Origin of the sequence: Arthrobacter sp. B1805 (genome assembly GCF_002929745.1) — a bacterium.
Lineage (GTDB): Bacteria > Actinomycetota > Actinomycetes > Actinomycetales > Micrococcaceae > Arthrobacter_D.
The window spans coordinates 165,975-222,123 of record NZ_PJIQ01000006.1; the positions used below are offsets into that span (position 1 = coordinate 165,975).

The following is a 56,149-nucleotide window of genomic DNA, read 5'->3' on the forward strand; positions in this document are numbered from 1 at the left end:
GCAGGTCTGAGCACGGACTACTACATCCGCCTCGAGCAGGGACGGGAGAAACGGCCTTCGGACCAGGTCGTCTCCGCCCTGTCGGAGGCCCTGAAGCTGACCAGGCACCAGGACGATCACCTAAGGCTGCTGGCCGGTCTGGCTCCCCAACCGCCGGCTACGGCCGCTCCCATCGACCCGGCCCTCATTCATATGCTCAACAGTTGGGATGACGCAGCAGCGTTCATCCTCGATCCGTTGCTGAACATCACCCAGCTCAACCCGCTCGCACGGGAACTGTTCAGCTCCTTCGCCCGCCACGACAACCTCGTGAAGAACGTCTTCCTCGACCCGGCGGGTAAGGCATTTTTCGCCGACTGGAAGCGAGCCTCCGAGTCGAGCGTCGCGGCCCTCCGGGCGACGATGCACCAGCATCCCTCCGCCGCCGAGCGGAACGCGCTGATCTCCGAACTGCGCGGCGACCAGGAGTTCGAACGACTCTGGCAGAAGTTCGACATCCAGCCCAAGACGCAGGAAACGAAGCTGCTGCGTCATGAACGGGCGGGCGACATCACGATCAACTTCCATGCATTCCATGTAATGAGTGCACCCGGGCAGCAACTGATCGTGTATCAACCCGATCCGGGCAGCGTGAGCGAGAGTCGCCTGTTGTCCCTCCGACCAGGCCTTACTGAAGCCCCCTCCGTGAGGGTGCGAGCCGCGGAACCCGAGCTCACCACCGGATAGCCACCGACAGTGGCACAATGACGCGGCGGACCGGCACCATCATCGCCCTGCCCGGGGACCCCTTCGCTGCCCAGTCTTCGCTCACCACCAAAAGCGAGGCTTGTACGGTCCTTCGTCCTGCTCGTTGCTGATCGCGTGAGCAAGCTGATTGCGGCGTAGGCCCAGGCGAAGGAGCGGGGCGTCTGGCCGCTGGCATCGAGGACGAAGTCGCTTAGGGGGAGACCTGCAGAGTTGCCAAAAGCCTGAGGGAATCGTCGCTGGGCGAACCTGGGCGTGGAACAAACGCGATGAGGATAAGTTCCGGATTCGCGGCGCTGACCAATCTCACTTCATCGACGATGAGGGGGCCCATCTCGGGGTGGTGGAAGATCCGCGCCGAGCGATCGTGCTGGTTCCATTCCTGCGCGGTCCACATGACACGGAACGATGCACTGGATCTCAGGAGATCACTGACCACCTCGTCCACGGCAGGATCATGCGAGTACTGGTACGCCTCCCGGAGGCTCCGCAGGCAATCTCTTGCCTGGGACGTCCAGGCGGCGTCGCAGTAGTGGGCCGCAGGATCAAGGAACACCATCCGGTTCAGGTTGCCGCGCACTGTGAACTCGATGAACAATTCATGGGCGAGGTCATTGCCGGCAAGGACATCTCCCGCGGCGTTGATGACGATGGCGGGGGTGTTCGGCAGTCGCTCGATCATGTCGCTGATCACCCGCATGAACTCCGGGTTCCCCGTCATTGGGCTGTCCATCGTAAATCTCATAGTCTGCTCGCTCTTCTCGCTCGGCGGCAGCACATGTAGTCGGGTGCTCGCCGAACGTCCAGCTGATGGCGGGACGTGAAAGCCCGGCTTCTCGAGCCCCCGCCAGTCCAAGCCTACGGCGGTTGGATGTCAGGCGACAGGGGGCGAGGTAGCAGCACTGCACACACCCTCGACGGCAGCTGGTGGAAGCAGCAAGCGAGTGCCGGTTCCGGATATAGAGCCTCCTCTCGCGGTTGTGGCTTTACTCCCGGGATTGGAGCAGGCGGATAGGACTCTGCCGAGTGCCTGTGATGGTCGTTGCGGCACTGGTCAGCGCAGTGACCAGGAAAGCGCCGATGATGAGCATCGCAGTCAGGAGCCAGGGCACGGATATCGATGCCGTTCCGAGAGTGGCCGTGGTCGTCGTGACCACGGCCAGGAGTGTGCCGACCGCGGCGAGGACGCCGAGGCCGATGCCGATGGCGGTCACAGTTGATGATTCGATCAGGGCCATGGTTATGACCTGGCCTCGGGTGAGGCCGGTGGCTCGTGCCGCTGCAAATTCGCGCCGGCGCTCACCTGCGGCAATGACGACGGCGTTCACGACAGCAAGGAGAGCATAGGCGCCGCCGAGTCCCATGACGACCAGAAGGATGGAAGCTGAGGTCGTGGTACCCGCAGCAGCGCTGCTGGTCAGCCACTCCTCGAAGGTCAGGACCGTGCCGAAGCCTTGTAGCCGGTCAACGACCTCGCTCGGCTTCGCGTCCTCCTCGAGAGTGATGAAAGTGGTGGTCTGTCCGCTGTCCTGCAGGTCAGCGGCCACGGAGTCTGCATCGAGGAGGACAGCTGCTCCTCCGGCAATCGTGGGCGGGACCTGATCAACGATGGTGCGCTCCCCGAGGTCGATGTCGCCGATCCGGATGCCGACGGTACTGCCGACTGGGGTGCCGAGGGCGCCCGGGCCTGCGATCGCAGCTTCGGCGGGAAGCTGCCCGATGGTGGTACTGCCGGGGTGGGCTCGTGAATATCGCTCCGGTTCGATGATGAGGGCACGGCCTATCTCCGTGAACGCCATCTCACCGGTTCCGGTGGTCACGGAGATCGGCAGGCTGGTCTCGATGGAGAGGTGAGCAATACCGTCCGTCCCGTCAACGGTCTCAAGCCCCCGCGGTCCGGCGGAAGTCAGTACGAGGTCGGCGGAGGTGCTGTTCCGTAGTTCCTCCTGGGCGGCGGCGGAGAACGACAAGAGGGAGGTCGACTGCCCGAGGACAAGGCCGACGAGCACGATCAGCGGGGCGGCCGTTGAAGCGCTTCGGCGCACGCTGTCGCGCAGGTTCGCCTTGGCGAGATGAGCCAGGACCGCGCCAGGACGTGCCGGGATGAGGCGCGCCGCAAAGGGAACCAGCAGCGGGCTGAGCGCAGTGAATCCGACTGCCGCACTGACCGACACCAACATCGCCATGGCCTGTCCCCCGGCAGGCCCACCGACGCCAGCGAGCCCGATGAGCAGGACCGACCCGAGGACCAGGACCGTTCCAGCGATCCACCGGCCACGAGTCATGACACGGGTCGCCGCCCCGGTCTCACGCAGAGCCTCCAAAGGGGCGACGCGGGCAGCGCGTCGCGCGGCGAGGAGGACGCCGGTAACGGCCAAGCCCAACCCGACCCCGATGGATACCCCCAGGATCCACCAGTGCCAATGACCGGTGAAACTCTCCGGCACAAACCCCAGACGCGCCATGAGCGCGGCCTGCAGGTGCATCAGACCAACGCCAGCAGGGATACCTATGAGGGTCCCCGTCGCTCCCAGGAGGAACGCCTCACTCACAAGGAGGCGGCGCACCTGCTGGTGGCTGCCTCCGATGAGGCGGAGAAGTGCAAGGTCCCGACGTCGTTGGGCGACAGTGAAGGCGAATGTCGAACTGATGATGAAGACTGCGAGGAACGCTGCGAAGGCCAGCGTGACGGCGAGAACCGTGACCGCAACCAGGGAACGTTCGGCGAGCTGAAGCGCGGTGACGTCATCAGCGCCAGACGGAGCCTGTTGGGCTGCGGCGGCGAGCAGGAGTAACAGGGAAGACTGCACGAGTGCGACGCCAAGGGTCACGGTGAGGATCGCCCCGATGAACAAAGGCCAGCGCTCCGTGAAGCTGGACCAGGCTAGACGCAGCATCTCAGGCCTCCAGCGAGACGAGCCGTGCGGCCACGGCTGCGGTATCCGCGCCGGTCAGGTGGTCAACGATCTGCCCATCACGGAGGAACAAGGTTGAGTCGGCGCGCGCAGCTGCTGAGGGGTCGTGAGTGACCATGATGATGGTTTGCCCCTGGTCAGCCATGGAACGCATGAGTTCGAGCACTGACCGTGCAGCCGTCGAATCGAGCGCTCCCGTCGGTTCGTCCGCGAAGAGAACCTCCGGGTGCGTGATCATGGCCCGAGCAATGGCAACCCTTTGCTGCTGGCCCCCGGAAAGCTCCCTGGGCTTATGGCGCCCCCGCCCTTCCAAACCGACAGAAGCGAGTACCTGCTGCACCTCTGCGGCCGAAGGGGCACGACCCGCCAGGCGCAGAGGAAGGGAGACGTTCTCCTCAGCGGTCAGGGAGGCGATGAGGTTGAAGCTCTGGAAGACGAAGCCGATCCGGGAGCGCCGCAGGGCTGTGAGCTGGTCCTCCGACGCCGCGGACAGATCTGTATCGCCAAGTGCCACGCGTCCGGCATCGGGGCGTTCCAGCCCCGCAGCAGTGTGCAGCAAGGTCGACTTGCCGGACCCGGAGGGACCCATTACCGCTGTCCAGCTACCCCGGGGGAAGTCGATATCCACTGCACGAAGTGCCCGGACCTCTGCAGGTCCCGACCCATAAGAACGGCTCACCCCCTGCAGCGAGACGGCGGACATACGCGTTACGGACGGTGAGTGTGCGGTAGTGGTCATGATCGGGCCTTTCTGGACGGATCCGTGCAAGGGGAATGGAGGGCGAGGGACGCCTCCGAGAACCTCGTGTCGTCGGTGAGTTGCGTCCACTCGTGAGGGGTGAGGGTAGGAGCCCGGACAGGAAATCCGTGGTCGGTTCCCCATTTCGGATCGGGTGTAGGGGTCAGCGCGATGGGCCACCCGCAAAACCTACAGCGTAGGGCTAATAAGACAAAGTATGACGGTTGACCGGCATGTATCCGTCATCCGGAGGCGTGGGCTACGCATCGGTCAGCCGATTCTCGAGGATCTGCACCAGGGTGTCGGCGTCCTTCGCTCCCTCATAGAGCTCTCCTTGTATGAAAAGGGCGGGGGTGGAGTTCAATCCCATGTCCGACGCTGCGGTCTCGTCCTCTTCGACGCGGTGGGCCACACTTTCCGAGGAGAGGTCGTTGCGAAGAAGGCGGAGGTTCATGCCGGCGCGTGAGGCGGCTTCGTAGAGTTGTGTCTTGTTGGTGATGGGTTGGCTGGCGAACACTGCGTCGTAGAACTGCCAGAACCGACCCTGCTGAGCGGCCACTTCTGACGCCAGGGCAAATTCGCGGGCGAAGGGCAGCCCGGCGGGTAGGTGCCGGAAGGTGTAGGACATCTGCTGCCCGAAATGTGCACGGAGCTCGTCCATGACCTCGGCCGACGCTGCGCAGAAGCCGCAGGTGAAGCTGCCGTAGACGACAACGTTCAATGGGGTGTCCGCCGGACCGCGAGTGTGATCTCGCTCGGGCGTGATTGGTGGCCTGAGTTCGGTTCCCGCGGATGTGGTGGAGCGTTCTCTTCGGTCCAGTATCCGGAACAGGATCGAGCCGATGACTGCTGCGAGGAGGGACGCTGAGAGGATCCCGATTTGGGCGCGCCCCAGGGTGGTTTCATCGTCGAAGGCAAGATCAGCGACGAACAAGGAGAGTGTGAAGCCGATACCGGACAACACCGCGGTGGCGCCGATGTGACTGATGCGAAGCCCTGGCGGCAGTGCACCAGGGCGTACCCGTTGTGCGATTGCTGCGGTTGCTGTGATTCCCACGGTCTTGCCGACGGTCAGACCGAGGATGATTCCCCAGGTGAGTTCGGAGGTGAAGGCATCTTTGAGGATGTCGGGTGTGATGTGGACGCCGGCGTTGGCCAGGGCGAAGAGCGGGAGGATCAGGAAATTGACGTAGGGCAGTAGTTGCCGGTGGGCGCGCTCATTCACGGAGACGGCGCGCTGCAGGCCGTCTTCTGCGAGCCGGGCGAAGGTGGGGGAGGGCGACTGGGCGAAGGCTGACATGAGTCGGCGCGCACGGGTGACGTGCTCAGGGCTGGTAGGGAAGATGGGAAGCAACAGCGCGATGACGACGCCGGCGAGAGTGGCATGAACGCCTGACTCGTAGAGGGCGACCCAGACTAGGACCGCAGCCATCAGGTAGATTGCACCCCGCCATACCTCGAGCCGACGCAGGAGTGCGATGATCGCCAGGCCGGCCAGCGAAACGAGGATGGGGACGAGTTTCAGTTCGTCGGTGTAGAACAGGGCGATGATGGCCAGTGCGCCGATGTCATCGGCGACGGCGAGGGTGACCAGGAAGACCCGTAGCTGAGCGGGCATACGTCGCCCCACGAGGGCGAGCACTCCGAGCACGAAGGCGGTATCGGTGGAAACCACGACCCCCACCCAGCCGCGGCGTCGGTGTCGGCCGTCACCGCCAGGAACAAAGCGGCCGGTAGGGCGAGGCCGACCGCTGCGGCGAGTACGGGAACGGCCGCGCGCCGCCTATCGCGCAGCTCTCCCATCTCGATCTCTCGGCGAACCTCGAGGGTGAGGAAAGCAAAGAACAGTGCCATCAGTGCGTCGTTGATCCAGTGGTGCAGATCCATGCCGAACGAGAGCGACCCGAACTCGAAATACAACGGTGTTGCCCAGACGTCGTGGTAGGTCGATCCCGGCAGATTCGCCCATACGAGGGCGATCAGCGTCGCTGACAGCAGGACTGTTGCGGCGGCGACTTCCCCTGAGGGCGGGCGCAGAAGCGAGACGGCGTGCAGCGCGCGGCGGAAGGACTTGTTGACCTGCCGACGTGCAACGGGGGAGAGGAGATGTGGCATTGTGCTCAATCCTGCTCGGTCGGAAGGACGACCATCTCGGCGATGTTGAGGCCGGTAGGCATGGCTGCGGTCAGGGCGACGATCCGACCGAGATCAGCCGGGTCCAGGGGAGTGATCGTTTCCTCGAGGTGTCTCCAGTGCGCTCGTGCCGCCTCGTGGTTCAGGTTGCGCCCGAAGTCGGTGCGCGTGAAGCCCGGTTCGATGTTGTGTACGCGCAGACCCCTGCGGCCGTATTCCGACCTCAACGTCCTGGAGAGCTGAGCGATCGCCGCGGACACGGCGGTGAAGACGGAGAAGTTGGGGTACTGGACGTGCGAGCCGAGGGACCCGATGAAGATGAGGTCGCTCGGCCCGCCTGCGTCTGCTGCGCTGATGAGGTCGCTTGAAAAAGTCTGCGCTGCGTAGAGGAGCCCGTGGAGGTTGACGTCGATCATGGAGACCCAGTCGGCGGGAATGGCATCCTCGAAGGGAGAACCGACCATGATGCCTGTGCTGATGACGACGAGGTCGATCGAGCCGAAGTGGTCGATGATAGCGTCGCGTGCCTGCGTGAGTTGGAAAGTGTCGGTGATATCGGCGCTGACACTGTATGTCCGCCGCGGGGCCTCCAAGGAGCGTTCGAGATGCTTGAGTCGGTTGATGTCGCGGGCGACCAGTGCCACGGAAGCACCACCACCGAGCAGTGCCTGACAGATGCCGGTGCCGATTCCGCTTGTCGCGCCGATGACGACGGCGGTCCTGCCATTGAGGTGGAACGGAAATGACGGTTTCATCCTTTGATCCTGACGTGATGAAGAGGTACGAGCGTGGCTGTGCTGCACCCACCCGAGGACCCGTCCCTTCGAGCCCGCCCGGGCGGGGTGAGCGTGGGTTCTCCGGTCAGTTACCGGTGCGAGGGGGAGCCGTCATCGACCCGGCGGTGCTGATCCTCGTGCTGGTCCTGAACCTGGTCGCGTGGGGATGTGGAACGTTCTGCGCCGGCCGGGTGGAGGAGGGACGCGATGACTGTGACAGCGAGGATCAGGATGATCGTGAGCAGGGCAGTTCCGGTGTCGATGTCCGGTACGGGAACCGGCCGGCCGCTGTTGATGAAGGGCAGCGTGTTCTCGTGCAGAGCGTGTAGGACGAGCCGTACTCCGATGAAGGCAAGCACTGCTGCCAGGCCCTTGGCGAGGTAGATGAGGCGGTCGAGTAGGCCATCGATGAGGAAGTAGAGCTGGCGCAGCCCCAGCAGGGAGAAGGCTGTGGCCGTGAAGACGAGGTAGACGTTCTGCGTGAGGCCGTAGATCGCGGGGATGGAGTCCACGGCGAACAGGACATCTGTCGCCGCGACCGCGAGGATGACCAGCAACATCGGAGTCAGCATCCGCCTGCCCTCCACCCGGGTCAGAAGGCGGTTGCCGTCGTAGCCCGGCGTCGTCGGGATGACCCGACGTACCCATCGCACGATCGCCGGTTCCTCGTGCGCGTCTGTGGTCCTGCGGCGCAGCAGATTCACCGCGGAGACGAGGAGAACCGTCCCGAAGAGGTAGAACGTCCAGGCGAAGGAATTGACCAAGGCCGCTCCTACGAAGACCAACCCCGTGCGAGCTACGAGCGAGAAAGCGATACCGAACAGCAGCACCTTCTGTTGGTAGGGCCGGGGAACGGCGAAACTGGACATGATGACCAGGAACACGAAGAGGTTGTCCACGGACAGGGCCTTTTCGGTGAGATAGCCGGCGAAGTACTCCTCTCCGGCCTGCTTGCCCGCGACGAGCAGCACGCCGAAGCCGAAGAGGATGGCCAGCCCGACATAGGCGGCGGACCACCAGGCGGCCTCTCTGATGGTCGGTGTATGGGGTCGACGCGCGTGAAACACGAAGTCGATGACGAGCAGTGTGATGATCACCGCGACGGTCGCGGTCCAGATCAGTGACGTCGGCTGCATCAGTAGGTTCCTCTCAGCGATAGGAAAAGGACGGACGGCCTATCGAGCTCATTGGTTGGCGGCAACGACGGGGTATTCGACCCGAACCCGCTCATCGCCACTACAGTAGGCAGCCGGTTGCTGACTCAGCGTGGGTGGACTGCACCCTGTTTCGCGGTCCTGATCAGGAGTGCACTGGAGGGGAACTCATGTCCACGCCTGGACTTCCTGGCACAGGTCGCCGTTTGAGGAGGAACCCGTCATGCCGTTCGTCGACCAGATCACTCTTGAGGACAACCGTTATCCCCTTCGCCACCGGGTTGCTGTCATCACTGGTGCCGAATCCGGTATCGGTGCCGCAACTGCGGCAGCACTTCACGCGCGGGGCGCTGCCGTAGCCCTGCTTGGGCTCGATGGCAGGAGACTCGAGGAACAACGCTCGCGGTTGCCAGGGGACGGGCTGTCCTTTGCTGCCGTCGCCGACGTCACTGATCGGCAGGCGATGAGCAGGGCACGACGGCAGATCATGGACTCGATCGGGGTTCCGGATCTCGTCGTCTCCAACGCAGGCGTCATGAACGGTGGGCCCCTGAGGGACGCCGATGTGCACGACATGACCCAGATGATCGAGGTCAACGTCCTGGGCATGCTGCATACCGCCCAGCTGTTCCTGCCCGATCTGGAGGAGGCAGCAGTTGGCAGCAGGCCGAGCGACCTGATCTTCATCGGCTCGATCGCAGGCGAGGTCCTGTTCCCCAACTTCTCCGTCTACGGCGCCAGCCAAGCAGCGATAGCTCAACTGGCACGGACACTCCGAGCCGAGATCGGACCGAACGGAGTCCGGGTGAAGCTCGTCGAAGCAGGGGTCACCCTCACCCGGCTCGGTAAAGGGATCTCTGATCGTGTGGCCCGACGCGAGCTCGAGGACCTCCGTGAAATAGACCTGCCCCTCACCCCCGACGAAGTGGCTGACGCCGTCGCTTTCGCTGCGACACTGCCCCCACACGTCAACCTGTCCGAACTTACCGTCGTCCCGACGAAGCACGGCAGGCTCGGTGCGGTGTAGGGGTCCCTGGGTGACCCGGTTCGTGCAGGCGCCAACAGAACCACCATCCGCACCGTGCAGGTGAGCCGAAGGTAGGTGTGACCCACCCTGTTTAGCGGCAAGCAGGTCACGAAGAGTGGTTGTGGGAGCACAAGCCCCACGTCGTTCGAACCGGAGACCGGTTCCTCACAGTCAGGAGAAGATCATGAGCACACTCATCGCAGGCACTCCCCTCGCAGGACGGGTTGCAGTCGTCACAGGCGCCTCCAGCGGAATCGGTGAGGCCACGGCAGAACGCTTCGCCGAGCTCGGCGCCAAGGTCGCGCTGCTGGCGCGCCGTAAGGACCGGCTGGAAGACGTCGCAGAACGCATCACGAGCAAGGGAGGCATCGCCCTGGCCCTGCCCACCGACGTCACCGACCGAGCAGCGGTCCGAGCGGCCGCCGAACGCATCTCGGTCGAACTCGGCAACGTCGACCTCGTCTTCGCCAACGCCGGGGTGCAGCTCATCTCCGAGATCGGCGACCTCAAGACCGAGGACTGGGACGCGCAGATCGACCTCAACATCAAGGGCGTCATGAACACCATCCAGGCGTTCGTCGGTTCCCTCGAAGCCGCAGGGACCGACGGACGGCCGGCCGACCTCATCACCACGTCCTCGATCGCTGCAACACGGGTCCTCGAGAAGTTCCAGGTCTACTCGGGCACGAAGGCGTACATCAGCCACATCACTCGTCTCCTGCGGACAGAGCTCGGGCGCAAGAACGTCCGGGTTTCCACCGTGGAGCCAGGCATGGTCAACACCGAGCTGCCCGACCACGTCACCGACCCCGATGCCAGCAAGTTGATGGCAGATCTCATCCATCAGATCGATGTCCTGCAGTCCGCAGACGTCGCGGAGACGGTCTCGTTCGTCGCAGCGCTTCCCAAGCACGTCAATCTCACCGAGCTGACCATCCTGCCCACCGCCCAGATCATCTAGGCGGCAGTCGGCCCTGAGCACCCACGGATCGACCCGGACCGTGAGCAGGAGGGTGGAGCCTCTCAGGCTCCACCCTCCTGCTTCCCGGCGAACCGCCTCAAGCGCCCACTGATCACTCACACTTCTCCGCGGCAGACCGTGGGAACTGAACGTGGACGCGAGCCACCCGGTTGTGGGCTGGGAGTGACCGGGGCGCCTGAAAGCACCTCAATCTCCGTCAGAGCAGCTCGGCCGCGGCAGGGAACCGCCTCACTAGACTGGGCTTCATGTCAGCGCCTCGGCGCTGGTTCGGAGAATCCCGAGGCGCAGGCAGTGAAGGAAGCAGGTATCGACGCTCGTCGCACCGTGAGGCAGGATGCTTCCATGGGGAACACGTCGAAAATCATCGGTGCCGGCTGTGCAGCGCTCATGCTCTCGGGTTGCGCGATTGCACCGTCATTCTCCGAGGACCGGAAGCGCGAGATGCGCGACAGTGCGAGCTCCTACCAGCAGGCTGTCCTGAAGGACCTGGTCGTGACGGAGACCGAGTACCGCGACGCGATCGACGCTGCACGCACCTGCATCCAGGACGCAGGATGGGGTGTAGGGCCAATCGAGTTGCAGGACGGCAACCAGCTGGGATTCACGTCCTCCTACAGTGGTGATGCCCCACCTGCAGACGACGTGATGCAGGCCTGCTACGACGAGTTCATGATGCCGGTTGGCTCCATCTGGGTGTCCCAGCGCACGAAGCTCACTTCGTAGTCATGACCATGGGAAGCTTCGCACCGGATATTTCCAGGACGACCGTGTTTGCAGTGCTGGGACTCCCGCTGACGATCTTCGGAGCAGTAGGTAGCGTCGTCGTTTTCCTGCAGCCTTGGCGGACGTGCCCTGAAATCGATGACAGCTCGGGCGGCTGCCCTCCCACATCGGGTGATCAGGCGGTGCTGGTCCTGGCTCTCTTCATCCTTCTGGTGGGAGTAGTACTTCTCGCGAGGTCGATGAGAACCGCACGGCTCCCAACTGATGCGGCAGGACCGTTCGGGAGGCTCTAGCTCGGAGGCCGCTCCACGCGCTCAGGTAACCTCCTGCAATGGGACGGAATCCGCATCACGAGTACCTGACCGAACGGCAGAGGCTGGCCTGGTCGATCTTCGGTTGGACTGTGGTTGCTGTGATCCTTGTTCTGATCTGCATCGCAGTGTTGGGCTTGCTGGCCGTCACCCCTGCATAGTCGTCCCGTGGAACGATTCACTCAGGGACGGTCGTGCCAGGTGAGGCCGATGGCGCAGCATCTCGCGTGATGGAGATCAGGCCCGGGCGATGATGAGCCAGCCCCGACCGGGTGCGTAGGGCAGGTCCCGGACCTCAACATCAGAGAAACCGGTGGCCTCCAGCGAGCGTTCGAGCGCTTCGCGTGTGCGAAAGCGTAGCGTCGAGGTCGAGTCGATGCGCTCACCATCGGCCAGAAAGATCGTCGGGGATTCAAAGGTAACGAGCTCACCATCGACTCGGGTGACCTGCACCCAGTCCTCCACCAGCCCCTCACCCTCGACAGCAACAACCTGATGCGACAGTTGCTTGGTCCACCGCTCCCATGCCCGGTCAGAGGGCACACGGCTCTGAAAGGCCAGATGGCCCCCTGGACGAAGACAGGTACGAATTGATCGCAGGTTAGTGAGCCAATCCTCGTCGTCGAGGAAGACCTGGGCGACATTGGCGGTCATCGTTGCGAGGTCGTACTGCTGGTGGTGGGAGTCATCAGCAGCCAGGTCCGGGGCGACTCCCACGACCCACGTCACACGATCCGCGCCAGCCTTCGCGCGGGCGACGTCGACGGACGCTCCTGCCGGGTCGACACCGAGCACGCGGAGGTCGCGCTCTGTCACCAGCCGGCAGCAAAAGGTCCCCGTGCCGCAACCGACGTCCAGGACCGACGTCACCCGGAACTCGTCGACAATGTCCATGTAGTTGTCCAGATCACTGCGGTCAGGGTCGAGGGGGTCGTACACCCGGGCGAGCCGCGTGTTACTGAAGAGAGCGTCAGGCATGGCACAGACGCTACTTGATAGCCAGAGCCGGAGCTTGGAGGTTTCGGATTCCTCACCTCGAGCGCAGCGAGAGTCTGCCGGGTCGTGTGCGTAGCTTCGCGATGTCGGCTCGGCCGGTTGTGGACCAGCACGGCTTCAGCGTGGTCGAGGTTCTTGGGCAGGTGCACCAGGTAACCGACAGGGTTCGAGATCTCCCTGAGACTCGGCGAGCCCCGCTGGCGGCCCCTGCGGGTCATCGGCCTCGCGGGATTCTTCGCCTCGTACGTTCTCAATCTCGCCCGTGACCAGTACCGGGCAACGAGGCTGCGCGAGCGGCGCAGTCCCCATCAGCCCGGAACCGGCAACCTCACCATCCATCACATGCAGTATGACCAGCCAAAGTAGCGGCTCCGAGGTCCGCGTCCGGGTCGTTATGCGCTGAACCCTTTGGATCAGGACCTGCCTGTGTTTGACTGTGACCCCGAAGTGCAGGTTGAAGGAATTCAGTAGGCGAGTCCGGAACAACACCGCTCAACCGACAGGAATCTGAGCATGGAATTCGGCAACGTACTCCTCATCGGACTCATGATCGCACTGATCATTCTCGCTATCGCTGTGCTGATCAGGAGGTCACTGAGGTCCTTGCGTAGGACGCCTTCAACTCAACGCTCTGCCGGTGACCGTAGCTCAGTAGCTATCTTCGGAGGAATTGCTGCCATGGGTGACAGCGGCGGAGGCGGTGGGGGCGATGGTGGCGGCGGTTGTGGATGACACGGCTCGTCATCCTTCGCACCGTCGCCGGCGGCGGCCCGCCGGAACATGGTCGAGGAAGTCCTCCTCCCCGACCCCGCCCGGGGCATAGAAGCCCTCGACGAACCGCTGGGCCCGTAGCGCGGCTCCTCTTCGGTTACCACGGCTACGCCAGGTGCGGCTCACCAGGGCTCACCAACTTGCGCACAGTGAGACCGTAGGTGCCTTCAACCGGCCCTTTGAGCCACGCGAAGTCGTAGCAGAGCGCTCCGTAGGGAAGAGTTCGTTCGGTGACACGGAACACCTCGTCGTCGACGGTGACCTCAAGCGGTGCCATCCGCTGAGTGTAAGGACGAGATTTCGGCAGGCGCTAGGCTCGGACCACTGAACGCTCAGCAACGTATGTGGGGGAAGTAATGGCTTTGGATGGATTCGGATTTGTCGTCGCTCTGGCGATGTGGTTGGTTTCGATCGCCGTCGTCGGCCTCGTGCTCTACGTGGTCGTCCGCTTCGCGGTGAAGCACGGTGTCCGGTCCTATCACGCCGAGGCAGCACGGCGACCTGGGCCCGGGAGCGAGGGTCCGCAGGCCTGAAAGTTACCGGGCTGTAGCGAGCGCTCCGCTTGAAGTGACCGGACGTGGCACCGGAAGCCATCGAGCCGCTCGAGCTGCGGCTGGTCGTCAGCAGCGTCCTGCGGTCCCTCTATGCCTGAACTCGGTCGAGGTGGGAGATCTGGACGTCTCGGCCGCCGATCACCCGGTACCGCAGCAACCGCTGAATTATCATCGGGTAGCAGTGCACCAGCACTCCGACGAGCACGATCTGCAGGGCTCCCTGTGGGTGACCTGCGACCAGAGCAATAATACCGAGCAGCCCGGTCGCGATAGCGCCGACGAGATGACTCGTCTCGCTGCGCTCGGTGCCGACCAGGAAGCCCCGCGGACCGAGGGTTCCGTCCGCGTCTTCCCGCATCTGCCTGACAAGCCTGTTCCACCTGGTCACGTTCAGGAACCGTTGCAGCAGTCCGGCCCCGAGCCAGCCGTAGATCCGGAGCTCGATCGGTCTGACCCTGTATCGAGATCGAGCGACATCGGTGAGAGCTACACCGACCAGGAGAGCCATCAGGAGGAATCCTCCCTGCACCACGATGGCATAGACGGGGTGCTCCGGTCCGATGGCATTCCAGCCGAAAACAGCCAGGGCACTACCCACCAGCAGCCCTACGACAGACGTGCCTGTGATCCCCATGGGGCGATTCTGGCAACAGGCAGTGAGCCCTCGCAATACGCTGTGGTTGGTCCGCTGAGATTGGGCACACAACACTCGCCTAACTGCTCAGTGCGTTCGCTTTCGGGGTGGTCGTCTCCCGGGTCCGACCAACGGCCGACCAACGTTGCTGGCATTCGGGAGAAGCCGGTCGGCCTCAGACCGTTGACGAAAGAAGCGACCGAAGGTGAACCTGCGCTAACAGTGCCGGTTTGGAGATCACGTGCGTCAGGACCTCGATCTGACCCTGACTCCTCAGACTGTGCACCACATGCCTCTGAGAATGCAGAAAACCCCCGGATTCCCGGGGGTTTTCGCTGGCGGTGACGGTGGGATTTGAACCCACGTTGGCTTTTACACCAAACAACATTTCGAGTGTTGCACCTTCGGCCGCTCGGACACGTCACCAACGCCGCTACTTTACTGGGTGCGACGCCCCAGACCCAAAACGGGAAGCACGGGGCGCCGGGGGAGCGGCTACGGGAGCTCGATGACCTCGTTCTTGCCGGAGCTCGGCTTGCTGCCGGTCACGAGTCCCTTGACCATCTTCACGGCGGATACCACGCGTGGGGCGTCCATCGACCAGTACTCGGCCGTATGCGCATCGACGTGGAGGAGCGCGACGGCGGGATCGTCCCGGCCGTTCTCGAACCACGCCGAGACGGAGGGGCCCCACAATTCGTCGATCTTCGACTGGTCCTTGGACAGGGTGGCCGTACCGGCGATCGACACGTAGCCCTTGCCCGTGCTCGCCGAAACATTGACCTGCGGGTTGGCCCGGATCTCGTCGGCCTTCGGGGACGGGTCCTCCGTGAAGAACCAGAGGTCGCCGTCGAAGTCCTTGCCGTGCAGCGCCAGGGGCCTGCTGACGAGCTGCCCCTCGAGGCTCACGGTGGTGAGGATCGCGATGTCGGCCTTGCCGAGGATCTCCTGTACTTCCTTCAAGCCGTCCTGCTGGTTCGCCACGTCTGCTCCTCTGTGCGGTCTGCTGCGGATTTCATCAGCCTACGCAGAATCACCGGGAGTCGGAACCGGAACGCTGGAGCGCGAAAAAGTCCTTGAGCAGCCGCGAACACTCATCTTCACGAACCCCCGCGAAGACCTCCGTCCAGTGATTCAGCCGACGCTCCCGGAGGACGTCGAAGACGGACCCCGACGCTCCCGCCTTCGCGTCCCACGCCCCGAAGACGACGCGGGGAATGCGGGCCAGTACGGACGCGCCGGCGCACATGGCGCAGGGCTCGAGCGTCACCACCAGGGCACAACCCTCCAGCCGCCAGGCGCCGAGCCGGCCGGCCGCGGCGCGGATGGCCTGCACCTCGGCGTGCGCCGTCGGGTCCCCGAGTTCCTCGCGCTGATTCCATCCGGTCCCGAGCACTTCCCCTGAAGGACCGACGACGACGGCGCCGATCGGCACGTCGGCGCTCGGGCGCGTCAGTGACGCTGCCTCCAGGGCCAGCCCCATCCAGGCCCAGTGGTCGGCATCCGAGGGCGGAAGGGAGGAGGTCATGGGCTCAATGGTACTTTTGACCCATGCGCGTACTGGTAGTCGACCACCCCCTGGTAGCCCACAAACTCACGGTTCTCCGGGACAAGAACACGTCGTCGCCGGTGTTCAGGCTCCTCACCGAGGAGCTTGTCACCCTGCTGGCCTACGAGGCCACGCGTGACGTCCGGGTCGAGACCGTGTCCATCGAGACGCCAGTGACGACCACCGAGGGTACGGGTCTCGTGAAGCCCACCCCCCTCGTCGTGCCGATCCTCCGGGCCGGGCTCGGGATGCTCGAGGGAATGACGCGCCTCGTACCGACGGCCGAGGTCGGTTTCCTCGGCATGGCCCGCAACGAGGAGACCCTCGAGGCCATCACCTACGCAGAGCGACTGCCGGACGACCTCACCGGGCGCCAGGTCTTCGTGCTCGACCCGATGCTCGCGACCGGCGGAACACTGCGCGAGGCCATCAAGTTCCTGTTCGCCCGTGGGGCAGCAGACATCACGTGCATCTGCCTGCTCGCCGCCCCGGAGGGTCTTGCGACCCTGCAGGAGGAACTGGACGGCCGCAACGTCACGATCGTGCTGGCCTCGATCGACGAGAAGCTCAACGAGAAGTCGTACATCGTGCCGGGCCTCGGCGACGCGGGAGACCGCCTCTACGGCGTCGTCGGGTAGACCGAAGCCGTAGAGGGGTTGCGCTACCGGGTGCGAATGACTCCAATGGGGCGATCGGCACGCCGCTGCTCATCGCACTCGTTCTGGCGCTCCTCACCGCGGGAACGTACGCGGAGCTCATCACCAAGTATCCGCACGCCGGTGTCGCCGCGATACGTCGACGGGGCCTTCATCATCCCGTACCTGTCGTTCTTGGTCGGCTTCCTCATGATGGCGTCGGGCATTACCACGGCCGCGGCCCTGGCGAACGCCTTCGCCGGAGACTTACCTGGCCGCGCTCATCAACGTGCCGGCTGCACCCGCTGCTGTGGTCTTCATCATCCTGCTCACGCTGATCAACCTCCGCGGTGTCCGGGAGTCGCTCGCCGCGAACCTCGTAGCATCCGTCATCGAGGTGACCGGCCTCGTGATCGTCATCGTGCTCGCCGCCATGGTGCTCGGCAGCGGCAACGGGGAGCCGGCACGCCTCCTCGAATTCGCGCCTGATGTGCCACCTCTGCAGGGCGCATTCGCAGCCTCGGTCATCGCCTTCTTCTCCTTCCTCGGATTCGAGGCAGCAGCCAATATGGCCGAGGAGGTTCGCAACCCCGCGAAGGCGTACCCTCGCGCGCTCTTCGGCGCCATCAGCACGGCTGCACTCGTCTATCTCCTCATCGCCCTCGGCGCGGTCATCGTCCTGCCCCCGTCCGAGCTTGCGACGTCCACCGGACCGCTGCTCGACGTGGTGAACGCCAGTGGGGCGGGGGTCCCGCCCTGGCTGTTCAGCCTGATTGCCCTTGTCGCGATCGCCAGCGGCGCCCTGCTGTTCATGGTCATGGCCGGCCGGGTCGCCTACGGACTTGCGGAGGCGGAACTCCTTCCTCGCGCCTTCGGTCGCGTGCTGCCGAAGCGGCGCACGCCGTGGGTCTCGATCGTCGTCGTTGCGGGGTTGACGATCGTCCTGACGATCTTCGGTGACCTGGCCACGCTGGCGGCGACCACCGTGCTCCTGCTGCTCCTCGTATTCCTGTCGGCCAACGTCAGCGTGCTCGTCCTCAAGAAGGACAAGGTCGAGCACAAGCACTTCTCGGTGCCCCGGATAGTGCGATGCTGGCGATCATCGCCAGCATCGCACTGCTGGCCCAGCAGACCGGCGTCGTCTGGCTCGGCGGACTCGCCTATGCGGCGGTCGGGTCCGTGCTGTTCTGTGCGCCCGTGCCCGTCGCAAGCACGAGGAACGGGTCTCCGCATGGAGCAGGACGAGGCAGGAACACACTGCCCCTGTGCCCTCGTGGACGTGCGGCCACTGCCATATGCCCACATGCTGGACTTCGCGGCATTGTTACTTGCGCGTAGCCGATTGTTACATGCAATAATTCGACACGTGATCATCAACTCACTCGCATCTGCAGCCGCAGTTCCCTCCTCGGACGCCATGTCCGGAGCGGACCTCCGCTGTCTCCGAATGCACGCGTAGCGGTTATACCCCAACCCTTCCTGCGCACTTCAAGCCCAACGGCGGGCATCTCTCTTCATCCCGACCGGGCACATCCCGCATTCGAGCCGCGATGACGGCATACTTCACGAGGTTGTTTTCATGTCAGTAAATCCGGGCTACGTCCATATCTCCCTCCGCTCGCAGCAGAACCGGCAGGCACGCCAGCAGTTCGGGCCGTCCTTCACCTCCTATGCGCCGCAGGCCCCCCATCCCCACTCGCGCCTTCAGGCGGTTCCCGGGGGAGACTCCGCCCAGCCGCTCAGCGCTCCCGTCCCCGTCGTCGCCCCGAACGGTGTTCCGGGTCCACAGGCGGTCACCGGCGACACGACCGCTCGCGGGTTCGTGCTCTACGTCGCGCTCGACGAGACCACCGCCGCTGCCGCCGGCACGACATTTTCGAAGCTGGCCCAGGACGTCCGGGCCTACGTGCGCTCCCTCGTCCCGACGGCGGAGAGCCATGCCGCTGTCGCCCTTGCTCCTGCGGACGCCCCGGGCTCCGATATCGACGTCGTCCGTGCCGCCCTCGGCGACCCGACGGTCGCCCGTCGCCCGCGCCCGGAGGCGCCCGCCAGCCCGCAGGCCCAGCCCGCCCGCCCGACGGGTGTGCTGATCGACCTGTCCCGACGCGAGGTACACCTCGACGGCGAGACGCTGAACCTCACGTTCAAGGAGTTCGAGCTTCTCAACTACCTCGTCGAGAACGCGAGCCGTACGGTGGGTCGCGAGGAACTTCTGAGTGGACTCTGGCGCAACGCGGACGAGGTGCCGAATGAGCGCACCATCGACGTCCACATCCGCCGCCTCCGTTCCAAGCTGGGTCGCCTCGCGAACACCGTACGCACCGTCCGCGGTCAGGGCTACCGTTTCTACGACCACCCCGAAGTGGTCGTCTGGGCAGCGCCGGAGTACTCGATCTAGGACCCTGTGCAGCCGGGAGGCCATAGACTGCGGAGATGGCCTCCCATCACCTGAAGAAGCTCATGCTGCTGCGCCACGCAAAGGCCGAGTTCCAGGAGGGCGTGCCGGACCACGAGCGCTCCCTCAGTTCGCGGGGGCACGCGGACGCACCGCTGATCGGCCGGTGGATGCTCGAGCACGATGCCATCCCCGACTTCATCCTGGTATCGACTGCGCTCCGCACGCGCCAGACCTGCACGTGGGTCTGCAAGGAACTCGGGGACAAGGCCCCCACGCCGAAGCTGGAGGACGATCTCTACACAGCACCGCCGACCGAGATGCTGGCGCTCATCAATCATGTTCCGCCGACGGTCACGAGCCTGCTCGTCATCGCGCACAACCCGGGGATTCAGGAACTTGCCATGCGCCTCGCCTCAGTGAGGTCGAGTGAGCGCGCGGTCATGGACCTGGCAACGGACTATCCGACCGCGGGTCTGACGGTCATGAGCTACGACGGTGCGTGGGCCGAACTCGATGGGCGCGACGCCGAGGTGACCGACTTCGTGGTGCGTAGGGCGCCCAACCTCCGCTGACGGCGCCGGCTCGGCAGACTACATCCCGTACTTCTCCAGCAGGCGGAGCCAGACCTCGCTGACCGTGGGGTATGCCGGTACCGCGTGCCACAAGCGGTCGAGCGGTACTTCACCGACGACGGCGATGGTTGCAGCATGCAGCATCTCGGACACCTCCGGTCCCGCGAAGGTGACGCCGACGATCACGTGGCGGTCCTCGTCGACGACCATCTGGGCCCAACCCTTGTAGCCATCGGAGTGGAGCGAGGAGCCGGCGACGGCGATCTCAAGGGACGTCTCCGACGCGTTCACCCCGTCCTTCCGTGCCTGCTCGAGGGTGCGGCCGACCATCGCGATCTCCGGATCGGTGAAGACGACCTGCGGAACGGCTGCGCGGTCCGCCGTCGCGGTGTAGGGGCTCCAGTCCGCTGCAGCATCGCTGAGGGTGCCGTGCGCCCGGGCAGCGATGGCGTCACCGGTCATCCTGGCCTCGTACTTCCCCTGGTGCGTCAGTTGCACCCTGCCTCCCGCATCGCCCACCGCATAGAGCCAGCCACCGCCGTCGGGCACGAGCCCGGTGTCGTCGCTGCGGATGCCCTTCGCCTCCAGGCCGAGGTCCTCGAGGCCGAGCCCGGTCGTGTGCGGGTGGCGCCCGGTGGACACGAGCAGCTTCTCGGCTGTGATGCTGCGGCCCTCCCCGACGTCGAGCACGAACAGGCTGTCCTCCTTGCGGACGGCGTTGGTGGTGGTGTCCGTCAGGATGGTGATGCCCTCGCCGCGGAGGGATTCGACGACGAGGTCTGAGGCCTCCTTCGGGTAGTTCCCCAGGATGCCGCTGCGCGCGATGACCGTGACCTCGGAACCGAGCCGCGCGAATGCCTGCGCGAGTTCGACGCCGGCAACCCCGCCGCCGAGGACGGCCAGGCTTGCCGGGACTTGCCTCGCGGAGGTGGCCTCCCTGGTGGTCCAGTAGTCCAGGTCGGCGAGCCCGTCGACGGGCGGGACCACCGGCGTCGAACCCGTGGCCAGGACGACGGCGTGTGTGGCCCGGTAGCGGCTCTCGGAGCCGTCGGAGTGGGTGACGGTGACCTCGCGTTCACCGGTTACTTTCGCCCAGCCGCGTTGCAGGGTGATGCCTGCGGACGCCACCCACTCCTCCTGCGAGGAGTCGTCCCAGTCGGAGGTGAAGGACGTGCGGCGTTCGAGGACCTGCTGTGCGTCGAGGGTTCCGGTGATCGCCTCACGGGCTCCGGCTACACCTCGTGCGGCTCTCAGGACGGTGCCGGGACGCAGGAGCGCCTTGGACGGCATGCAGGCCCAGTAGGAGCACTCACCGCCGACGAGGTCGGCCTCGACGAGCACCGCCGAAAGCCCTTTCTCGACCACCCGTCCCGCTACGTTCTCGCCGACGGCACCGGCGCCGATCACAATGACATCAGTGGTCTCGAATTCGCTCATACGGCAGAGCCTTCCACCCGCGTGCCGGAGGAGCAACCGCGACGAAAAAGGCCCCGACCGGAGTCGGGGCCTTTCGGGAGGTTCAGCTGAACCGTCGTGCGCGCGAAGGGATTCGAACCCCCAACCTTCTGATCCGTAGTCAGATGCTCTATCCGTTGAGCTACGCACGCATCCGTAGTCGGTGATCCGCCGTGCGAATCCGTCCTACAAGCGGGCCGTTTGGCCGTAGACAACTTTAGCGTGGATTCGCCACGACGCCTAATCAGACGCCGAGCCCCTCCCCACCTATACCGGTATAGGTGACCTTTGTCACAGCCTGGCTGAGCGTAAGCGCTCGACATCCGCTTGTTGGCGCGGGTCGTCCCTCCACTGCCGCACGTGTTCCGCACGGCGCGCCCTTGCCTGAAATATCGCGCCCCTAGCATCGATGAACACCGAGTCCCCCAATGAAGGGAAGAGAAATGGGCGATCCCGTACGACAGGTTGCTGTTGATGCACCACCCGCCGGTCCTGACGGCAGCACGCAGCAGGATAATCCCGGTTCCGCTCCGACGACCCATCCGGCCCTCCTCGCCTGGGTGCGGCAGGTCCGGGAGCTGACGCAGCCTGCCGAGGTCGTCTGGGTCGACGGATCCGACGAGGAGAACAGGCGCCTCACGGACGGGCTCGTCGACAACGGAACCTTCGTGCGGCTGAACCCCGAAACCTTCCCCAACTCGTTCGCAGCCTTCTCGGATCCGAAGGACGTGGCGCGCGTCGAGGAGCAGACGTTCATCTGCTCGAAGGACGAACGGGAAGCGGGCTTCACGAACAACTGGATGGACCCGGACGAGATGAAGGCCAAACTCACCGGGCTGTTCACCGGGTCCATGCGTGGCCGCACGATGTACGTGATCCCGTTCGTCATGGGCCATCTCGACGCCGAGGATCCGAAGTTCGGGGTCGAGATCACCGACAGCGCCTACGTGGTGACGTCCATGCGGATCATGGCGACCATCGGCACGGCGGTCCTGGTTCGCATGACCGAACTCGGAGCCGACTTCGTCCCGGCCCTGCACTCCCTCGGCGCCCCACTGGAGCCAGGCCAGGCCGACGTCCGGTGGCCGTGCAACGACGACAAGTGGATCGTGCACTTCCCCGAGGAGCGCTCCATCTGGTCCTACGGGTCCGGCTACGGCGGCAACGCCCTGCTGGGCAAGAAGTGCTACGCACTCCGGATCGCATCCGTCATGGCGCGCGACGAGGGCTGGCTCGCCGAGCACATGCTGATCCTCAAGCTCACCTCCCCGCAGGACAAGACCTACTACCTCTCGGCCGCGTTCCCCTCCGCCTGCGGCAAGACCAACCTCGCCCTGCTCGATCCCACGATCGAGGGCTGGAAGGTCGAGACCCTGGGCGACGACATCACCTGGATGCGCTTCGGGAAGGAAGGCGAGCTGCGTGCCGTCAACCCCGAGGCGGGCCTGTTCGGCGTCGCCCCCGGCACCGGGTGGCACACCAACCCGAACGCGATGCGCGCCATCGCGAAGGGCAACTCCGTCTTCACGAACGTCGCGCTCACGGACGACGGCGGCGTGTGGTGGGAAGGCATGACCGAGGAGGTGCCGGCGCACCTGATCGACTGGCAGGGCCGGGACTGGACCCCGGAGATCGGCAAGGACCTGGACCGTCCGGCAGCGCATCCCAACGCCCGGTTCTGCACGCCCATCGACCAGATCGACATGCTGGCCGAGGAGTTCAACCGGCCCGACGGCGTCGAGCTCTCGGCGATCCTCTTCGGTGGCCGCCGGAAGACGACCGTCCCGCTGGTGACGCAGTCCCGCAACTGGGCCAACGGCATTTTCATGGGCTCCACGCTGTCCTCGGAGACCACGGCTGCAGCCGCAGGCGAGGTGGGCCGCGTCCGCCGCGATCCGATGGCGATGCTGCCCTTCATCGGGTACGACGCCGGCGACTACCTCCACCACTGGCTCACCCTCAGCGCCGCTGCGGACCAGTCGAGGTTGCCGAAGATCTTCCTCGTCAACTGGTTCCGCCGCACCGCGTCGGGCGGATTCGCCTGGCCCGGGTTCGGCGACAACTCGCGGGTGCTCAAATGGATCATCGAGCGCCTCGAGGGAACCGCCGACGCCGTCGAGACACCCATCGGCTACGTCCCCACCGGGGACTCCCTGGACCTCACCGGCCTGGACATGACCTCGGCCGAGGTCGAGGCCGCAGTGCACGTCGATGCCCTCGAGTGGGCGGAGGAGATCAAAGGTATCGAGCAGTGGTACGAGCGCTTCGGCGACTCGCTGCCCGGCGAGCTCAAGGGTCAGCTCCACGAACTCAAGGAGCGGTTCAGCAACGCCTGACCAGTTCCCGCAGAACGAGAGGCCCCTTCCACCGAAAGGGGCCTCTCGTTGTGTGTGTGGCTGCGCCCGTCAGTCGCGGATGACGGCGAGGACGCGCTGGACGAGATCCTCGAGGGTCTGCGGATCCACGGCCTCGGCGTTGAGCCGGAGGTACGGTTCGGTGTTGGAGGGGCGGAGGTTGAACCACCAGTCACCGTGGGTCGGGGCGAACGTGAGGCCGTCGAGGTCGTCGACCACGACGTCGTCCTGCTCGAACTCGGCACGGGCGCGGGCGATCGATGCGTGGAGGTCGGCGACCTTCGAGTTGACCTCACCCGACGAGAAGTACGGCTCGTACTCGCGGCCGAGTTCCGACAGCGGTCCATCCTGCTCGCCCAAGGCGGCCAGCACATGCATAGCGGCCAGCATGCCGGTGTCGGCGTTCCAGAAGCCGCGGAAGTAGTAGTGGGCGGAATGCTCGCCACCGAAGACGGCGCCTTCCTCGGCCATGACGGCCTTGATGAAGGAGTGGCCCACCCGCGTGCGGACCGGCCGACCGCCGTCGTGCCTGATCAGCTCTGGGACTGCTCTGGACGTGATGAGGTTGTGGATGATCACGGGTTCGGCCTCGCCTGCGGCCTGGGCGCGGGCGATCTCGCGGCGCGCGACCATCGCGGTGATCGCACTCGGCGAGACGGGCTCGCCCTTCTCGTCGATGATGAAGCAGCGGTCGGCATCGCCGTCGAAGGCGATACCGATGTCGGCGCCGTGCTCGACGACGGCCGCCTGCAGATCCAGGAGGTTCTCGGGCTCCAGGGGGTTGGCCGGGTGATTCGGGAACGAGCCGTCGAGTTCGAAGTAGAGCGGAACGATCTCGAACGGCAGGGCGGGGAGAATGCGGTCACCGAGGACGGCGGGAGTCGTGAGGCCGGCCATGCCGTTGCCGGCGTCCACGACGACCTTGAGCGGGCGCGACGAGGAGAGATCGACCTGGGCGCGGAGGAAGCGCGAGTACTCCTCGAGGACATCGCGCACGCTCGTGTGGCCCTCGATGTCGACGGGGGGGATCGTCCCTTCGGCGAGGTAGCGCTCGGCCCGCTCCTGCACGTCCTTGAGGCCCGTCTCCGAGGACACCGGAACCGCGCCGGGACGCGTCATCTTCATGCCGTTGTACTGCGCGGGATTGTGGCTGGCCGTGAAGGTCACGCCGGCGGCGTTCAGCGTGCCGCTCGCGTAGTACAGCTCGTCGGTGGAGATGAGGTCGAGGAAGAGCACGTTGGCACCGCGGCGCGTTGCCCCCTCGGAGAACGCCTTCGAGAATTCAGGGGACGAAGGCCGCATGTCGCCGCCCACGAGGATGGTCTCCCCGGCCAGCTCCAGCGAGTCGACGAAGGCTGCTCCGACGGCCCGGACCGAGTCCACCGTGATGGTCTCGCCCACGATGCCGCGGACGTCGTAGGCCTTGAAGGACGCAGAAAGATCGAGGAGTGTAGTCACTCTTGGAAGTGTATCGGGTGGCGTCGAACCGTCCGTTTCCCACATAGCCGAGCTCCCGTTTCGAGTGTGGGAAGCGGCTGGGATACTGGGGACATGTCGTCGACCACCACGCTGAACGAGCAAGCAAGCGCCATTCTGCACACCCTCGTAGGGTCACCGGACGCCCGGTTCCACGACGGGCAGTTCGAGGCCATCGAAGCGCTCGTCGACGGCGGCCGGCGCGCGCTCGTCGTCCAGCGGACGGGCTGGGGCAAATCCGCGGTGTATTTCGTGGCGAGCCTGCTGCTGCGGGCCCGCGGTGCCGGCCCCACGCTCATCGTCTCGCCGCTGCTCGCGCTCATGCGGGATCAGGTTGCCGCCGCCGCGAGGGCAGGGGTCCGTGCGGCGGCCATCAACTCGGCCAACCAGACCGAGTGGCAGGAGATCATCGCCAAGCTGCAGGCCGATGAGGTGGATGTCCTCCTCGTCTCGCCCGAGCGTCTCAACAACCCGGCCTTCCGCGAGCACTACCTGCCGGAGCTCATGCGCCGCACGGGTCTGCTCGTGATCGACGAGGCGCACTGCATCTCCGACTGGGGACACGACTTCCGGCCGGACTACCGTCGCCTGCGGGAACTGATCATGGGGCTGCCGCAGGGCATCCCCGTGCTGGCCACCACGGCGACGGCAAATTCGCGCGTCGTAAAGGATGTCGAGGAGCAGCTCGGGGCCGGCGGCACGGAGGTCTTCACGCTGCGCGGCGAGCTGGCACGGAAGTCGCTGCGCCTCGGAGTGCTCCGACTGCCGAGCCCGCGTTCACGCCTCGCGTGGCTGCTGACCCACCTGTCGGAGCTGCCGGGCAGCGGGATCATCTATGCGCTGACGGTGTCGGCGGCCGAGGACACTGCACGGCTTCTGCGGGAGAACGGGCACGCCGTCCGCGCGTATACGGGACGCACGGACCCCGCCGACCGCGAGGCTGCCGAGACCGCCCTCAAGAACAACGAGGTCAAGGCGCTCGTCGCCACGAGCGCGCTCGGAATGGGCTTCGACAAGCCCGATCTGGGATTCGTGGTGCATCTGGGCGCACCGTCGTCGCCCGTTGCCTACTACCAGCAGGTGGGGCGCGCCGGCCGCGGTACGCCCAATGCCGACGTCCTCCTGCTGCCCGGAGCCGAGGACCGCGACATCTGGGAGTACTTCGCCACCGCGTCCATGCCCTCGCAGGATGCTGCCCTTCGGGTTCTGGACGCCCTCGAGCCCGGCGTCGTGCTGTCCACACCGGCCCTCGAGACGCGGGTCAACCTGAAGCGCTCGCCCCTCGAACTCCTCCTCAAGGTGCTCGACGTGGACGGCGCGGTGCGCAAGGTCACGGGCGGTTGGGAGAGCACGGGTGCCCCGTGGACCTACGACGCCGACCGGTACCAGCGCATCAGTGAAGCCCGCATCGTCGAACAGCGGGCAATGCTCGATTACGAGAACACCACGGGCTGCCGCATGGAGTTCCTTGCGAGGTCCCTCGATGATCCCGGCGCTACTGCCTGCGGACGGTGCGACAACTGCGCGGGCGCCTGGTACTCGGACGAGGTCGCCCACGAGGCGTCGGATTCGGCCGGTCAGGCCCTCAGCAGGGTCGGCGTGGAACTGGAGCCCCGCGGCCAGTGGCCCAGCGGCATGGACACGTTGGGTGTGCAGCTCAAGGGAAAGCTCAAGCCGGGCGAAGTCAGCCTGCCGGGGCGGGCCCTGGCGCGACTCACCGATCTCGGCTGGGGTAACAGGCTCCGGGATCTGCTCTCGGACTCGACCCCCGATGCTCCGCTGGACGCTGCCGTCGTAGAAGCTGTCGTCCGTGTACTGGCGCAATGGGGCTGGGAGGAACGTCCCGTGGCAGTCGTGAGTGTTCCTTCGCGACGGCGCCCCCAACTCATCGGCTCGCTCGCCCAGGCGCTTGCCGGCGTCGGGCGCATTCCCTACCTCGGTCAACTCACAACCCCCCACGGTTTCCCGCAGGGCCAGCCGGGCGGCAACAGCGCGTTCCGTCTCGCCTCCGTATGGGATCACTTCGCGGTTCCGCGCGAAGGCGCCGCCTGGTTCGCAGCCAATCCCGGCCCGGTACTGCTCGTCGACGACTTCGCGGACAGCCGGTGGACGATCACCGAGGCCGGGCGTGCCCTGAGGGCCGCGGGGGCCTCGGGAGTCCTCCCGTTCGCCTTGGCGCTCAAGGCGTAGCGACCAGGGCGGGCGCCCGGGGCGCCCACAGCGCTCCATTACATGGAGCGCTGTGGGCTGCTCGGAACGCTGACCCGTCACAAACTACGAGTGAGGCTCGCAGGGCTCGCCCAACAAAAAGACCCCCGCTTGCGCGGGGGTCTTAGAGCGGAGACGGGGGGATTTGAACCCCCGGTAGGCTTTAGGCCCACACTTCATTAGCAGTGAAGCCCATTCGGCCGCTCTGGCACGTCTCCATCGGCTATCTCTAGCCTCCCAAGGTTACCCAGAAGGTGACGGCAAGAGCAAAACAGCCGCTCGAGTACCACCGGAAGGACCAGTCGGAGGCGCGTCCTCGTCACCGGGAGGCGAGAGGCACGTCAGCCCGGCGGAGGAAGGCGAGCGGGAGGCCGTCAGAGCGAGCCGGTCAGTGCCCGCCAGAGAAACTCGAAGCTCATCGCGTGCATCCTCGCCGCCTGCCGATTGTCGGCCGCGCCGGCGTGCCCGCCCTCCAGGGCCTCATGGAACCAGACGTTCTGCACGCCGAGGTCCTTCATCTTCGCTGCCATCTTGCGGGCCTGCACCGGGCCGACCCTGTCATCGCTCGTCGCGGTCCAGATCATCGTCTTGGGGTACACGACGTCCTCCCGGAGGAGATGGTAGGGCGAGAACGTCCGCACGTACTCCCATTCCTCGGGCTTGTCGGGGTCCCCGTACTCGGCGATCCAGGAGAACCCGGCGGACAGCTTCGTGTAGCGGCGCATGTCCAGGAGCGGCACGCCGCACGAGATCGCACCGAACAGGTGCGGGTAGGTCGTGAGCATGTTGCCCACGAGCAGTCCGCCGTTGCTCCGCCCGGTGCACCCCAGCAGTGCGGGGGACGTGACGCCCCGCTGCACCAAGTCCCCGGCGATCGCCGCGAAATCCTCGTACGCCCTGTGCCGGTCGGCGTGGAGCGCGGCACGATGCCACTGCGGCCCGTACTCGCCCCCACCGCGGATGTTCGCCAGGACGTAGACGCCGCGCCGGCCGTCCTCCGTGGTGCGCTCCAGCCACCCGCGGCCGATCACGCCGCTGTAGGCCGGGGTCATGGAATGTTCGAAGCCGCCGTAGCCGGACAGCAGGGTGGGGTTCCCGCCGTCGAGTCGCAGGTCTTTCGACGCGATCTGAAAGTAGGGCACGCGCGTGCCGTCGCTCGACATGGCGAAGTGCTGCTCGACAGTGTAGAGGTCCTCGTCGAAGTAGGAGGGCGAAGACTTGACGGGCGTGTGGTCCCCCCTGATGGTGCCACGATGCAGCGTCGACGGCGTCAGGAATCCGGTGGCGATCAGCCAATAGTCGTTGCCGCTCTCGTCGTCCTCGTCGTCGACCGCGTACGCATCGACCGAGTGCAGGGGCGGACAGGCGTCGAGGAGCTCCGAAGTCCAGTCGTTCGCGGGATCGAGGACGCGGATCTCCGAGGAGACGTCGCGCAGCAGGTTGAGCAGCAGATAGTCCCGGGTCCAGCTCCAGGACTGGAGGGACGTGGACGCATCGGGCTCGAACACGGTCACGAACGCACGGTCGCCGGCGAGGAAGGCATCCAGCGGGATGACGAGCAGTGACCCTGCACCGTGGGTGGCGATGGTCATGGACCAGTCTGTCCTCGGCCGCACGATCAGCCACTCACGGTGCAGTGAGAGGCTTGCGTCCTCGGGCACCTCGATCAATCGCCAGTCATCGTCCTGCCGCAGGAAGGTGCGGCGGGTGTAGAAGTCGATCGTGTCGACGGCGAGATCCCGCTCGTAGCCGGGCGTGGAATCGTGCAGCACGAGCGCCATCATGTGGTTCTCGTCCACGTCGAAATACTGCTCGGCCTCGGTCAGCTCCCCGCCCCTCTGCAGGACGCGCACGGTTCGCGGGTACGAGCTGGACGTCATCGACCCGGGCCCGAAGTCGGTGCCGACGTACAGGGTGTCGCGGTCAGCCCAACTGATGCGGCTCTTCGCCGTGGGGATGTCGAAGCCCCCCTCCACGAAGTCCCGCGTCCCGAGGTCGAACTCGCGGTAACGGTGGGCGTCGCCTCCGTCGGGGGAAAGGACGACGAGGACCCGCTCGTGGGGTGCTCCCTCGGACGGGCGAAGGAAGACCGCTCCCGCCCACACCCACTCCGTGCCTTCGGCGGCGCTCAGTGCGTCGACGTCCAGGAGCAGTTCCCACTCCGTGGCGCCGGATGAATAACTTTCCCAGGTGGTGCGCCGCCAGATGCCCTGCCGGTGCTCGGCGTCCCGCCAGAAGTTGTAGTAGAACCCGCCGTGCTTGCCCACCATGGGAATTCGATCGGTGGAGTCCAGTACCTCGAGGATGCGCCGTTCCCGCTCCTCGAAGTTCGGCGTGACAAGGACTTCCTCGGTCAGCGCATTCTGCGCGCGCACCCATTCGAGCTGCTTGTCGCCGTAGATGTCCTCGAGCCAGAGGAAGCGGTCCTCCGGTGTTGCCATGGTCTCCGTCGGGTGGGTCATCCGCCCATCCTATGCAGGCGAGGGGACACCCGGCATCGTTCGTTCCGCTCTGTCGGGCGGATGAATCGGCAGCGTTGGATAGTCTTGGCCCGTGGAGAATCAGGAGGCACGGCAGGTCGCCGTCATCGGTGGCGGCCCGCGCGGCACCTCCGTCGTCGAACGGCTGATCACGCAGCACCGTGGCCTTGGTGAGGGTGCGCCGAGCATCACCATCCATGTCGTCGAGCCTCACGAGCCCGGTCCGGGGCACATCTGGCGCACCGACCAATCACGGCTCTTCCTCATGAATACGCCCTGCCTCTATCCCACGGTGGTGCCTGTCGGGGCCACCGCCGCCGATGTGGAGCCTCCACTGGTCGCACTGTCCTTCGACGAGTGGCGGATAAGCGTCAACGCCGGCATCGTCGCAGGCCTCGAGGCCGCCGACCGCGCAGAATGTGCCCGGCTGTCGTCGAGTGATTTCCCGAGTAGGGCGCTGTACGGCCGGTATCTCGCCTGGATGTTCGCGGAGGTGACCAGGAAGGCCGGGCCCGGGGTCAGCGTGACGCACCACCGGCACGAAGCTGTCAGCCTCGAGCCTGTCGCACCTGGTCCAGAATCCACCGCCGCCCGCTACGACGGGGCCGATGTCGGCGGCCGCCCGAGCAGTGCCGGAACGAGTGGCAGGTGGCGCATCCTCCTCGATGACGGGTCTTCGGTCGACGCTGACGAGGTCGTCCTGGCGGTCGGTCATCTCGCGGCGACTCTCACACCGGAACAGGAGAGATTGCAGGACGCCGCGGCACGCCACGGTCTGCAGTACTGGCCGCCGGCCGTGCCGGCCGACGTAGCCTGGAACCGCTTGCCGGCAGGGAAGGCTGTCCTGATCCGGGGCCTCGGACTCAACTTCTTCGACGCCATGATCCAGCTGACGGAAGGTCGCGGTGGGCGATTCGTGCCCAGGGACGACGGGCGCCTCTACTACGAGCCCTCGGGGCGGGAACCCATGCTGGTAGCCGCCTCGCGTCGCGGGGTGCCCTACCGGGCGAAAGCGATGCTCGAGTCCTACATCCCGCGAAGTGTCAGGATGCGGTTCTGCACTCCGCACCGGGTCCTGGCGTTCAGGCAGTCCGGCATCCAGTCGGGCTTCGACCACGATATCTGGCCACTGCTGCATCGGGACGTGCTGTGGGCCTACTACTCCACGCTCTGCCGGACGGGAACAGCCGCGGGTGACCGACCCGCCACATTCCTCGCACAGCTCGACGAAGCCCTCGCTCTGGAGGGGCCCGCGTGGGAGTCCGCTGCCGCAGCCGTCGTCGAGCGCTACGTCCCAGCAGCGGCACGCCTCGATGTCGAAGCCCTCGCACAGCCTTTCGCAGGGCGCCGCTTCGCCGACGGTGAGGAGTACTCCGCTGCCGTGCTCGCCTACCTCGACGCGGATGCCTCGGGTTCTGCCCAGGGAGAGGATGATCCGCTGAAGATGGCCATCGGCGCCATGAACGCGGGCCGTTCGCTGATCAAACAGGCCGTGGCGGACGGCGGTATCTCCGATTCATCCTGGAACGCGGAGCTCCGCGGGTGGTTCGAGCCGCTCGTGGAGGGCCTTGCCAGCGGGCCACCGCCCGTTCGAATCGCGCAGCTCGCGGCGCTGGTCCGGGCAGGCGTCGTCCGCTTCGTCGGCCCGAATCCGAGCTTCGGGTTCGATCCCGATGAGGCCCTCTTCCGTGCGACCTCGCCCTGGGTCCAGGGCGATTCATTCACCGCGCGCTATCTGGTCGAAGCGATGATGCCTGCGAACAGGGTGTCGACAAGCCTGTCCCCGCTCATGCGCGACCTCCTGCGGCGTGGGACCGTTCGGCCGAGGACCTACATGGCGGAGGACGGCGTCCCGGTGACGTCCGCCGGGCTCGACGTCACCGCTCCTCCCTACCGTGCCGTCGATCGCACCGGCCGGGAGCACGACTCCCTCTTCGTGATCGGGCTTCAGCTCGCGTCGGTTCAGTGGGGTACAGCCATCGCGGCTGAGGCCGGAGCGCCCCTGACAGCGGGTAGCCGGACGCTACTGGACGCCGATGGAATCGCCGCGGCCGTCCTCGACCGCATCCTGGCTCCCGACGAGCAGGTTCGGACGGGAACAGTTCAGGTCTAGCTGTCCGCGCTGCGGCGCTACGGACCGCACGGCGACGAGGTCCCACTGCCGATCGGGAAAAACGAAGGGGACCCCCACCCAACTGTGAAGGTCCCCTCCTGCGGTGCTGATGCGCCAGCGCGCCCCCCCCGGCTATCCACCTGGCGCCGAGGAATGGCACCAGGTGGATACCCGCTCGCGGTAGAGCGTCCGGCTACTGCTTTTCCGGCTTGCCGGGTTTAGCCGGCTTTTCCGGCTTCGCCGGCTTCTCGGGTTTGGCCGGCTTCTCTGGCTTCGTCGGCTTCTCCGGCTTGGCCGGCTTCTCGGGTTTGGCCGGCTTCGCAGGTTCCTCCGGTTGCGGAACTGCTTCCACCGTGACAGGCAGGGTGACTGTCGTCCCACTCGGCGCCGCCGTCAGGACGATCCGTCCCTGGCCGCTCGCCGTCGATGGAACCGTGACGTCCACCGTGGCGCTGCCGCCGGTGACAGGGAAGGACCCGAGCGGTGTTGCCGTGCCATCGGTCGCGACGAAGCTCGCGGCCAGCGTGGTGTTCACCGGGCTGCCTAGGGACGTGAGATCCAGCTTCGCCACAGTGAAGGAGACCGCCGTGCCGGCCGTCACCGTTGCCGGAGCGCCCTGCACCTGGACGGTGCGGCGATCGAACGACGGCGACAACGGGCTGTTGGCCCGGATGTAGTCCATCCATGCGTCCCGGTCCACCAGTCCGGATTCGCGGGTGTCCGTGCCTTCGCGGAAGATCGTGAAGTTGTCACCACCCTGGGCCAGGAAGCTGAACGTGCCGATCCGGTAGTCCTTAGCGGGGTCGAGGGGCGCGCCGTCGATCATGACCGAGGTGATCCTCGAGCCCCGTGGGAGCGTCGGGTCGAAGGTGACACTGACGTTGTCCGACAGGCCCAGGGCCAGGAAGGACTTCGAGGCACCTTCCGGCTGCCACTGCTGCTCGAGCATCGACTTGAACTGAGCACCCGTCAGGGACGTGGTCCAGAGATCGTTGACGAACGGAAGGACGGCATTGGCCTCGGCGAAGGTCACGACGCCGTCGGGCCCGTAATAGAGCTCGTTGCGGAGCCCTCCCGGATTGACGACGCCGATCTGGGCACCGCCGCGTTCAGCGGGGGCAAGGCTTGCCCGAAGGGAATCAGCGACCAGGTTGCCCAGGGTGGACTCCGAAGAGCGGTCATCCCGTGCGGTGCCGATGAAGGCCGTGGTGATGTCCGCGGTCACGGAGCCGACCTTCTGGTCGCCGATGACAGCCGCTTCAGCGAGGGCTGCATCGACGATCGTCTTGACCTCCGCGACCCTGGGGAATGCTGCCACGAGCGCGGCGTCCGTCTCGGTGGTACGCGCCACATTGCGAGCCGTGTAGGACTCGACCTCGCCGGTGGCGTTGTCCACGGTGAGCTTGATTTGACCGACGAACTCGCCGTAGGAGCCGGTCTGCAGCACGGGCCTGGTCTCTCCGGCAGCACCCGGGACAGGAGCATCCCATGCGTACTGCTTGTGCGTGTGGCCGGTGAAGATCGCGTCCACGAGGGGCGTCGTCTCCGTGACGATCTCGGCGAAAGGACCACCTGCGGCGATCTCCTGCTCGATCGTTGCACCTTCCACGACGCCGTCACCGGCGCCCTCGTGGTACTCGGCGACGATGACGTCCGCGAGGTCCTGCTCCTCGATCTCGGCAGCGACGCGGTTGACCGCCTCGACCGGATCGCCGAAGTCGACGTTCTCGATGCCGCCAGGGCTCACGAGTGTCGCGGTGCTCTGTGTGACGACGCCGATGACTGCTACGTCGATGCCCCCCACAGAGATGATGCTGTACTCGTCGAGCACGGGGTCCGTCGTGCCCTTCGCATAGACATTGGCTCCCAGGTAGGGGAAACCGGCGGAGTCCCCGACCCGGCCGGCCAGGTCGCTGAAGCCCTTGTCGAACTCGTGGTTGCCGACGGCCGAGGCCTGCAGGCCCAGGGCATCGAGCACGTCGATCGTCGGCTCGTCGTCCTGCAGTGAGGAGGCGAAGAGGGAGGCGCCGATGTTGTCACCAGCAGACAGGAAAGCCGTGGTGTCCTCGCCGGACTCGGCACGCAGCTGCTCGACGGTGCCCGCGAAGCGGACGGTGTTCGTGTCGATGCGGCCGTGGAAATCGTTGATGTTCAGCAGATTCAGCTCGGTGGATGTCGCCTCGGCAACGAGGTCGAGTCCCACCACGACGGGGTCGTGGTCGCTCGCGCGGTAGGGGTCGGCCCTGTAGTAATCGGTGACGTTGTTGTTGAACCGGCTGTATTCGAGCGCGACGGATTCGACCGAGTTGATGTTCCAGGTGTCCACGCCGGACACGGTGGCATCAGCCGTCGGCGAGGCCAGGATGTGATCGAGGGAACCGCTCAGCCCTGAGAAGACATAGGAGTAGCTGTCGTCCTTCTCGCCCTGGTTCACGTATCCGGCCTCGTACAGGACCTGCATCGGGTCCTCCTGCGAGTAGGAGTTGAAGTCACCCGTGAGGAAGACCTTGTCCGTCTTCGCCGTCGCCTTCACGGAGTCGGCGAAAGCCACGAGCGCCCTTGCCTGGGTGACGCGTGCAGCATTCCAGGCACCCTGTCCGTCACCGCTGTCGGCGTTGGCGCCGGAGCTCGGGCTGGAGCCCTTGGACTTGAAATGGTTGACGATCGCGAGGAACGTCTCCGCCTCGCTGCCGCCGACGGGCTTGAAGGACTGGGCGAGGGGCTTGCGTGCGTTGGAGAAGGCCACGTTGTCGTTCAGGATGACGGACTCGCCCACGGGCTCGGCGGCGGTCTTCTTGTAGATCATGGCCGTGCGGATGAAGTCCTCGTCGGCGGGCGCGGGAACGGCCGCAGGGGAGCGTACGTAGTCCCAGGTCCCGGGGGCCGCCTCATTCAGCGCGGCGACGAGGGTGGCGAGCGCTGCGTCCCGGTCCTTGCCGAACTTGACCGAGTTCTCGATCTCCATCAGCGTGACGACGTCCGCGCCGAGGGCGTTGATCGCGGCGACGATCTTTGCCTCCTGGCGCTCGAAGTTCTCCTTGTTCGCAGCGCCGCGTGCGGTGCAGCCGCCGTTGATGGTGATCGGGTTGCCCGCGCGGTCGGTGTAGTACGTGCAGCCGGTTAGGTCCTCACCCGTGGTCGGGAAGTAGTTGAGCACGTTGAAGGAGGCGATCTTCAGGTCGCCACCGACGGGCTGGGGAGCGGCAGGACGCTCACCCGCGAACTGCACGGGTTGCACGCCGGCGGGGCTGGCTCCGCTCAGCTCCGCGAGGGGCTGGAATTTCCACGCGCTGTTGCGGAAATCCAGGACCACGGGCGAGATGAACTCCGCGCTGTAGCCGACGCGCACGGGCTGTGTGGGCGTGAGGTACGGGAGGACCTTGCCGCGGTTCGCCTGATTCAGGAAATTGGTCGTGGCCCCGTCGTCGAGGCGGATGCTGCGGGCGGCGTTGTCCGCGATGACCGCTGCATTCTCCGGTGTGCCGGGACGGGCGACGTCGGTCGGCTGGAGGAGACGCTCCGTGCCGGCAGCCAGGGTGACCTCGCCGTACTGGTTCAGCGTGTAGTTGTCCGCGACGGTGAACGTCCCGGAGGGCTCGAAGAGCATTCCCTCCGCCGCTTCGCGCGCAGCTTCCGTTGCGGGGAGTGCGATGGCGGAGGCCTTGGGCTCCTCTGCCGCCTCCGAGAGCTTGACCGTGCCGCCCGCGGCGACCGTGAGTTGCGTCAGGTTGAAGAATTCACCGGCCACACCGGTGACCTCGACGTAGTCGCCCACGGCGACCGATCCGACGGTCGCGGGGGAGTAGACGAAGATCGCATCGGACGCGGTCTGCTCGGGAGTTGCCGAGGTGCCCGGCGTCTGGATATAGAACCCTGCGAACCCGCCCGAGGGATAAGCCGCAGTGACCTTGCCCCGCGTGGTGACGCTCTGGCCGGACAGCGGCGTGGCCGGACCGGTGCCCTGGATGTCGCGGATGGGAACAACGGCGCCGGGGACGGGTGGTTCGGTGGGAGTGGGAGTAGGCGTGGGGGCGGGTCCGCCGGTCGTGCCCGTGCTGTTCGTCGGCGTCACGGCCTGGAGCGAGAAATCCGCCCTGTTGTTGGCAGTGTCCACGAAACCGGTGCGGTTGGCCGACTGCGCGCTGCCCGAGCCCGGCGCAAGAGCAGCGGCACCTTCGAACGAGGTCGCTCTCGTGCCGTAGCCGAGAAGGTCGACGGCGCCGGGGACGGCTGTCGTGTCACCGGCCGGCAGGACACCCACGCTGGTGGGCTGGTTGGCCAGGACGATGACCCCGCCGGCAGCGCCGGGGTCGATGCCGATGCTCGCATCGGGCGTCGGGAGCGCTTCCCCATTCGCTGCGTTCGATCGTCCCTGGACCAGGAAGTACCCCTTGGCGGGGATGGTGCCGGTCAGCGGATAGGCGGTCGGCGCACCCGTCGACTCGGGCCCCCGGTACTGCAGCGACCAGCCGTCGAGGCTCACCGGTGCGTCCGTGGGGTTGTAGAGCTCCACATACTTGTTGCGCAACGGGGTCCCGACGGTGCCCCCGGTGACGTAGGCCTCGTTGATGATGACGCCGTCTCCTGCGACGGACGCCGTGGCCGGTGGTGTCTCCTCGGCGACGGCCGGCAGTGCGAAGATCGGTGAGGCGATCAGCCCTACCGACAGCGCCGCACCGAGCGCTCCCTTCCATGACGAATTAACCATTCGTTGTTCAATCTCCTTGACGATGGCCGCGCAGCAGCCGCGAGTGAAACCCGCCGATCCCTCAGGGGCCGGCGCCTGGCATGAGCACCCTATGTGACACAGGTGACATTTCCAGTCCTGGGGCCAGCCAATCAGACCATCGTGAACAAAGGGTTACCACCGGGGCTTCGGCTCGGACGAACTCGAGCTCCTGCCAGGTGCTCGTGGACGAATCCTTACCGGCGAGCGTTCCGGAGGGACCCCGTCACCGGTGTCTCGCCCGGTTCAGCGACGAAGCAGAGGATCTCCCGGTCGTTCGCGGTGTTCCAGCTCTCCTCGACGGGGTAGAAGTAGAGCATCTCCAGCACGGATGCGTCGTACTCCACGCCGACATAGCCGGTGAACTCGCGGGCGCAGAATTCGCTGGCGGCGGTGATCGCAGCAGGTGCTCCCGGGTAGTCGCCGTCAGGCATCTCCGTGGCGGCGAACGCCTCGAAGTCGTGCAGTTCATCGCAGGGCAGGACGGTGATGTCGGTGACGCTCGAAACACCGGGGTCGGAGATGCAGTCGCCCACCTCGATCGAGAACGCATCCGTCTCGGCTTCGGCGGTGACGGCGCCCTCCGCGTCCCGGTCCGGGCCGGGCTCAGGGATGAGGGTGCAGCCCGTCACGAGCGCAAGGGTGACGATCGATAGCACTGCCCTGCACACACCGCTGGGCACTGATTCCCTGAATTCCCCCGCGCGCATCGAGACCCCGTTCTGTGCCACGCATCGTGTGGCTGTTGCTTCTGGGACAGTACAGGGCGGCGGCGGGGTGCACCACGGCCACGCAGTTGCGGCTCAGGACACGAGAGAGAAAGGAGGCCCCGCGCGGCGGGGCCTCCTGGGGAGCGGAAGGTAAGGGATTCGAACCCTTGAGACGGGGTAACCGCCCACTGGTTTTCAAGACCAGCTCCTTCGGCCGCTCGGACAACCTTCCCCGCCGCTAGTGTTTCACGAAGGGCAGGGGACGCCCAAATACCAGAAGACGGAAGGATCGCGGATGCGTGCAGTGGTGATCAGGGGTGCAGGAGGGCCGGAGGTGCTGTCCGTCGAGGAGGTCGCCGTCCCCGTCCGGCGCGAGGACGAGGTGGTGATCGACGTCGTCGCCGCCGGGCTCAACAGGGCTGACGTACAGCAGCGCCGTGGTCTCTATCCTCCGCCCGAAGGGGCGTCGACCGTACCGGGACTGGAGGTATCGGGGTATGTCGCGGATCCCGGCCGTTCGCGGTTCGCGGAGGGGGACGCCGTCGTCGCCCTGCTCGCTGGGGGTGGCTACGCCGAGAAGGTGGTCGTGCCGGCCGGGCAGGTGGTTCGCGCGCCCGACGGGGTGGGCCTCGAGGAGGCTGCCGCGTTGCCGGAGACGGCGGCGACCGTGTGGTCGAACCTCGTGACGCACGCGGGCCTGTCCGAGGGCGACGACGTCCTGATCCACGGAGCGTCCGGGGGCATCGGAGTGATGGCGATCCAGGTCAGCCTCGCACTCGGGGCAGTGCCGCATGTGACGGCGGGGTACGACGCCAAGCTCGACGTCGCCCGTTCGCTCGGGGTGCGGACGCTGATCAACTACAGGGAGCAGGACTTCGTCGAGGAACTGCGCGCGGCTACCGACGGTCGTGGCGCGGACGTCATCCTCGACGTGGTCGGGGCGAAGTACCTGGCCCGGAACGTCGCGTCCCTGGCGACGGGCGGGCGGCTCGTGGTCATCGGGCTCCAGGGCGGAGTGAGGGCGGAACTGGACCTCGGGGCACTCATGGCCCGGCGGGCGAGCGTGGCCGGCACCACCCTGCGGGCCCGTCCCGTCGCGGAGAAGGCCGCCATCATGAGTGCGGTCGAGGACAACGTGTGGCCGCTGGTGGCCTCCGGCGCGGTCCGCCCCTTCGTGGATCGGACCTTCCCGCTCGACCAGGTCGCGGAGGCGCACAGCTACTTCGATGCCGGGAAGCACACCGGAAAGATCCTGTTGTCGATGCGCTAGGCGCAGCTAGGCCCGAGCCGGCCGCTGCCGGAGATGGAGGAACAGCACCAGGGCGATCCCGACGCAGGCGCCGATGAGGGTCTCGACGGCCCGGTCCGCGATCAGGGTCGCCGGGTCGGCGGGATGCGCCAGTTCCGTGGAGATCAGTGCGAGTGGCGTGACGAACGCCTGTGCGAGGGCGTACTGCCGCAGGATGAACATCTCCGCCGCGAACTGCGCGACGCCGATCACGAGGACGAGTTGCCACGCGGCCAGCGCGGGCAGGAGGATCAGGGCGGTCAGGAGGAGCCCGGCGCTCGTACCGAGGATGCGCTGCAGGCCACGGTTCACGCGTGCGCGCGCGGACTGCCCGACCAGCGGTACGGTCGCCGCAACCATCGCCCAGTAGGTGTGGCCGATCCCGAGCGCCGTCGCCGCGCTGCCTGCGAGCAGCGCCGCCGTGACGTACAGGGCTGCTTCCCGACCCAGGGCGGCCACATGCCGCGCGGTGGGCCGATCGGTAGGGGCGCGCTGCCACACCGTTCGGTGGCGGGGCCACAGGTTCCCCGCCTGCCCGAGGAGTACGGCGAACGCCACCGTCGCGATCGCCGTCACCACTCCCTGCCACAGCGGCGGCTGGGCAGGAACGGAAGCGATGGCGGCGAAAGCGAAGATGTGGAACAGCGAGCCGCCGGGCCGCAGTCGGAAGAGTCCGGCGGCGAAGGTGCCGATTCCTGCGACTGCACTGGTGAGCATCACGAGGCCCCACGGTCCGACGTCGGCGCGCGCGGTCAACGCCGCAGCGAGGACGACCGCGAGCATGAGACCGCCGCCGCGCACCTGCGTTCCAAGGCGCTGGCGGTGGGGCTTGTTGCGTCCGTAGATGCCGGCGAACGCGCCGAAGGTGGCGAACACCGCGAGGTCGAGCCGACCGAGCAGCAGGACCACGAGCAGCGGTGCGGCCACGCCCACGGCGCACCGCAGCGCAGGGTGGTGGTCCTGGGCGGACGGCGCGATGGTCACGAGGTCACGGAGGAGGTTCACGGACTGCAGGCTTCCGGTCGGAGGGATCGACGGCGCCGCTGGCATCGGATGGCGCTGTGCCACCGATCAACCCTACTCCGACCGGAGGAACCACCCACGGCAAAAAACCATCAGCATGCTTTCGGATGATCCGCAGCTGTGGAAGGCTGGCAGGACAGCCAACCGGAAGGAGCAGGACAGTGAGCACCACGGATCACGGCCAGGACGGGGACGAAGGCGGCCTGTCCCAGGCAGCCGACAGCTTCGCCCAGAATCTCGGCGACCAGGTGCCGGACGGTGTCGACAACGGGCCGACGGACGACGCAGACGAGCCTGCCGACAGCCGAACCAGGACGCACTCCAGTATCAGCGAGGGCATGAACGCGAACGACGACGACGAGCCACCGGCGGTCCTCGACGGGGGCAAGCGCAGCTCCTCCTGACGCGGCAGCCACCGCCGAGCGCCGAGCCACCCGCCGCAAGCGCAGGCGCGTTCGGCGCAATCCCTCGCCGTGCAGGTTTGCCATGTGACGCAAGCCTCACTACGTTGCTACCTTCGTGTGCATCACACTCTCGCACTCGAGGAGCATCATGAGTAAGAAGCAGAGCGGATCCCACCAGCACGCCGACGTGCTGGTGACGGATTCGGACCTGCCCGCGGTCGCCGTCGACCCGCAGCAGGCTGAAGCAGAAGACCGCCGGTGGACACCGGCGAAGATCGCACTCTGGATAGGCATCGCACTCCTGGGCGGTATCGCTTGGACGATGCTGGCCATCGTCAGGGGCGAAACAGTCAACGCCATCTGGTTCGTCTTCGCCGCGGTCTGTACGTATCTGATCGCCTACCGGTTCTACTCGAAGTTCATCGAGCGGAACCTTCTGAAGCCTGATGATCGACGCGCTACGCCTGCCGAGTACAAGGCCGACGGCAAGGACTATGCGGCCACCGACCGGCGCGTCCTCTACGGTCACCACTTCGCCGCGATCGCAGGAGCCGGGCCACTCGTGGGCCCTGTGCTCGCGGCGCAGATGGGTTACCTCCCCGGAACGCTCTGGATCATCATCGGCGTGATCTTCGCGGGTGCGGTGCAGGACTACCTCGTGATGTTCTTCTCCATGCGCCGCGGGGGCCGTTCCCTCGGCCAGATGGCACGCGAGGAACTGGGCGTCATCGGTGGTACCGCCGCGCTGATCGCCACGCTCGCCATCATGATCATCATCGTGGCCATCCTGGCGCTCGTCGTCGTGAACGCCCTCGGTGAGAGCCCGTGGGGCGTGTTCTCCGTCTCGATGACCATCCCGATCGCGCTCTTCATGGGCGTCTACCTGCGCTACCTCCGGCCGGGCAGGGTCACCGAGGTGTCGCTGATCGGTTTCGCGCTGCTGCTGCTGGCCATCATCGGCGGCGGCTGGATCTCCGAGACGGCCTGGGGCGTCGATCTCTTCACGCTCGACCGCATCACCATCGCGTGGGGCATCATCATCTACGGCTTCATCGCCGCCGTCCTGCCCGTCTGGCTGCTGCTCGCCCCGCGCGACTACCTCTCCACCTTCATGAAGATCGGCACGATCATCATGCTCGCCGTCGCGATCGTCATCACGCGGCCGGAGATCAGCGTCCCCGCCATCACGCCGTACGCGACGTCCGGGACCGGCCCCGTCGTCGCAGGCACGCTGTTCCCCTTCCTGTTCGTGACCATCGCCTGCGGCGCGCTCTCGGGCTTCCACGCGCTCATCTCCTCCGGCACGACCCCGAAGATGATCGAGAAGGAACGCCAGACGCGCTTCATCGGCTACGGCGGAATGCTCATGGAGTCCTTCGTGGCGATCATGGCACTGGTCGCCGCGCTGTCCATCGACCGTGGGATCTACTTCGCCATGAACTCCTCGGCCGCAGCCACCGGCGGAACCATCGAAGGTGCCGTCACCTTCGTGAACGGCCTCGGACTCACCGGCGTCAACCTGACCCAGGAGGCCCTCAGCACCATGGCGTCCAACGTCGGGGAGGAGTCCATCGTCTCGCGTACGGGCGGTGCGCCCACCCTTGCCGTCGGCATCGCGCAGATCATGCAGGGCGTCTTCGGCGGCGCAGGCATGATGGCGTTCTGGTACCACTTCGCGATCATGTTCGAGGCGCTGTTCATCCTCACCGCGGTCGACGCCGGAACCCGCGTGGCACGGTTCATGCTGCAGGACAGCATCGGGAACTTCGTGCCCCGCTTCCGCGACACCTCCTGGCGCGCAGGAGCGTGGATCTGTACGGCGATCATGGTGGCCGGGTGGGGAGCGATCCTCATCATGGGCGTCACTGATCCGCTGGGCGGCATCAACACGCTCTTCCCGCTGTTCGGCATAGCCAACCAGCTGCTCGCGGCGATCGCGCTCGCGGTGTGCATGGCGATCTGCGCGAAGAAGGGCATGTTCCGGTTCCTGTGGATCCCGGCCCTCCCGCTCGCGTTCGCGTCCGTGGTGACCATCACGGCGTCGTTCCAGAAGATCTTCTCCTCGACTCCCGCGATCGGCTACTGGGCGCAGCACACGGCGTTCAAGGACGCGCTGGCAGCAGGCGAGGAGAGCTTCGGCACGGCCAAGACCGTGGCCGCCATGGAAGCCGTGGTCCGTAACACGTTCATCCAGGGCACACTGTCGATCTTCTTCGTCGTGCTCTCGATTATCGTGATCATCACCGCGATCCTCGCCACCGTCCGGGCCTACCGGCACGGCGGCGGCAAGGAGAACGAGGACCCGGCGGTGCCGTCGCGCACCTTCGCGCCTGCGGGCCTCATCGCCTCCCCGGCGGAGAAGGAACTGGAGGCGCAGTGGGCAGCCCTGGAGCCGGGAAAGCGGCCTGCGAGGGCGGGCCACTGATGACCGTCCCACAGGTCCTGCACCGAGCGCGGGATACAGCCCGTGAGTTGGCCTGGCTGTTCAAGGGCGTGATGGGGGAAAACGCCTACCAGGCATACCTCGACCACCACGAGCACTCCCACGCGGGCGGTCTGCCGATGACGGAGAGGGAGTTCTGGCGGGACAAGACCGACCGCCAGGACGCCAACCCGGAGGGCCGCTGCTGCTAGCGGCTGACCCACGACGAAGCCCGGCGCCTCCCGAGGGAGCGCCGGGCTTCGTCGTGTCCGTGCCTCAGCGCTTCTCCCACCGGAAGCGCCGGGCGGCGATCCGGTACGGCAGCAGGACCCAGGCGACAAGCACGACGGCGGCGACCGCCACTGAGACGTCGAGCGGTTCGGCGCCCCAGCCGGCCATCAGGAGGTTCTGCAGTGCACCGCCCGGCGTGAGGCGGGAGATCACCTCGAGGCCGTCGTCGAACCCGGTCCAGAAGAAGCTGCCGACGACGACGGCGAAGAAGGGCAGGGTGGTGATCTGGGCCGCTGCGGCGGACGGCGTGTAGATGCTGGTGAGCATGCCGGCGGTCGCACAGAGGGCGAGGAAGCCGAGGACGGCCCCGAGCACGACAAGGGGCCGGGTGGGCGCATCCACGCCGGCGATACCGAAGCCGACGGCGATGATCGCGAGTTGGGCGGCGACCAGCGCCACGATGGGGGCCAGCATGCCCAGCCAGATGACCGTGTCCGACGACTCGCCGCTGCGCAGCCGCTTGAGGAACAATTCCTGGCGTCGCGTCGCGAGGGTCGTGGTCGCGGTCAGGTAGACGCCCAGCAGGGTGACGATCATGAGGGTGAGGCCGGCCATGATTGCCATGCCCATGGGACCAACCATCTGGTCGGCGCCGATGAAGAACATGTAGACGGCCATGGCGACCGGCATGAGCACGGCTCCGGTGAGGACCGTCTTGTTGCGGAAGATGATGCGCAGTTCCATGAGCGCGATGGACAGGACGCGGGCGGCGGCGGACGGGGCCCGGAGGGCTGTCGAGGGAGCATTCGGAGCGGTTGTCATGGTTTCTCCTGGTGGACGAGGGTTCGGGGGTGGCAGTGAGGCGCGTCAGGCGGTGTCGCCGAGGCTCACGCGGCGGAAGACGGCGGCGAGGGATGCCTCCGACGCGGACAGGCGGTCCAGCCGGATCCTGTTCTCGTTTGCCCAGGACAGTACTTTCCAGAGATCCTGCTGGAGGTCGAGCGACGGCACGGTCACCTGCGTGGTGGCCGGTGTGGGCGTGAACTCCGGAGCCAGCCCCATACCGGTCAGGCGAAGGACGTCGACGGACGCGTCCACCTCGAACGAGATGGCCGACGGTTCACGGCGCAGGACCTCCGGGAGCGTGCCTTCCACGGCGATCCGTCCACCGTGCATGATGGCGAGGCGGTCCGCGTAGGCCTCCGCCTCCTCGAGGTAGTGCGTTGTGAGGACCACCGTGGTTCCGGCGTCCCTCAGGCTTCTGACCAGCTCCCACGTCCGCTCACGGGATTCCGGGTCGAGGCCCGTGGTCGGCTCGTCGAGGAACAGGAGGTCCGGTTCGTTGGCCGTCGCGAGCAGGAGGTCGAGGCGCCTGCGCTGCCCGCCCGAGAGCATCTTGACCCGGGTCGACGCCTTCCCTGCGATGTCGAGGACGTCGAGGCCCCGGGCGATGACGTCGTGGCGGCTCAATCCCCGCTGGTTCGGCGACGAGAGCCTGAGCCACAACCGGCACGTCTCCTCGACCGTCAGGTCATCGGCGAAGCCGGCCTCCTGCAGCATGATCCCGAGTCGGGGCCGGATGGACGCCCTGTCCCGGTACGGGTCGCCACCGAGGACGGTTACCGTTCCGGCGGTGGCGGGGCGGTGGCCCTCGAGGGTCTCCATGGTGGTGGTCTTGCCGGCACCGTTGGTGCCGAGCAGGGCGAAGAACTCGCCGTTGCGGATGGTCAGGTCGATGCCGCGGACGGCCTCGTAGGAGCCGTAGCTGCAGCGCAGGCCCTGCGCAGAGATGGCGATCGTGTCGGCCGGTTGTCCTGGTGCGGAGGGGCTGCCCTGTGTGGACCGGAGTGCCGGGGTGCTGGATGAGGTGGTCATGGCTCAATCCTTCCGGTGGCCCCGGCGGTGCATCAGTGGCCGGACGTCACCTCCTTGCGGGTCCTGACCCACGCCGGATCAATGACATATGTCATGGTCCTACGATGGACGCCATGGCACTCTCCACGGATCGACGCACCCTGCAGGAACCGGACGCGGGAACTGCTCCGGACCGCGCCGCATCCGAAGCAGGCCGCGGTGTCCGGGCCACCTGGCGCTACACGGTCGGGTCCATCGTCCTGTACTGCGTCTTCGTGAATGGCATCAGCACCCTCCTGATGCTCGGCAGCGGGGAGCCCGGGTGGCAGCTGCTCGACGGCGTGGTCCTGGCTCTCACCGTCGCGTCCACCACGGCGCTGATCCGCTACTGCTGGTTCTTCCGCGGCGGCCTGGGCGCGGGCCTGCCCGGTCGCCGCTACACGCTGTGGCTGCTGATCCCCAGTGCGGCCCTGTGGGTCCTCGGGCTGGCACAGGACCACACGGTGTGGATCGGGGCACTGCCGCTCTGGTTCGCCTGCAATGCCCTTGCCGTCGTCGTCAGCCGGCGTAGACGGTGGTGGGTGACTGGTGTGGGCCTGGTATTGCTCATCGTGCACGGTCCGCTCGGCCTGATCCTGGGGCACGCCATGAGCGGACCGTTCTGGGACGAAGGGGGCATGATCTCGGTAGCCCTCTGGGCGCTGATGACGCCCCTGCTCTTCGTGGCGAGTATCTGGTGGTGGGAGATCGTGCTGCGCCTCGATGACAGCCGTCGTACCTCGGGCGAGCTGGCCGTCGCCAAGGAACGCCTCCGCTTCGCCGCTGACCTCCATGACATCCAGGGTCACCACCTCCAGGTCATCGCTCTGAAGACGGAACTCGCGGGACGCCTGCTCGACTCCGATCCGGAGTCCGCCCGCACCCAGATCAACGAGGCTCAGGCGCTCGCTCGTACCGCCCTCGAGGACACGCGCGCGCTCGTGCATGGCTATCGGGCGGTGTCCCTGGCCGCCGAGGCCGCCAACGCCGCGGAAGTGCTTCGGGCAGCCGGCATCGCCTGTTCCGTCGACGTCGACGCTGTCGGGCTTCCGCCCGAGGAGCGGACCCTGTTCGGTCTCGTGATCCGCGAGGCGACGACCAACATCCTGCGCCACAGCGAAGCGACCACCGTGGCGCTCCGCCTCGCGCGGTCACGCGGCGGTTTCGTCCTCACCGTCAGGAACGACGGCGTGGCCGAGAACGGGACGTCGCGTCCGGGTGGCTCGGGGATCGACGGACTCCACCGTCGGTTCGAGGCGGTCGGTGGTGGCGTCCATACCGAACGGAGCAACGGAGAGTTCATCCTGGTCGCTACTGCTCCGGGGCAGGCACCGGACGACGGCGGGGCGGATTCGTCCGCCGATTCAGGCGTAGCACCCGTCCCCGCCGGTTCCCGTGCTCGCAGTGGAAGCACCGCGACCGACCTACCCCTGGGGGATCAGCCGTGATCCGCCTGATCCTCGCCGATGACGAGCATCTGATCCGGGGTGCACTCGTGGCCCTGCTGCGGCTGGAGCCGGACATCGACGTCGTCGCGAGCACCGACAACGGGAGCGATGCGGTGCGCCTCGCCAGGGAACACGCTCCCGACGTCTGCGTCCTCGACCTCGAGATGCCGCCGACCGACGGTATCTATGCAGCGGAGGAGATACTCCGGAGCGTCGCCACGCGCGTCGTGATCGTCACCCGGCATGCCCGTCCCGGAGTGCTGCGGCGCGCGCTGACGAGCAGGGTCGCAGGGTTCGTGCCGAAGTCCACCCCCGCAGACCAGCTCGCGAATGTCATCCGGGACGTCGCCGAGGGGCGCAGGTATGTCGACCCGGACATCGCCGCGAGTGCCCTCACGGGCGAGTCCTGCCCCCTCACCTCACGCGAGCTCGACGTCCTGCGGCACGGGCGCCAGGGCGCCAGCCTGCAGACGATAGCGCGGGAGCTGCACCTGGCGCCGGGAACCGTGCGCAACTACGTGTCGTCGGCGATGACGAAGCTCGACGCTCCGTCCCGTCACGAGGCGGCAGCCATCGCATGGGAACAAGGCTGGATCTGACGTGCCCGGCTCCGGGCGGTTGTGGGAGCATAGCGTCATGACTGAACAGCAGCCGGCCAGTCCCTTCGATCCCGCCCCAGGGGCTGTCCCCGTTCCCCAAAACGGCGGACCGGCCGTGCCTTCAGGCGCTCCGGGCGAGGCCGACGGGCGTCCCGCCTCCCTCGCCGAGCTCGTGGACGAGCCCGCCAAGGTGATGCGCATCGGCACCATGCTCAAGCAGCTGCTGGAGGAGGTCCGCACCGCACCGCTCGACGACGCCGGGCGGACGAGGCTCGCCTCCATCCATGAGCGCTCGGTGAAGGAGCTCGAGGACGGCCTCGCGCCGGAGCTCGTCGAGGAGCTGCACCGGATCAACCTGCCGTTCGACCAGGGTTCGACTCCGACCGACGCGGAACTCCGCGTTGCCCAGGCACAACTCGTCGGGTGGCTCGAGGGCCTTTTCCACGGGATCCAGGCGGCGCTCGCAGCGCAGCAGATGGCGAATCAGCAGCTGGCAGCCCGCCTCCAGCTGCGGCAGTTGCCCCCCGGCACCGTGATCGCACCCGGTGTCGTGGTCGGCGAGGACGGCGAACCCAAGCGCACTCCCCTTGCACCCAGCGCCCAGGCGTCTCCGGCGGACACGCACGGGCCGGGCCAGTACCTGTAAGTCGTAGGTGGCATTCTTCGCAGCGGCTCGGCAGGGACGCAAGGACGACGCCGAGCTGGGCACCGGGGTGTGGCGGCGGGCGCACGACCGGTTCCGCCGCGGCCTCGACCGCTACCACCAGATCCTCGAGGGCATCGAGGACGACGACGTCTACAACGAGCTCGTCGCGGTCGCCGACGACCTCGGTGCCATGCTGCCGCGCGTGCGCGCTCTCTGCGTGCGGGCCCAGGCCTCCTCGCCCAGTACCGGACTCGACATCCCCGGGGCGCTCCTGCAGGTCCACCGGGCGCTGTCGCGTGCGGGCAACACCCTGGCGACGACGGCGGAGGCCGCCGCGATGACCAGGCTCGACGGCGAACGATGGGGAATCGCGTCCGCCGGGCTCGACAACGTGCGTCGGCGTGCCCGGCTCGTGGCCGACGACGTCGAGGAAGCCGAGCGCGCGATGCCGGGCGCCGAGTAGCACAACCGACGGGTCTCCTGGCATCCAGCCCGAATGCCTCGCAGGCTGATGGTTGTCGGTGGAAACAGAAATAAATGCGCTGCGCTCGTGGTTCCCGCCTGTATGACTACATCACCAAGCCTTAAGTTCCATGACGGCAACACCATCCCGCAACTCGGATACGGTGTGTGGCAGGTCGAGGACAACGTCGCCGAAGATGTCGTAGGAAAGGCCTTCAAGGCCGGTTACAGGCACATCGACACCGCGAAGATCTATGGAAATGAATCCGGCGTAGGACGCGCGATCGCCGCGTCGGGACTGAGCCGTGACGAAATGTTCATCACGACGAAGCTGTGGAACGCGGACCAGGGTTACGAGAGCACGCTGAAGGCCTTCGACGAGTCGATGGAGCGCCTCGGACTCGAGACGTTGGACCTCTATCTCATCCACTGGCTGCAGCCCAAGCAGGGCAAGTACATGGACACGTGGAAGGCTTTCGTCGAGCTGCAGAAGCAGGGTCGCGTAAAGAGCATCGGCGTCTCGAACTTCACCGTCGAGGCCCTGAACGAGATCATCGACGAGACCGGAGTCGTTCCCGTCATCAACCAGGTGGAGACCCACCCGTACCTCAGCCAGCCGGAGCTGCGCGCGTTCGAGGCCGAGAAGGGGATCCTCCACGAGTCATGGTCCCCCCTCGGATCCGGCAAGGGGCTCCTGGACGACGCCGTATTGCAGGAGATCTCGCAGAAGCGTGACGCCACCCCGGCGCAGGTGGTCCTCGCCTGGCACCTCGCTCTCGGCAACGTGGTGATCCCGAAGTCGGTGACCGAATCGCGCATCATCGAGAACTGGGAGTCGCTCGACGTGACGCTCGAGGACGAGGACATCGAGGCCATCAACGGTCTGGACAAGGGTGCAGCCGGCCGCATCGGCGCCGACCCTGCGACGTCCGACTTCGCCTAGGGAGTTCCTAAACTAGGAAGCAGCGGTTGAGGAGGGCCACCCGGCGACGCCGGGTGGCCCTCCTTGTCCGGGCGCTCGAGCCGCTTCGGAGGAGGACACCCGGACTAACAGACTCCGGATGGTGGAGCGAGCACTTCGGGCGGTTCGATTCCCGTTGCAGCCCGAAAACAGCGCGTCCTAGCCTGACACCACCTGTTCATACGAAGCATGGAGGTGCCTCATGGCTACTGGAGAAACCGGATTCGACGACGTCTCATTCGACCTCATCTCACTGCAGTACCACTCGCTGAAAGCCGGGCATGACTACGGCCAGTACGTTCGCGACGCTCGTAACGCCGGTCGCGACGACATCGCTGAATTTTTCGAGCAGGTCATGGCCGAGGATTCCGAGCGTGCTGCCAGGTGCCATGCGTTCCTCGGGGAGCTGACGAAGTCCTCGGAGTCCGGTCCGGCGATGAGCTGATCGCCGGCCGACGTCGCAACGGCGGGTGCCCATGGCGCCCGCCGTTGCCATGCCTGCCGACGCGCATGAAAAAGCCCCGGTGGCGGAACCTCCGGGGCTTACGTGGAGCCTCCTGCCAGAGTCGAACTGGCGACCTTCTCATTACGAGTGAGACGCTCTACCGACTGAGCTAAGGAGGCAATGCTTCCTGGTCCGGAGTGTGCCCGGTGTCCAATCCACAAGCCACAACTTTATAGGAGATCCCGGCTCGGGGTCAAAATGAGCGCGGTGGTCAGGATTTCGCACCCAGTTCACCAGGCCGCCGCCTCTGGGTCGCCCGCGGGCAAACGGCATGGCGGAGCGTGGAACGTACCCGTCTCTGCGACCCGAGCGGGATCGGCCGGCAAAGGGGACGCCGCATGGCGCAGCACCGCTCATTCTCGCTCGCAGTCATCGACATGGCGGGGACCACCGTCAACGAGGGCGCCCTGCAGGAGAAGGCCTTCACGCAGGCGCTGGCGTCGCACGGGGTGGCCGGGGGCACCAGCGCCTTCGAGAGGATGACGGCTTACGCGCGGCGGAGCATGGGTACGTCCAAGGAACTGGTCTTCCGCCACTTGTTCAACGATGCGGTCACCGCCGTGAACGTGAACCGTACGTTCGAGACCGCGTACGACAACCTGCTGGCGGGGCACGGCGTGGAACCGATCCCCGGCGCCGAAGACGCTATCCTGGCGCTGCGCGATGCCGGGCTGAAGATCTGCCTTGCCACCGGCTTCGGCCGTCATACCCAGAACATGATCCTGGAGTCACTCGGCTGGATGGGACTGGCGGATCTCAGCCTCTGCCCCTCGGACGCAGGGCGCGGCCGCCCGTACCCGGACATCATCCTGACCGCCGTCCTCGCCCTGGATATCGAGGACGTGCGCTCGGTCCTCGTCGCCGGAGACACGACATCCGACGTGATCGCGGGACAGCGCGCCGGAGCGGGTGCGGTCATCGGGGTCCTCACGGGCGCGCACTCGGAGGCGGAGTTGCTCGGTGCAGGGGCCGACGTCGTCCTGCCCTCGATGTGCCATCTCCCGCAGTGGCTGTTGTCCGCGCCGCTCAGCGGCAGTCCTCAGCAGCGTGTGTCATCCTTCGGGACCGTTCCGTCGATGAAGTAGTCGTCCACGAGGTCGAGGATGCAGTCGTTCGAACGGCCGTACGCCGTGTGCCCCTCGCCCTGCCACGTCACGTGCACTCCCGATTCGAGCTGCTCCGCGAGTGCCGTCGACCATTCGTACGGCGTCGCGGGGTCGCCGGTGGTGCCGATGACCACGATGGGATCCGCACCCTCCGCCCGCAGGGGAGCGGGAGCGAGCACCGGAGGATATTTCCACGGAGCGCATGTGATGCCGCCGAAGGCGAGAAAGCGCCCGAAGGTCGGTGACGCCGTAATGAGCTCCTGCTCATCCGCGAGCATCTGCGCCGGGTCGCTCGTCATGGGGTAGTCGAGGCAGTTGACCGCAAGGAACGCCGCCGTCGAGTTGGTCGCGTAGGTGCCGTCCGGGCTGCGCTCCGCGGCGAGGTCGGCGAGGTACAGCATGTCCGATGCATCGCCGTTCAGGGCGGCGGTGACGGCCTGGGTGAGCGTGGGCCAGTTCCTGTTGTCGTACAGGGGCAGGATGAATCCCTGGACGAAGGTAGAGACGGGCACGAGCCGGCCGTCGTCGGCGGTCATCGACTCTCGCTCGACGGCTGCGAACAGGTCCTGGATCTGGCGGACGCCGTCGTCGACCGTCCCGGTGTAGGGGCACTCGTCGCCCTGCAGGCACGCAGCCACGTAGGCGCGTACCGCCCGCTCGAAGCCGCCTGCCTGTCCGAGGGTGATGGCCTCGTTCCCCAGGGACGGGTCGATGGCCCCGTCGAGGACGAGCCGCCCTGCCCGATCGGGGAAGAGCTCGGCGTAGGTCGCCCCGAGCTGGGTCCCGTAGGAGAAGCCGAGATAGTTCAGCTTCTCGTCGCTGACCAGCGCGCGCAGGATGTCCATGTCCCGGGCGGCCGACTCGGTGTCCACGAATCCGAGCAACTCGCCCGTGCGCTCGGCACACAGGTCCGCGTACTCCTTGGCATCCGCCGTCATGAGCGCGAGGAGCTCATCCTCGGAAGCATCCGCGGGGTAGGACTCCTGGCGGGTCTCGTCCTGCTCTGCATCCGTGTAGCACGTAACGGCGCTGGACCGGTTCACTCCGCGGGGGTCGAAGCCGAGGATGTCGTAGTTCTCCCGCAGACGGTCGCTCGCTACGTAGTCGAGGGAGTCCCTGACGATGTTGACGCCGGAACCCCCGGGTCCGCCCGGGTTCACGAGGATTGTTCCCTGTGCTTCCCCCGTGGCGTCCGAGCGGATGGCAGCGATGTCGATGCTGCTGCGACCAGGGTCGCCGTAGTCGAGCGGCACCTCGATCGTGGCGCAGGCGAAGGACCCCTCGCAGCTCTCCCACCGGACTTCCTGGGTGTAGAAGCTGTGGAGGTCCCCGGGGACGTCACCGATGGCGGTCGGATCCGCGGCTTCCACGCCGGTGGCAGGGGCATCAGCCGTGTCGTCGGGCGCGAGCAGCGTGCATCCCGACAGGGCGACGACGACGGCGGCGGATGCGGCAAGGACAGCTCGCGCACAATGGCGCGGCCCCCGTCGGAAGCGGTGTGGTGCGGTTCCAGCGCTCATCGGTCGAGGTCCTTCCGGGACAGCAGGCTCACCATCATCGCCTCGATAGCGAGGAGGGGCGACACATTGGTGCTGACGAGCCGCGTGCGGACCTCGTTGATCGTCTCGAGTCGCAGGAGGGTGTCCTCCGCGCTCTCCCTGTGGGCGAACTCCTCGAGTTCGGGCCGGAGGGGCTCGTTGACGAGGAACTGGGCGCCGCCGAGTTGCAGCATCAGCACGTCGCGGTAGAAGGAGATCAGGTCCGTCAGCGCACGGTCGAAGTAGTCGTTCTTGGACCGTTTGGCCCGGCGCGTCTGGTCCTCCTCGAGCCGCCTGACCTGCGCGCGCATGGAGGGCGGCAGGGTGCCGGCCTCCGGGGCGCCGAGGGTTGCCAACAGGGCGGCCCGCTCCTCGGCGTCGCGCTGCTCGAAGGAGCTCTGCGCTTCCGCCTCGGCCAACTTGACGAGGTCCGCCGCTGCACGCATGGCGCCGGATACCGATCGCAGGGTCAGTGGCAGTCGGACGATCTGGTTGCGGCGTTCGCGGGCGCCGTCGTCCGTGGCGAGACGCTTGGCGACGCCGATATGGCTCTGGGCGGCACGTGCGGCCGCTTCAGCCGTCGCCGGATCGATTCCGTCGCGCGCCACCAACAGATCCGCGACGTCCTGCACCGGTGGCAGCCGGAGGCCTACCGACCGGCAGCGCGACCGGATGGTGACCAGGACATCACCCGGACTCGGCGCGCAGAGCAGCCAGATGGTGCGTGGCGGCGGCTCCTCGATGGCCTTGAGCAGCACGTTGGTGCTGCGCTCCTGCATGCGGTCCGCATCCTCGACGATGATGATGCGCCAACGGCCGGTGGAGGGCTTGTCCTGCGCCTTCCTCACCAGCTCGCGGGCCTCGTCGATGCTGATGGTCACCTTCTCCGTGGTGACGTTGGTGAGGTCCGCGTGCGCTCCCGAGAGGACGGTGCGGCAGGCCTTGCAGGTACCGCAGCCGCGCTCGCCCAACGCCTCACGCTCGCACAGGAGCGCGGCGGCGAACGCGCGCGCTGCGTTGGAGCGCCCGGAACCGGGCGGACCTGTGAAGAGCCACGCGTGGGTCGGCGCACCGGACTGGGCGGCGCGGCGCAACTGCTCGACGACCTGCTCCTGACCGCGGAGATCCGCCCACACCCCGGTCGCGGGAAGACTCTCCGTGGAGGCGCTCATGCCGTCACTCCGGTCAGGGCTTCGAGGATGGCGCGGTGGAGATCCTGGGGTGAGCCGGTGGCGGCCAGTACGAGGTACCGTTCCGGTTCCTCCTGTGCGAGCTCGAGGAACGCCGCCCGGATGCTGGCATGGAACCCGTCGGGTTCGGACTCGAGTCGGTCCTCCGCGGCGGCACCGGAAGTGCGGCGCGTGCGCCCCTCCGCCGGATCGACGTCGAGCAGCACGGTGAGGTCGGGACGGAGGCCGTTCGTTGCCCAGAGGTTCACGTCCAGCACCGCCTGCGGATCGAGGCCGCGGCCGGCTCCCTGGTAGGCGACGGAGGAATCGATGTACCGGTCGCACACGACGACGTCACCGCGCTCGAGGGCGGGCACGATGACCTGCTGTACGTGGGCGGCGCGTGAAGCGGCGAACAGAAGGGCTTCCGTCCGGGCGTCGATCTCGCCGTGTCCGTGCTCGAGCACCAGTGATCGCAGCTTCTCCCCGATGGGCGTGCCACCCGGTTCACGCGTGCGGACGACGGCACGTCCGCTGCCCTCGAGGGCGCGGCAGAGCAGTGCGGCCTGCGTGGACTTGCCGGCGCCGTCGCCGCCCTCGAGCGCGATGAACAGCCCGGGAAGCCCGTGCGGGAGGGGAAAGGTCACGCGCCAAGCCTACCGAGTACCGGCGACCTTTCCGTCGGTAACACTTGCCGGGGCGCCGCGACCCGGCGCTAGGCTCGGGGGATGGCATCCGAGCTCTCCGACCTCGCCCCCGACACCCTGACCGTCGCGGCGGGACGACCTCCCCGCGAGCACGATGCGCCCGTCAATGCGCCGATCGTCCTCTCGACCACCTACCACGAGACCCGTGCACCTGTAGCGGGCGACCGCATCTACGCCCGAGGCTCCAACCCCACGTGGGATCCCTTCGAGGAAGCCCTCGGGGCGCTCGAGGGCGCCGACCTGCCGGCCCTGGTCTTCGGTTCGGGCCTCGGCGCCGCTGCGGCAGCGCTGTCCCTGGTGCCCACCGGGGGAGCGGTCGTCATGCCGCGCCACGCCTACGCGGGTTCGATCAGCCTCGCCGCCGGCCTCGCCGCCACCGGCCGCTTCGAGCTGCGCACCGTCGACATCGCCGACACCGCGGCCGTCCTCGCGGAACTCGACGCGCTCGCCGCGCGGTTCGACGCCGGTCAGGTGATGCTGTGGCTCGAGAGCCCGACGAACCCGATGCTCGAGGTCGCAGAACTCTCCGTCCTGACCGAGGCCGCCCACGCCACAGGCGCCGTCGTCGTCGCCGACAACACCTTCAATACGCCGATCGTCCACCGGCCGCTGGAGGCCGGGGTCGACGTCGTGCTCCACTCGGTCACCAAGTGGCTCGCAGGCCACTCGGACGTCGTACTCGGCGCCCTGGTCACCTCGGACGCCTCGCTCCGCGAACGTCTCCTCGCGCACCGGACCCTGCACGGTGCGATCGCCGGACCGTTCGAGGTGTGGCTGGCACTCCGCGGCCTGCGCACGCTCGCCCTGCGCATCGAGCGGAGCCAGTCGACCGCGGCAACGCTGGCCCACCGGCTCGCGGACCACCCTGCCGTGCGGCGCGTGCGCTACCCGGGCCTGGCATCGGATCCCGGGCATGAGCGTGCGGCCGCCCAGTTCAACGGCTTCGGCGGCATCGTCAGCATCGAGCTCGACGACGCCGCGACCGCGGACGCCCTCGTCACCGCCGTGAGGCTCTGGCTGCCGGCGACGTCGCTCGGCGGCGTGGAGTCACTGATCGAACGACGACGGCGCCAGGCTGCCGAGCCGCTCACTGTCCCCGAGTCGCTCGTGCGCCTCTCTGTCGGGATCGAGAACCCCGAGGACCTGTGGTCCGATCTCGACCAGGCGCTGCGGCAGGCAGCCGGCGGGCGTGACGGCGGGCTCTGACGCACGTCGACGTACGCGTCACGATGACATCGCCGGTGCGGCGCGTCGGGCGGGCCAGCTAAGCTGATCGTGTGGCTCTCGTATACGCAATCCAGTACTACCTGTACTTCGCGCTCGGCCTCGTGGCCCTGGGCATCGAGGTGTGGGCCTTCTCCGACTGCGTGCGACGCCCGGGCACGGCCTTCGAAGCGGCCTTCAAGCGGACCAAGGGCTTTTGGCTCGCCCTCACGGGCGGTGCCGTCGTCGTCGGGCTGCTCTCCACGCTCGGCGGCCGGGGCGGATTCAACCTCTTCCAGCTGGTCGCCATCGTCGCGGCCTGTGTCTACCTCGCGGACGTCAAGCCCGCTGTCAGCCAGACCTCGGGCAGGGGCGGCAACCAAGGCCCGTACGGTCCCTGGTAGGACCACGAGGAAGAACTAGGCCGGATCCACCGCGTGCCACGCCACGGTGACCTCGCCGAGGCGCCAGCGCGACGGTCCATCGAGCAGCGGCCAGCCGTCGGCCTTGAGCGCTGCACACATCGCACTCCACCGCTGCTGGTTGCCGAACGAGGCGAGCGCTGCGGCGTCGAGCCACGCCCGGTCCATGGCCCGCAGATAGCCGTGGATGCGCTCCCCCTCCACGTTCCGGTGGATCAGGGCTTTCGGTAGCCTCTCCGCGATATCGGAGGGAAGCGCGAAGGCGCCGAACCTCAGCGAGATGCTGAGAGACACCGGCCCGGAGACATCGAGGGCTGCCCAGCTGGAGCGCCGGCCGATCTCGTCGCACGTTCCATCGACGAAGAGCCCGCCGGGCGCCAGCCGAGCGCGGACCTCCTCCCAGTAGGCCGCGTACTCGTCCTCGCCGTACTGCCGCAACACGTTGAACGCGCGGACGACGACGGGCCTCCGCCCGTCGAGCGGCAGTTCGAAGCCCCCTTGCCGGAAGCTGAGGCCGGGCCGAGCGAGGGGCTCCGCGGCGGCGACCCGCGCCGGGTCGATCTCGATGCCGACCACTTCGACGTCGTCGCGCACCGACTGCAGCCGCGCGAACAGCTCCACGGCGGTGACGGGGGCGGCACCGTACCCGAGGTCCACGACGAGCGGATCGACCGCGCGGCGGAGGCGGAATCCCTGTGGCCCCGCCAGCCAGCGGTCCATGCGGCGCAGTCGATTGGGGTTGGTGGTGCCGCGGGTGATGGTCCCGAGGGGCTTCTGGGAACGCCGGCGCAGGGACACTCATCAAGGGTAGGTCACCCGCTTAACACTCGCGGAACAGGGCGTCGCCGGCATGACCGCCGCACTGCGATACGGCAGACTAGGAGCCATGACCTACACACTGATCCTGCTGCGCCACGGGCAGAGCGAATGGAACGAGAAGAACCTCTTCACCGGTTGGGTGGACGTAGCACTCACAGCGAAGGGCCG

The 56,149-nt window shown here is 66.8% G+C and carries 50 protein-coding genes, 5 tRNA genes and 1 pseudogene (1 of these 56 running past the window's edge); 26 read left to right on the top strand and 30 right to left on the bottom strand.

Annotated elements, in window-relative coordinates:
- Positions 1-726, top strand: a 726-nt coding sequence (locus CXQ96_RS08935) for a helix-turn-helix transcriptional regulator (RefSeq protein ID WP_219816116.1), incomplete at its 5' end; no start/stop codon positions are given.
- A gap of 211 nt (positions 727-937) precedes the next feature.
- On the opposite strand, the gene CXQ96_RS08940 is transcribed toward CXQ96_RS08935, so the two are convergent.
- The 7 genes and pseudogenes from CXQ96_RS08940 to CXQ96_RS08970 all read right to left on the bottom strand — a co-directional run bounded on the left by CXQ96_RS08940 (position 938) and on the right by CXQ96_RS08970 (position 8,443).
- Positions 938-1,465, bottom strand: a complete 528-nt coding sequence (locus tag CXQ96_RS08940; RefSeq protein WP_104117685.1) for a hypothetical protein — start codon at positions 1,463-1,465, stop codon at positions 938-940.
- A gap of 265 nt (positions 1,466-1,730) precedes the next feature.
- On the bottom strand, positions 1,731-3,641 hold the full coding sequence (locus CXQ96_RS08945; RefSeq protein ID WP_104117686.1) for an FtsX-like permease family protein: 1,911 nt from the start codon (positions 3,639-3,641) through the stop codon (positions 1,731-1,733).
- A gap of 1 nt (position 3,642) precedes the next feature.
- A complete protein-coding gene (locus CXQ96_RS08950) occupies positions 3,643-4,398 on the bottom strand; it encodes an ABC transporter ATP-binding protein (protein ID WP_104117687.1) in 756 nt (251 codons plus the stop codon).
- Positions 4,399-4,657: 259 nt separating this feature from the next.
- Positions 4,658-5,293, bottom strand: a complete 636-nt coding sequence (locus CXQ96_RS19040) for a DsbA family protein (protein WP_368783595.1) — start codon at positions 5,291-5,293, stop codon at positions 4,658-4,660.
- Positions 5,288-6,513, bottom strand: a pseudogene (gene nhaA / locus CXQ96_RS19045) (Na+/H+ antiporter NhaA); the annotation flags it as partial. The gene CXQ96_RS19040 and the pseudogene nhaA, both read right to left, overlap by 6 nt.
- A gap of 5 nt (positions 6,514-6,518) precedes the next feature.
- Positions 6,519-7,286 carry an SDR family oxidoreductase gene (locus CXQ96_RS08965; RefSeq protein ID WP_104117690.1) on the bottom strand — a complete coding sequence of 256 codons (768 nt, stop codon included), beginning with the start codon at positions 7,284-7,286 and terminating at the stop codon, positions 6,519-6,521.
- Between the two features lie 110 nt (positions 7,287-7,396).
- The gene (locus CXQ96_RS08970; RefSeq protein WP_104117691.1) at positions 7,397-8,443 is read right to left on the bottom strand and encodes a TerC family protein; all 1,047 of its coding nucleotides are present in this window, start codon (positions 8,441-8,443) and stop codon (positions 7,397-7,399) included.
- A 241-nt stretch (positions 8,444-8,684) separates the two neighbouring features.
- Between CXQ96_RS08970 and CXQ96_RS08975 the strand changes: the two genes are divergently transcribed.
- From CXQ96_RS08975 to CXQ96_RS08985, 3 genes are all read left to right on the top strand, one after another.
- Positions 8,685-9,488, top strand: coding sequence for an SDR family oxidoreductase (locus CXQ96_RS08975; RefSeq protein ID WP_104117692.1), 804 nt, complete (start codon positions 8,685-8,687; stop codon positions 9,486-9,488).
- Positions 9,489-9,672: 184 nt separating this feature from the next.
- Positions 9,673-10,449, top strand: coding sequence for an SDR family oxidoreductase (locus CXQ96_RS08980; RefSeq protein ID WP_104117693.1), 777 nt, complete (start codon positions 9,673-9,675; stop codon positions 10,447-10,449).
- Positions 10,450-10,812: 363 nt separating this feature from the next.
- Positions 10,813-11,193 (top strand): hypothetical protein, encoded by a 381-nt coding sequence (locus CXQ96_RS08985; RefSeq protein WP_104117694.1) that lies wholly within the window; start codon positions 10,813-10,815, stop codon positions 11,191-11,193.
- A gap of 548 nt (positions 11,194-11,741) precedes the next feature.
- Here the strand turns inward: CXQ96_RS08985 and CXQ96_RS08990 are convergent.
- Positions 11,742-12,482: a bifunctional 2-polyprenyl-6-hydroxyphenol methylase/3-demethylubiquinol 3-O-methyltransferase UbiG gene (locus tag CXQ96_RS08990; RefSeq protein ID WP_104117695.1), complete on the bottom strand. Its 741-nt coding sequence runs from the start codon at positions 12,480-12,482 to the stop codon at positions 11,742-11,744.
- 895 nt (positions 12,483-13,377) lie between these two features.
- A complete protein-coding gene (locus CXQ96_RS18390; protein WP_181036407.1) occupies positions 13,378-13,548 on the bottom strand; it encodes a hypothetical protein in 171 nt (56 codons plus the stop codon).
- Between the two features lie 79 nt (positions 13,549-13,627).
- On the opposite strand from CXQ96_RS18390, the gene CXQ96_RS18395 reads away from it, so the two are divergent.
- Positions 13,628-13,804: a hypothetical protein gene (locus CXQ96_RS18395; protein ID WP_181036408.1), complete on the top strand. Its 177-nt coding sequence runs from the start codon at positions 13,628-13,630 to the stop codon at positions 13,802-13,804.
- A 109-nt stretch (positions 13,805-13,913) separates the two neighbouring features.
- Here CXQ96_RS18395 and CXQ96_RS08995 read toward each other — a convergent pair whose 3' ends face one another.
- The 4 genes from CXQ96_RS08995 to CXQ96_RS09010 form a co-directional block, all read right to left on the bottom strand.
- Positions 13,914-14,459 carry a hypothetical protein gene (locus CXQ96_RS08995; RefSeq protein ID WP_104117696.1) on the bottom strand — a complete coding sequence of 182 codons (546 nt, stop codon included), beginning with the start codon at positions 14,457-14,459 and terminating at the stop codon, positions 13,914-13,916.
- A gap of 336 nt (positions 14,460-14,795) precedes the next feature.
- Positions 14,796-14,885 (bottom strand) — tRNA-Ser (locus CXQ96_RS09000).
- Positions 14,886-14,954: 69 nt separating this feature from the next.
- The gene (locus CXQ96_RS09005) at positions 14,955-15,443 is read right to left on the bottom strand and encodes a pyridoxamine 5'-phosphate oxidase family protein (RefSeq protein ID WP_104117697.1); all 489 of its coding nucleotides are present in this window, start codon (positions 15,441-15,443) and stop codon (positions 14,955-14,957) included.
- A gap of 49 nt (positions 15,444-15,492) precedes the next feature.
- Complete coding sequence (locus CXQ96_RS09010; protein ID WP_104117698.1) at positions 15,493-15,987, bottom strand: nucleoside deaminase; 495 nt, start codon at positions 15,985-15,987, stop codon at positions 15,493-15,495.
- Positions 15,988-16,010: 23 nt separating this feature from the next.
- Here CXQ96_RS09010 and upp point away from each other — a divergent pair, with 23 nt between their 5' ends.
- Positions 16,011-16,646: a uracil phosphoribosyltransferase gene (gene upp / locus CXQ96_RS09015; protein ID WP_104117699.1), complete on the top strand. Its 636-nt coding sequence runs from the start codon at positions 16,011-16,013 to the stop codon at positions 16,644-16,646.
- A 23-nt stretch (positions 16,647-16,669) separates the two neighbouring features.
- Here upp and CXQ96_RS18840 read toward each other — a convergent pair whose 3' ends face one another.
- On the bottom strand, positions 16,670-16,855 hold the full coding sequence (locus tag CXQ96_RS18840) for a hypothetical protein (protein ID WP_258058987.1): 186 nt from the start codon (positions 16,853-16,855) through the stop codon (positions 16,670-16,672).
- 77 nt (positions 16,856-16,932) lie between these two features.
- Here CXQ96_RS18840 and CXQ96_RS09020 point away from each other — a divergent pair, with 77 nt between their 5' ends.
- The 3 genes from CXQ96_RS09020 to CXQ96_RS09030 all read left to right on the top strand — a co-directional run bounded on the left by CXQ96_RS09020 (position 16,933) and on the right by CXQ96_RS09030 (position 19,613).
- Positions 16,933-18,102: an APC family permease gene (locus CXQ96_RS09020; protein WP_258058988.1), complete on the top strand. Its 1,170-nt coding sequence runs from the start codon at positions 16,933-16,935 to the stop codon at positions 18,100-18,102.
- A gap of 120 nt (positions 18,103-18,222) precedes the next feature.
- Positions 18,223-19,041 carry a winged helix-turn-helix domain-containing protein gene (locus CXQ96_RS09025; RefSeq protein WP_104117700.1) on the top strand — a complete coding sequence of 273 codons (819 nt, stop codon included), beginning with the start codon at positions 18,223-18,225 and terminating at the stop codon, positions 19,039-19,041.
- Between the two features lie 35 nt (positions 19,042-19,076).
- Complete coding sequence (locus CXQ96_RS09030; protein WP_104117701.1) at positions 19,077-19,613, top strand: histidine phosphatase family protein; 537 nt, start codon at positions 19,077-19,079, stop codon at positions 19,611-19,613.
- Positions 19,614-19,631: 18 nt separating this feature from the next.
- On the opposite strand, the gene CXQ96_RS09035 is transcribed toward CXQ96_RS09030, so the two are convergent.
- A complete protein-coding gene (locus CXQ96_RS09035) occupies positions 19,632-21,050 on the bottom strand; it encodes an NAD(P)/FAD-dependent oxidoreductase (RefSeq protein ID WP_104117702.1) in 1,419 nt (472 codons plus the stop codon).
- A gap of 97 nt (positions 21,051-21,147) precedes the next feature.
- Positions 21,148-21,220: transfer RNA gene (locus CXQ96_RS09040), tRNA-Arg, on the bottom strand.
- 276 nt (positions 21,221-21,496) lie between these two features.
- On the opposite strand from CXQ96_RS09040, the gene CXQ96_RS09045 reads away from it, so the two are divergent.
- Entirely contained in the window at positions 21,497-23,404 is a 1,908-nt protein-coding gene (locus CXQ96_RS09045; protein ID WP_258058990.1) for a phosphoenolpyruvate carboxykinase (GTP), read from the top strand.
- A 69-nt stretch (positions 23,405-23,473) separates the two neighbouring features.
- Here the strand turns inward: CXQ96_RS09045 and CXQ96_RS09050 are convergent, their stop codons facing one another.
- A complete protein-coding gene (locus CXQ96_RS09050; RefSeq protein WP_258058991.1) occupies positions 23,474-24,880 on the bottom strand; it encodes a phosphomannomutase/phosphoglucomutase in 1,407 nt (468 codons plus the stop codon).
- A gap of 93 nt (positions 24,881-24,973) precedes the next feature.
- Between CXQ96_RS09050 and CXQ96_RS09055 the strand changes: the two genes are divergently transcribed.
- On the top strand, positions 24,974-27,088 hold the full coding sequence (locus CXQ96_RS09055) for an ATP-dependent DNA helicase RecQ (RefSeq protein WP_104117705.1): 2,115 nt from the start codon (positions 24,974-24,976) through the stop codon (positions 27,086-27,088).
- Between the two features lie 148 nt (positions 27,089-27,236).
- On the opposite strand, the gene CXQ96_RS09060 is transcribed toward CXQ96_RS09055, so the two are convergent.
- Both CXQ96_RS09060 and CXQ96_RS09065 read right to left on the bottom strand, forming a co-directional pair.
- Positions 27,237-27,324: transfer RNA gene (locus CXQ96_RS09060), tRNA-Ser, on the bottom strand.
- Positions 27,325-27,480: 156 nt separating this feature from the next.
- Positions 27,481-29,568, bottom strand: a complete 2,088-nt coding sequence (locus tag CXQ96_RS09065; RefSeq protein ID WP_104117706.1) for a prolyl oligopeptidase family protein — start codon at positions 29,566-29,568, stop codon at positions 27,481-27,483.
- A 91-nt stretch (positions 29,569-29,659) separates the two neighbouring features.
- Here CXQ96_RS09065 and CXQ96_RS09070 point away from each other — a divergent pair, with 91 nt between their 5' ends.
- On the top strand, positions 29,660-31,699 hold the full coding sequence (locus tag CXQ96_RS09070) for an FAD/NAD(P)-binding domain-containing protein (RefSeq protein WP_104117707.1): 2,040 nt from the start codon (positions 29,660-29,662) through the stop codon (positions 31,697-31,699).
- A 193-nt stretch (positions 31,700-31,892) separates the two neighbouring features.
- Here CXQ96_RS09070 and CXQ96_RS09075 read toward each other — a convergent pair whose 3' ends face one another.
- The 3 genes from CXQ96_RS09075 to CXQ96_RS09085 form a co-directional block, all read right to left on the bottom strand.
- Entirely contained in the window at positions 31,893-36,407 is a 4,515-nt protein-coding gene (locus tag CXQ96_RS09075; protein WP_104117708.1) for an ExeM/NucH family extracellular endonuclease, read from the bottom strand.
- Positions 36,408-36,622: 215 nt separating this feature from the next.
- The gene (locus CXQ96_RS09080) at positions 36,623-37,156 is read right to left on the bottom strand and encodes a septum formation family protein (protein WP_104117709.1); all 534 of its coding nucleotides are present in this window, start codon (positions 37,154-37,156) and stop codon (positions 36,623-36,625) included.
- A 123-nt stretch (positions 37,157-37,279) separates the two neighbouring features.
- Positions 37,280-37,367: transfer RNA gene (locus CXQ96_RS09085), tRNA-Ser, on the bottom strand.
- 63 nt (positions 37,368-37,430) lie between these two features.
- Here CXQ96_RS09085 and CXQ96_RS09090 point away from each other — a divergent pair.
- Positions 37,431-38,405: an NAD(P)H-quinone oxidoreductase gene (locus CXQ96_RS09090; protein ID WP_104117710.1), complete on the top strand. Its 975-nt coding sequence runs from the start codon at positions 37,431-37,433 to the stop codon at positions 38,403-38,405.
- A 6-nt stretch (positions 38,406-38,411) separates the two neighbouring features.
- Here CXQ96_RS09090 and CXQ96_RS09095 read toward each other — a convergent pair whose 3' ends face one another.
- A complete protein-coding gene (locus CXQ96_RS09095) occupies positions 38,412-39,428 on the bottom strand; it encodes an FUSC family protein (RefSeq protein ID WP_104117765.1) in 1,017 nt (338 codons plus the stop codon).
- 179 nt (positions 39,429-39,607) lie between these two features.
- Here CXQ96_RS09095 and CXQ96_RS09100 point away from each other — a divergent pair, with 179 nt between their 5' ends.
- The 3 genes from CXQ96_RS09100 to CXQ96_RS09110 all read left to right on the top strand — a co-directional run bounded on the left by CXQ96_RS09100 (position 39,608) and on the right by CXQ96_RS09110 (position 42,484).
- On the top strand, positions 39,608-39,850 hold the full coding sequence (locus tag CXQ96_RS09100) for a hypothetical protein (RefSeq protein WP_104117711.1): 243 nt from the start codon (positions 39,608-39,610) through the stop codon (positions 39,848-39,850).
- A 148-nt stretch (positions 39,851-39,998) separates the two neighbouring features.
- The gene (locus CXQ96_RS09105) at positions 39,999-42,275 is read left to right on the top strand and encodes a carbon starvation CstA family protein (RefSeq protein WP_104117712.1); all 2,277 of its coding nucleotides are present in this window, start codon (positions 39,999-40,001) and stop codon (positions 42,273-42,275) included.
- Positions 42,275-42,484, top strand: coding sequence for a YbdD/YjiX family protein (locus CXQ96_RS09110; RefSeq protein ID WP_104117713.1), 210 nt, complete (start codon positions 42,275-42,277; stop codon positions 42,482-42,484). The genes CXQ96_RS09105 and CXQ96_RS09110 overlap by 1 nt, the downstream gene beginning before the upstream one ends.
- A gap of 64 nt (positions 42,485-42,548) precedes the next feature.
- Here the strand turns inward: CXQ96_RS09110 and CXQ96_RS09115 are convergent, their stop codons facing one another.
- Positions 42,549-43,325, bottom strand: a complete 777-nt coding sequence (locus CXQ96_RS09115; RefSeq protein ID WP_104117714.1) for a hypothetical protein — start codon at positions 43,323-43,325, stop codon at positions 42,549-42,551.
- A gap of 45 nt (positions 43,326-43,370) precedes the next feature.
- On the bottom strand, positions 43,371-44,378 hold the full coding sequence (locus CXQ96_RS09120; RefSeq protein WP_104117715.1) for an ABC transporter ATP-binding protein: 1,008 nt from the start codon (positions 44,376-44,378) through the stop codon (positions 43,371-43,373).
- A gap of 113 nt (positions 44,379-44,491) precedes the next feature.
- On the opposite strand from CXQ96_RS09120, the gene CXQ96_RS09125 reads away from it, so the two are divergent.
- The 6 genes from CXQ96_RS09125 to CXQ96_RS09150 all read left to right on the top strand — a co-directional run bounded on the left by CXQ96_RS09125 (position 44,492) and on the right by CXQ96_RS09150 (position 48,957).
- Positions 44,492-45,844, top strand: coding sequence for a sensor histidine kinase (locus CXQ96_RS09125; protein ID WP_181036409.1), 1,353 nt, complete (start codon positions 44,492-44,494; stop codon positions 45,842-45,844).
- Positions 45,841-46,443 (top strand): DNA-binding response regulator, encoded by a 603-nt coding sequence (locus CXQ96_RS09130; protein WP_104117716.1) that lies wholly within the window; start codon positions 45,841-45,843, stop codon positions 46,441-46,443. The genes CXQ96_RS09125 and CXQ96_RS09130 overlap by 4 nt, the downstream gene beginning before the upstream one ends.
- Before the next feature lie 37 nt (positions 46,444-46,480).
- Positions 46,481-47,089: a bacterial proteasome activator family protein gene (locus CXQ96_RS09135; protein ID WP_104117717.1), complete on the top strand. Its 609-nt coding sequence runs from the start codon at positions 46,481-46,483 to the stop codon at positions 47,087-47,089.
- 7 nt (positions 47,090-47,096) lie between these two features.
- Complete coding sequence (locus CXQ96_RS09140) at positions 47,097-47,552, top strand: hypothetical protein (protein WP_104117718.1); 456 nt, start codon at positions 47,097-47,099, stop codon at positions 47,550-47,552.
- 102 nt (positions 47,553-47,654) lie between these two features.
- Positions 47,655-48,494: an aldo/keto reductase gene (locus CXQ96_RS09145; protein WP_104117719.1), complete on the top strand. Its 840-nt coding sequence runs from the start codon at positions 47,655-47,657 to the stop codon at positions 48,492-48,494.
- Between the two features lie 220 nt (positions 48,495-48,714).
- Entirely contained in the window at positions 48,715-48,957 is a 243-nt protein-coding gene (locus CXQ96_RS09150; protein ID WP_104117720.1) for an acyl carrier protein, read from the top strand.
- 103 nt (positions 48,958-49,060) lie between these two features.
- Here the strand turns inward: CXQ96_RS09150 and CXQ96_RS09155 are convergent.
- Positions 49,061-49,136: transfer RNA gene (locus CXQ96_RS09155), tRNA-Thr, on the bottom strand.
- Between the two features lie 219 nt (positions 49,137-49,355).
- Here CXQ96_RS09155 and CXQ96_RS09160 point away from each other — a divergent pair.
- A complete protein-coding gene (locus CXQ96_RS09160) occupies positions 49,356-50,102 on the top strand; it encodes an HAD family hydrolase (protein WP_104117721.1) in 747 nt (248 codons plus the stop codon).
- Here the strand turns inward: CXQ96_RS09160 and CXQ96_RS09165 are convergent.
- The 3 genes from CXQ96_RS09165 to tmk are packed head-to-tail and all read right to left on the bottom strand — an operon-like array spanning position 50,057 to position 53,477.
- Positions 50,057-51,643 (bottom strand): alpha/beta hydrolase, encoded by a 1,587-nt coding sequence (locus tag CXQ96_RS09165; protein ID WP_104117722.1) that lies wholly within the window; start codon positions 51,641-51,643, stop codon positions 50,057-50,059. The two genes, CXQ96_RS09160 and CXQ96_RS09165, sit on opposite strands and share 46 nt — an antisense overlap.
- Positions 51,640-52,833, bottom strand: a complete 1,194-nt coding sequence (locus CXQ96_RS09170; RefSeq protein WP_104117723.1) for a DNA polymerase III subunit delta' — start codon at positions 52,831-52,833, stop codon at positions 51,640-51,642. The genes CXQ96_RS09165 and CXQ96_RS09170 overlap by 4 nt, the downstream gene beginning before the upstream one ends.
- The gene (tmk, locus tag CXQ96_RS09175; protein ID WP_104117724.1) at positions 52,830-53,477 is read right to left on the bottom strand and encodes a dTMP kinase; all 648 of its coding nucleotides are present in this window, start codon (positions 53,475-53,477) and stop codon (positions 52,830-52,832) included. The genes CXQ96_RS09170 and tmk overlap by 4 nt, the downstream gene beginning before the upstream one ends.
- A gap of 81 nt (positions 53,478-53,558) precedes the next feature.
- Here tmk and CXQ96_RS09180 point away from each other — a divergent pair, with 81 nt between their 5' ends.
- Both CXQ96_RS09180 and CXQ96_RS09185 read left to right on the top strand, forming a co-directional pair.
- On the top strand, positions 53,559-54,743 hold the full coding sequence (locus tag CXQ96_RS09180) for a PLP-dependent aspartate aminotransferase family protein (RefSeq protein ID WP_104117725.1): 1,185 nt from the start codon (positions 53,559-53,561) through the stop codon (positions 54,741-54,743).
- Between the two features lie 71 nt (positions 54,744-54,814).
- The gene (locus CXQ96_RS09185; protein WP_104117726.1) at positions 54,815-55,144 is read left to right on the top strand and encodes a DUF2516 family protein; all 330 of its coding nucleotides are present in this window, start codon (positions 54,815-54,817) and stop codon (positions 55,142-55,144) included.
- A 15-nt stretch (positions 55,145-55,159) separates the two neighbouring features.
- Here CXQ96_RS09185 and CXQ96_RS09190 read toward each other — a convergent pair whose 3' ends face one another.
- On the bottom strand, positions 55,160-55,882 hold the full coding sequence (locus tag CXQ96_RS09190) for a class I SAM-dependent methyltransferase (RefSeq protein ID WP_258058999.1): 723 nt from the start codon (positions 55,880-55,882) through the stop codon (positions 55,160-55,162).
- Positions 55,883-56,048: 166 nt separating this feature from the next.
- On the opposite strand from CXQ96_RS09190, the gene CXQ96_RS09195 reads away from it, so the two are divergent.
- On the top strand, positions 56,049-56,149 hold the start of the coding sequence (locus tag CXQ96_RS09195; protein WP_104117728.1) for a phosphoglyceromutase. Its footprint extends 646 nt past the window's final position; 101 of the gene's 747 nt are visible here — the first part of the coding sequence; it begins with the start codon at positions 56,049-56,051; its stop codon lies off the right edge, out of view.

What these genes read in the sequence shown, in the direction of transcription:
- CXQ96_RS08940 (WP_104117685.1), bottom strand. Translation starts at nt 1,465, where the DNA reads ATGACGGGGAACCCGGAGTTCATGCGGGTGATCAGCGACATGATCGAG.
- CXQ96_RS08945 (WP_104117686.1), bottom strand. Translation starts at nt 3,641, where the DNA reads ATGCTGCGTCTAGCCTGGTCCAGCTTCACGGAGCGCTGGCCTTTGTTC.
- CXQ96_RS08950 (WP_104117687.1), bottom strand. Translation starts at nt 4,398, where the DNA reads ATGACCACTACCGCACACTCACCGTCCGTAACGCGTATGTCCGCCGTC.
- CXQ96_RS08965 (WP_104117690.1), bottom strand. Translation starts at nt 7,286, where the DNA reads ATGAAACCGTCATTTCCGTTCCACCTCAATGGCAGGACCGCCGTCGTC.
- CXQ96_RS08970 (WP_104117691.1), bottom strand. Translation starts at nt 8,443, where the DNA reads ATGCAGCCGACGTCACTGATCTGGACCGCGACCGTCGCGGTGATCATC.
- CXQ96_RS08975 (WP_104117692.1), top strand. Translation starts at nt 8,685, where the DNA reads ATGCCGTTCGTCGACCAGATCACTCTTGAGGACAACCGTTATCCCCTT.
- CXQ96_RS08980 (WP_104117693.1), top strand. Translation starts at nt 9,673, where the DNA reads ATGAGCACACTCATCGCAGGCACTCCCCTCGCAGGACGGGTTGCAGTC.
- CXQ96_RS08985 (WP_104117694.1), top strand. Translation starts at nt 10,813, where the DNA reads ATGGGGAACACGTCGAAAATCATCGGTGCCGGCTGTGCAGCGCTCATG.
- CXQ96_RS08990 (WP_104117695.1), bottom strand. Translation starts at nt 12,482, where the DNA reads ATGCCTGACGCTCTCTTCAGTAACACGCGGCTCGCCCGGGTGTACGAC.
- CXQ96_RS18390 (WP_181036407.1), bottom strand. Translation starts at nt 13,548, where the DNA reads ATGGCACCGCTTGAGGTCACCGTCGACGACGAGGTGTTCCGTGTCACC.
- CXQ96_RS18395 (WP_181036408.1), top strand. Translation starts at nt 13,628, where the DNA reads ATGGCTTTGGATGGATTCGGATTTGTCGTCGCTCTGGCGATGTGGTTG.
- CXQ96_RS08995 (WP_104117696.1), bottom strand. Translation starts at nt 14,459, where the DNA reads ATGGGGATCACAGGCACGTCTGTCGTAGGGCTGCTGGTGGGTAGTGCC.
- CXQ96_RS09010 (WP_104117698.1), bottom strand. Translation starts at nt 15,987, where the DNA reads ATGACCTCCTCCCTTCCGCCCTCGGATGCCGACCACTGGGCCTGGATG.
- upp (WP_104117699.1), top strand. Translation starts at nt 16,011, where the DNA reads ATGCGCGTACTGGTAGTCGACCACCCCCTGGTAGCCCACAAACTCACG.
- CXQ96_RS18840 (WP_258058987.1), bottom strand. Translation starts at nt 16,855, where the DNA reads ATGAGGAAGCCGACCAAGAACGACAGGTACGGGATGATGAAGGCCCCG.
- CXQ96_RS09025 (WP_104117700.1), top strand. Translation starts at nt 18,223, where the DNA reads ATGTCAGTAAATCCGGGCTACGTCCATATCTCCCTCCGCTCGCAGCAG.
- CXQ96_RS09030 (WP_104117701.1), top strand. Translation starts at nt 19,077, where the DNA reads ATGGCCTCCCATCACCTGAAGAAGCTCATGCTGCTGCGCCACGCAAAG.
- CXQ96_RS09035 (WP_104117702.1), bottom strand. Translation starts at nt 21,050, where the DNA reads ATGAGCGAATTCGAGACCACTGATGTCATTGTGATCGGCGCCGGTGCC.
- CXQ96_RS09045 (WP_258058990.1), top strand. Translation starts at nt 21,497, where the DNA reads ATGAAGGGAAGAGAAATGGGCGATCCCGTACGACAGGTTGCTGTTGAT.
- CXQ96_RS09055 (WP_104117705.1), top strand. Translation starts at nt 24,974, where the DNA reads ATGTCGTCGACCACCACGCTGAACGAGCAAGCAAGCGCCATTCTGCAC.
- CXQ96_RS09065 (WP_104117706.1), bottom strand. Translation starts at nt 29,568, where the DNA reads ATGACCCACCCGACGGAGACCATGGCAACACCGGAGGACCGCTTCCTC.
- CXQ96_RS09075 (WP_104117708.1), bottom strand. Translation starts at nt 36,407, where the DNA reads ATGGTTAATTCGTCATGGAAGGGAGCGCTCGGTGCGGCGCTGTCGGTA.
- CXQ96_RS09090 (WP_104117710.1), top strand. Translation starts at nt 37,431, where the DNA reads ATGCGTGCAGTGGTGATCAGGGGTGCAGGAGGGCCGGAGGTGCTGTCC.
- CXQ96_RS09105 (WP_104117712.1), top strand. Translation starts at nt 39,999, where the DNA reads ATGAGTAAGAAGCAGAGCGGATCCCACCAGCACGCCGACGTGCTGGTG.
- CXQ96_RS09110 (WP_104117713.1), top strand. Translation starts at nt 42,275, where the DNA reads ATGACCGTCCCACAGGTCCTGCACCGAGCGCGGGATACAGCCCGTGAG.
- CXQ96_RS09115 (WP_104117714.1), bottom strand. Translation starts at nt 43,325, where the DNA reads ATGACAACCGCTCCGAATGCTCCCTCGACAGCCCTCCGGGCCCCGTCC.
- CXQ96_RS09120 (WP_104117715.1), bottom strand. Translation starts at nt 44,378, where the DNA reads ATGACCACCTCATCCAGCACCCCGGCACTCCGGTCCACACAGGGCAGC.
- CXQ96_RS09125 (WP_181036409.1), top strand. Translation starts at nt 44,492, where the DNA reads ATGGCACTCTCCACGGATCGACGCACCCTGCAGGAACCGGACGCGGGA.
- CXQ96_RS09135 (WP_104117717.1), top strand. Translation starts at nt 46,481, where the DNA reads ATGACTGAACAGCAGCCGGCCAGTCCCTTCGATCCCGCCCCAGGGGCT.
- CXQ96_RS09145 (WP_104117719.1), top strand. Translation starts at nt 47,655, where the DNA reads ATGACTACATCACCAAGCCTTAAGTTCCATGACGGCAACACCATCCCG.
- CXQ96_RS09150 (WP_104117720.1), top strand. Translation starts at nt 48,715, where the DNA reads ATGGCTACTGGAGAAACCGGATTCGACGACGTCTCATTCGACCTCATC.
- CXQ96_RS09160 (WP_104117721.1), top strand. Translation starts at nt 49,356, where the DNA reads ATGGCGCAGCACCGCTCATTCTCGCTCGCAGTCATCGACATGGCGGGG.
- CXQ96_RS09165 (WP_104117722.1), bottom strand. Translation starts at nt 51,643, where the DNA reads ATGAGCGCTGGAACCGCACCACACCGCTTCCGACGGGGGCCGCGCCAT.
- CXQ96_RS09170 (WP_104117723.1), bottom strand. Translation starts at nt 52,833, where the DNA reads ATGAGCGCCTCCACGGAGAGTCTTCCCGCGACCGGGGTGTGGGCGGAT.
- CXQ96_RS09180 (WP_104117725.1), top strand. Translation starts at nt 53,559, where the DNA reads ATGGCATCCGAGCTCTCCGACCTCGCCCCCGACACCCTGACCGTCGCG.
- CXQ96_RS09190 (WP_258058999.1), bottom strand. Translation starts at nt 55,882, where the DNA reads ATGGACCGCTGGCTGGCGGGGCCACAGGGATTCCGCCTCCGCCGCGCG.